The following is a 57671-nucleotide window of genomic DNA, read 5'->3' as shown; positions in this document are numbered from 1 at the left end:
GCGTATCAAAAGCAGTTGATTCCAGCCAAGTTTTTTGAAATTTATCCAAATCGAAATCAGATACTTTTTTTATCTCGTCGAAAAAATTCTGTGTGTTTACGGTTTGATAAGCGTATTTATTTAAATAACTTTTAATTGCTTTTTTAAACGCCTTATCTCCAATAGATTCATGCAAAACGAATAACGCCCAAGCTCCTTTTTCGTAAAATGTCAGCGAACTTGCTTTTGGATTTAAAACTGGAATAGTATCGGTGCGAGAAGCAAATTTTATCTGCTGTGCCGTATCGTATAATTTAGAATAAAAGTAATCTTCTCCGTAAATATCTTTTTCAGCAAGCAAGGCAAAGTATGTTGCAAATCCTTCCTGAAGCCAATGGTGCGTACTACTTTCAGCTGTAATCAAATCTCCAAACCAATGATGCGCCAATTCATGCGCATCTACATTGGTATAATTTCGATCGCAAAAACCTGTTGAATCTACTACATATCGTGTTGCAAAAAGAGTTGAAGTTGTATTCTCCATTCCAGCATACAAAAAGTCTCTAACAGGAATCTGTCTGTTAATCTTCCAAGGATATTTTACGCCAATTTCTTTTTCCAGAAAATCAAAAATTCGTTTTGAATAACGATAAGTGGGTTCAAAACGATCTGCATCTTTAGGCTCGTAATAATATTCTAAAGGTATTCTGCTTTTAGATTTAAACTCTTTTTTATCATATTTTCCGATTGCCAGCATTAACAAATACGAACTCATTGGCTTCTCCATCTGATATTGCCAGTGATTTAGATTTCCGTTAGCTGTTTTTTCTTTTAAAACCCCGTTTGAAACTACTTGATAGTCTTTATCGTAAGAAATGCCTAGATTAAAAATCAATTTTTCATTCACATCGTCAAAACTCGGAAACCAATTGCTCGTGTATCTTCCCTGCCCTTGTGTCCAGATTTGTACTTCGTCATTTTCCATATCCACAAAATACAAGGCTTGTTTTGGTTTTGTTGAATAATTAAAAGTTAGACGATTTTCTCCTTTTTTAAATGGAAAAACCAATTTTAATTGTTTGGTTGTATTAATGAAAATGATTTCTTTCTCGTTGATTTTCACATTCGAGAATTCCATGTTTTTAGCGTCAAGCGAAATAGTATCACAGTCCTTTAAAACCTCAAATTGAAAATCGACAGCACCCGAAACTGTTTTTTCTTTTGAATTTAAAGACAATTGACCTGAAACAGATTTAAAATCGGCATATTGCGTTTGCTGTGCAAAAAGAAAACCGGTGAATAATAAAAAAATGTATTTCATTGAAACAAATTTGAAGGCGAAATCCCAAAGTTACAAAAGGTTTCCTTTACAAATAGAATGAAATTTGTAAGTTTACAATATAAAACCGCAAATCGTGTCTATACCTCAAAAAGCCTTATTTAACTGGAGCAGCGGTAAAGATTCTGCTCTAGCCTTATACAAAACACTTCAAAATACTGATTTTCAGATAGAATGTTTATTGACAAGCGTAAATCAGCAATATCAACGCATTTCGATGCACGGTATTCGCGTTGAACTATTGCAGGAACAAGCGCAAAGCATCGGAATTCCGTTAAAAATTCTTGAAGTTCCAGAAATGCCAACTATGGAAGTTTATGAAAAAGTAATGACTGAAGTCTTAACCGAATTAAAAGAAAACGGAATAACACATTCTATTTTTGGAGATATTTTTTTGGAAGATTTGCGTCAATATCGCGAAAATCAGTTGGCAAAAATTGGCTTAAAAGGTGTTTTTCCTATCTGGAAAATTCCAACTCAAGATTTAATTCACGAGTTTATTGCATTGGGATTCAAAACAATTGTGGTTTGTGTAAACGAAAAATATTTAGACAAAAGTTTTGTTGGTAGAGTTATCGATCAGGATTTCATAAATGACTTACCTAAAAATGTAGATGTTTGTGGTGAAAACGGTGAATTTCATACTTTTACTTTTGACGGGCCAATATTTTCTAAACCAATTGATTTTGAAATTGGCGAAATTGTTTATCGAAAATATGAAAAACCAGAAAAGAAAGATTCGTCAAACACAGCTTGCGATACCAATGATGAAACTGCTTTTGATTTTGGATTTTGGTATTGTGATTTAATTAAAAAGTAAATGAAGTTTTTTTATAAATTTATATTTCTAGTTCTTATTTCTTTCTCTTTGCAAAGTTGTTTGGTTAACAGATGCAAAAGGCCTCAAATTACCGGCTATATTTACGATGCAGAAACGAAACAACCTATAGGAAATTGTACTGTTGGAGAGACTTTAAGTCAAACAAACGGTTACTTTACATTAGCAGAGAAGCGTTATCGCCAATTTACATTTTTTGGTTTCGAGGCGCCAACTTTAGCTGTAAATGAAGAGATTAAAAAAGAAGGTTACGAATCTCAAAACATTCAATTTATACAGCCTTTTGGCGGTGGAATGAAAAAAGGAGCTTTTCATAATGCAGACACTATTTACATCAAGAAGACTATTTTAAAAACAAACTAATATGGCTTTAAAAGAAAATGATGAAGTAAAAAAAGTACTATTCTTTTTGAATGAAATTGGTATTGAAATTATTGAAAAAGAGCTTGAAGCAACCTTTTTGCCAGGTTTAGATTTAGGGCCCAATTGCATTTATATCGATTATAGTAAACTATTATATCCTGGCGATATTTTACATGAAGCTGGACATCTTGCAGTAACAATTCCTTCAGAAAGAGAATTGGTTGGTTCTACACAAATTTCTAAAGATTGGCCGACTCAAGGCGACGAAATTGCTGCTATTTTATGGTCGTATGCCGCGTTGCATCATTTACAATTTCCTGCTGAATTTGTATTTCATCCAAACGGATACAAAGGTCATTCTGACTGGTTTATTTCGAACTTCGAATCTGAAAATTATATGGGATTGCCTCTTCTGGAATGGATGGGATTGTGTCTTGGAAATGAAAAAGCCGAAAAAGAAAATAAATCTCCTTTTCCGGCTATGCAAAAATGGATTCGGGATTAATCTTAAGTAGATTGGTCTACAAAAGTTTTCAAGAACCATTTGTTATCTTTTAGTTCAAAGATGTAATCAATATAAATTCCGCTATCGAGTCCTCGTTCTTGAAGTGTGACTTTATTTTTCTTTACCACCAAGGCGCGCTTCAAATATTTCTCATCCGATTTTCTATTCAAATTAAGGGATTTATAATTTTCTTTTGGCATTGTATAATCCGCTAATTCAAAATCATCATTATTCATTTTATACTTTAAAGGAAAAATAACTCTACTAATTTGAAATTTCTGATCTTCATTAAATTTCTTAAAAAAGACATTAAAATCTTCTGGAGCTGTTTTGGCGTTCTGAGCATAAACTGCAGCATTTAAACTCATTGCAAAAACAAAAACTATAAAAAAGTACTTTTTCATTATTCTTCATACATTTTAAGCAAGTTCGTAACGGTATTCCAGTTTCGAATTGTTGCTGTTACATTTAATTTTTTCTCGATATATTTTTGATCAAAACGTGTTTTTCCAGCACCAACGGCATATTTAATAAAAATCCTGTTTTCATCGATACTGGCTTCGTCTGGTTTAAACTGACTGATTTTCAAATCGTTTATACTTTCCTTTTTTAAATTTATTGAAACAAAAGCCACATAAAGCTTTTTGGTATCAATATCTTTCTCTTTTAAAAACGGATTATTGGCAAAACAAGATTCTAAGTTCTCTTTGGTAATCATCACAACAGGAACTTCGTGGCCAAAAACTTTAAATATTTCCTGTTTGATCATAAAACCAACTTTAGAGGCTTCTTCTTCGCTGTCTACAAAGACATTTCCAGATTGCAGATACGTTCTAACATTCTGAAAACCAATATTTTCCAGCATTGCTTTCAAAGCTTCCATTTTCATCATGTTATGCCCAGAAACGTTGATTCCGCGTAAAAGCGCTAAATGTGTTTTCATTTTTTCTAATTTAGGTCAAAGATAAAAAACTATTCGTCATCATCTTCTTCACTAATTTCAATATCAAATTTCACTAAGAAATCATTGAACTTCTGCTTGTACTTTCTTTTTGCTTGTGCTACAATTTCGTCTGCTTCTTCATTAGATTCTATTGCATCAAAACCAAACTGTTCTTTAACCCATTCTTGAAACTCTTCTTTATTCTCGCTTTCTTCATAATATTCTTCATCTTTATAAAAATAAGCAGAATCAAAATCAACAGAAATTTCAGTGTCTAATGTCAGAAGCTGAATTAGTTTACGAGTGCTTTCTGCCACAACGTGAACACCACCTTCATCGCCAAAAACAACAATCGGGCAATTATTCAAATCTTTGTCAATAAGCCAATACGCATATGAACTTCCAGATCCGTTTGCGCCTGCAAATTCGATAAAACTATTGTAAAATTCCTCTTCTTCAGACCATGTTTTTATTCCTGTTTTCTCTTCAGTTATAGTAAGTCCAAAACATTCCGAATAAGATTCTACTCCATGTTCTTGCTCGAACTCATACAATTTCACTAAATCTTCAGGTAATTTATAGCTGCCAAATTGAACTGCAAATTCTTCCAATGAAAAACTGCCGTCATAATCTGCATATTCTGTTTCATCCTCTTCGTCATCTTCTTCTTCGGCTTCTGGAGCCATCAATATTTCAAATGTTTTAAGGACAGCATTTTTTACGCAGAAAAACTCAATTCCGGGAGCATTTTCGTCATTCATCCATTGGTATTTTGGATCTCCGTTTTCATCAAGATATTCCAGAATAATCATAATTTCTTCATCTTCATGACACCACAAAGCACGCATTCGGATATTAAAACCATTTGAAATTTCTTCAGAAATCTGGCTGTATTTTTTTCCTTCATAATCAAAAGGAATAAACAAATAAGTGGTTCCAGAAATATGTCTAACGATTTTTCCGTTTTCTTTCAATTCTTCATTTTCAGATAAAACTTCGACCATATTGATAAACTGATTACGGAAATCTGCATACGAATACTGCTCTTTTTTATCGTAATCTAAGATTGAAAGTCCTTCTTTAAAAATATCCAAATAGTTATTGCCCAATATTTCGCTTCCATAACTAGAAAGTTCTACAAAAGCATCGTCTACAATATCTGACAGTTTGTGTGTTGAAGGCAGATAATTCTCGACAGTTATAATAGATCCGTCAGTGTCTTGCACATTGCTACAAATCAAAACGTCGGGTCTGCCCGAACTTATGATCGCCTGGACATCTGTAAAACGTTCAAAATGAAATAGCATATCATCTGTATAAACCAGCCAAGCTATAAGATCACCTTTTACAAAAAGTTCTCCGTGATTATATTCTCCCGCAAGCGTATCGCACTGTAAGCCTCCGCCCAAATAATGAACGCTTCCAAACAAATTGATATTGACTGTTGTTGTCTTTCCTAAAACAATTAAAGCCGGAGAATTATCCGTATCAAAAGAACTGATAAGCTTTGCAACTGTTAGATTTCCTTTGAAAATAAATCCTAAAATGAAAATATCCGGATGTTCTTCGGTACTAAAATCCATCTCAAACAAGTCCATTTCTACATCATCTTCTGCTAATAGAAATATCGGATTTTCTTCGTAATCAGGAAAACGCCAAGTATCTTCAAAAACATTATAAATTTTCTGATTCTTGAAATCGATAAGATCTCCTATAATATTGTTGGCTTCGTGTCGGTTAATTACTTTGAATGTAATACCAGAAAACACCATAGTTTCAAAAGGAACTTTTTCTTCTTTAATCATAATTTGAGGCTTATAATTTAAATGTTTTAACAAATCTAATAATCTTTTTTATTAAAATTATACTGACGATAAAAATAAAAAACTCTGTTAGTTTCCCAACAGAGTTTTACAGCTTTTACTTATTTCAATTTTAATTTGCTTTCTTAAATACAAAACTGCCGTCACATGCGCGAGCATCATCTAGCAGATGTCCTGACTTGTCCAGAGTAAAACTTTCTATCAAACTGCCTGTACAGTTTGAAATGAATGAATTCTCCTTTTTCTCTTTATAAGTTAATATAAAACGAGTTAGATTTTCTTTGCTTATAATCTCAAAAGTTCCTGTAAGTGTTACATCAATATTTTCATAAACTCTCCTTTTTGAAAATGTATTGTCTTTATTAAATACATAAGAATACTGTTTTGAAGAAGGGGCGTTTGAAAACTTAGCCTCGGTATACTGTATCCACTTCCCGTAATAATCTGTAACGGCTGCATCTGCCTTGTCGCTTGAATCGTCGTTAGAACAAGAAATTAAAGAAACAAACATTGCAATCAAAAGTCCAATTTTTTTCATTTTTATAGTTTTTAATGAGTTAATTATTATTAAGATTTTCCTTTCTTAAAACAGTTGCGTCTAAACATTACAACTTAACGATAAGTTAATATTCAAACACTTGAAAACAACAAATCATTTTTAAAATTCCCAATTAAAATCTATCTTCGCTTCTTAATAAAATTCCAATTAAATAAATTCCAAATTCCAATTCCGTCCCGAATTTTCAGGATAGAAACCAAATCTAAAATCAGCAATCTAAAATCTAAAATAAATTAATGTCTAATAATCTTCTAGAAACTCCAATTGAATACTTAAAAGGTGTTGGTCCGAGCCGTGGCCAGCTGCTTCGTAAGGAATTGGGCATTCATAAATATGGAGATTTAGTCAATCTTTTTCCGAATCGATATATTGACAGAACGCGTTATTACAAGATTAATGAATTGCAGAATACGGGTTCTGAAGTCCAGATTATTGGAAAAATAATCAATATTAAAACCGTTGAATTTGCCAAAAACAAAAAGCGTCTCGTAGCAACTTTTGTTGACGATACTGGGCAAATTGATTTGAATTGGTTTCAAGGCCATAAATGGATTCGTGAAAGTTTAAAACTGAACGAACCTTTGGTTATTTTTGGAAAATGTTCATTGTATGGAAGCCAATTTAGTATGGCGCATCCCGAAATTGAATTGTTAAGCGAACACGAAAGAAGTTTACGTTCGGCTATGCAGCCCGTTTATCCTTCGACAGAAGCTTTGGCTAATAAAGGAATTTCCAACCGTACCATTAATAAGTTGATGGAACAGCTTTTCTTGGAAACACAGGCATTGTTTACAGAAACTTTTCCGCCGTTTTTAATTGAAGAATTAAAACTGATTCCGAAACGCGCTGCATTATTCAACATTCATTTTCCAAAAAGCGCCGAGATTTTAGCGAAAGCGCAATTCCGACTAAAATTTGAAGAATTGTTCTTTATTCAGCTGCAATTAATTACAAAGAATCTCATTCGAAAACATAAAATAAAAGGACATCCATTTGACAAAGTGGGAGAACTTTTTAATGAATTTTATAAAAATCATTTGCCTTTTAATTTAACGAATGCTCAAAAAAGAGTTATCAAAGAAATTAGGACAGATATGGGCAGTAATGCTCAAATGAATCGTTTGCTTCAAGGTGACGTGGGTTCTGGAAAAACGATTGTGGCTTTTATGAGTATGCTTTTGGCAATTGATAATGGTTTTCAGGCTTGTTTGATGGCGCCGACAGAAATCTTGGCCAATCAGCATTTTTTGGGTTTATCTGAATTTGCTAAAACACTAAATATCAATATTCGAATTTTAACAGGTTCTACTAAAACTGCTGAAAGAAAAATTATTCATGAAGAACTAGAAAGCGGACAACTTAAAATTTTGATTGGAACTCATGCTTTATTGGAAGATAAAGTGCAATTTCAGAATTTAGGCTTGGCTGTAATTGATGAACAGCATCGTTTTGGAGTGGAACAAAGATCTAAATTGTGGAAGAAAAACGATATTCCGCCACACGTTTTAGTCATGACCGCTACTCCTATTCCCAGAACGCTGGCAATGAGTTTATATGGCGATTTGGATATTTCGGTTATTGATGAATTACCTCCTGGAAGAAAACCAATTCAGACCGTACATCGTTATGATACGAATAGATTAAAAGTCTGGAAATTTCTTCGTGATGAAATTGCAAAAGGAAGACAAATCTATATTGTTTACCCGCTTATTCAGGAGTCTGAAAAAATGGATTATAAAGATTTAATGGACGGTTATGAAAGTATTTCTCGCGATTTTCCGCTTCCGCAATATTCTATTTCTATTCTTCACGGAAAAATGAAGCCAGCTGATAAAGATGCTGAAATGAAGCGTTTCTCTGAAGGAAAAACAAATATCATGGTGGCAACAACTGTAATTGAGGTTGGTGTAAACGTGCCAAATGCGAGTGTAATGATTATAGAAAGTGCCGAACGATTTGGGCTTTCTCAATTGCATCAGCTCCGCGGGCGCGTGGGTCGTGGTGCCGAACAGAGTTATTGCATCTTAATGACCGGACATAAATTAAGCTCTGATAGCAAAACTAGAATGGAAACCATGGTGCAAACCAACGATGGTTTTGAAATTGCCGAAGTTGACTTAAAACTTCGTGGTCCCGGCGATTTAATGGGAACGCAGCAAAGTGGCGTTTTAAACCTTCAAATTGCTGATATTGTAAAAGACAGAGATATTTTATCTCTGGCAAGAAATTATGCCATGAAAATCTTAAAAGAAGATTCTGCTCTCCAAAAACCAGAACACGCTGTTTTAAGAAACATCTTTATAGAATTAACCAAGAAAAAGAATATTTGGAATTATATTAGTTAAGGTGCTAAGGTTCTGAGGTTCTGAGAATTCTAAAAAAAGCTCAAAGATTAAACATTTAATCTTTGAGCTTTTTAAACTTTTTAAACTTAAAAGCTTAGCAACTTAGAACCTTAGTATCTTAGCAACTTAAAAAAAAACTCCATTGCGTCCTTTATTTTCATTCATGTGATTTAGTTTTGCTGGGGGACAAATTTAAGGGGTGAATATTTTTATCGGACACAGTGAAGTATATAATCAGTTGTTATTTTTTTGCCTCGTTTTTCTTTTCAAAAAGACCGCTAAACAAACCTTTGCTTATTTTATTTTTATCATCCTTTCCGGTTGCAATCATGTGATCGATATATTCCATGTACGTTTTCTTTCTCTCTTCTAGAAAACCTACAAGATATTCCTCAGAAGCATGCATACCGCTGGTTTCTTCAATCTGCAAAAGTTTCTTGTATAAGGGCTCAATAAATTTTACAATAATATCGTTTGGAACCGATTTTCGAGTGCAGAAGAAGCCAACAATTTCGCCGTCTGTATCTGCAACAATTTTAAAATCAGTTACAACCCAGTAATAACGACCGGTTTTTGCCATGTTTTTTACAATGACATGAATGTTTTCACTAGATTTAATACTATCCCACAAAAATTTAAAAATTACTTTTGGCATATCGGGATGACGTACAATATTATGAGGCTGGCCAACAAGCTCAAATTCATCATAACCAGAAACATCTATAAAGTCTTCATTGGCATATAAAATGGTTCCTTTTTTATCTGTTTTACTAAGCAACACTTTATTCTTATTCCAGTCCACTTCTCTATCCGAAGCTGTTGGACGGTGTAATCTGGTATCCATAACTCTTACATTTAAATTAATTTACAATTCAATTCGTATAAAATGAATCCATAAACCTTAATTTGACTCGATTTCTAAGACAAGTAGAATATTTCTGATTTTACGAAAAACTGTTTCCAATTCATTTTCAAGCCATTCTGGAATTTCATTATTAACAGCAAGATTAAGCTGTCTAATATCATTCATAATCTGAATTAGCTTTTTGTATTGAAAATCAAGATCGTAAACATGCGAACTCGTTCGGTAATTTTTAAAAATCTCCTTTACCTCTATTTCAAAATCAGATTGAATCCCCATTTTTTCAATCGAATCTAATGTTATGCTTTCATTCAAAAAATCTTCAATTATTCTTTTAAGACTATGCAGCGTAGGTACTGCAGTGGGTAAATCATGCTTAAACATACAACGGGTTTAAAAAATATTAATATTGTTTTCTTTGGGACTTGATTATAATTCTAGTTTTAAAAAACTAGTTTCTATTGGTTGTTGATTTTACATGAATATCATTGACTAAATCATCAATTTTTTTAGCGCTTTCTCTCATCATTTCAAGATAACTAAGCAGTTTATCGTTGTCTGTATGTCCTTTTGAAACATCAATTAATTTTAAAACTGAATTTACAGGCAGTTTTAAGTCTAAAGTTGTTCTATGAATAAAATCATTATAATCTTTTGTAGCTGACATTGAGCTGTATTTTGCTGAAGCCAATTTCATGTTTTCCAACTCATATTCGTCTGAAATTTTGGAGATATGATTTTCGCTATGTTCTTTAAAGTAATATGCCCAATAGCCATTCATAAAGAAAACCACTGCAGCCAAAACGGTATGAATAAGCAACGTTTCGAGATCAAAATTTACTTGCGAAAAATACACCTGAAGGCCGTTGGCATCATTATAAATATAGTTTTGCAAGTACGCCAATCCAGCATGATGGAGAACAACCAATAAAGTAAGCGGAATTTGAAGCTTCCAGTTCTGATAAATAATCAAAATGGTACTGGCAATGAATACGGTAAAATGCATCTCAAACATTCCATGCATCTGATAAATGTACTGCGCCATAAAAATAGCCAGAACGACAGATAAAACGTATTGGTAAAATTTGGAATTTTTCATGAAAAATTTTGCCGAATAATAAAGCAAAAGATTCAATGTACCGACGCCAACGCCAATTTCAAAAGTATCATATTTAAAAGAAAGTCCGATACCTAGAAGAAAATATACTGCAAGTACATAATTAATAATTGTATCTGATTTTTGTGTCATTGTAGACATAAAACTGTGCAGATAATCTTGTTCGTTTAAGCTAGCTTTTGTTTTCATAGGTTTAGATTTAGGTTTTTGGAAAAAGTTATTTAGTACATTTTGGTAACGAACATCCGTATGCTTTAAGAGCTAAAGCATTAAAAGAAGGTTTCTCTTTTTGGTTGAGAAGAGAATCAATCGCCATTTGAGCATAATTGCTTTTGCTATCTGTACAATATCTGGTTTTATTGTAATTCCCTCTATAATATAAATTATGTGATTGATCTAATAAAACTGCCTGCGGAGTAGAGAAAACACCACATTTTTTGGCTATTGCTTCATCAAAATATACAGGAATCTCAGCACCAAACTTTTCCTGAATTTCATCAATCGTAAAACTCTTCTGTTTGTTTAACACCACAATTTTAAAATTGACCTGGTCTCCGTATTTTTTAATTAAGTCGCTAACATGTGGGACATTAAACCGCGAACAGGGACATTCGGGATTATAAAAATGGATAAATATAGGTTTGTTGTCAAATGCACAGCACGGACCAAGTTCTATTTTTGAACCCATTGCAATCGCATGATAATTTTTGGGAATAGGTGTTGGCAGACTGTATTGGAACTCATTTTGCCAAAACAGATAACCAATGGAAAGAAGCAAAAATGTAAACCATAAGCTTAGAAGTAATTTTTTCTTCATAAATTATTTTTTTTATATTATTTAACAACAAACAATAAACACTTGTTAATATAATTATTCATTATATATAATCAAAAACCAAAAAAAACAACTTCTACATACGTATTTTAACACAAAAATCAAACGCAACCGTTAGCATCCGTGTTAAAATCTTTCATTTTGTTTAACATATCAATGTTACAAATAAAATCGATAAAGTGCAAAAAAAATCAGATAAATTGCAAAAAAATCTTCCATACTAGAAACGATAAGCGCTTATCTAAGTCTTAGAACGTGATTTTATCTTTAGCATCTCTACTTTCTTCAAAAAAAAATTAAACTTAAATTAAACCTTTTTGCCTGCCTGTAGTCTAAATGCAAACCTTTGTACATACAAATGTTAAATAAACGCTAACAGCTTTCGATTTCGCACCAAAAAGTTAAATTTGTAAGCTTACTAAAAACAAAAACCTAAATTCTATATTCACCTCATTTTTATGAAACTAAAACACCTCATTTACACCGTTTTAATTGTTGCAATTGGTGGCTTTGTCACCTACAGAATTATTTCGAACAAGGGTAAAAACGATGAATCTAAAAATTTCAATGATAAAAAAGCTCCAACAACTGTTAATGGAATCGTAATAAAGACGGCTACTTTTGACAATAATTTAGCATTATCAGGATCTATTGAAGCAAACGAACAAGTAGAAATTCATAGTGAGGTTTCGGGAATTGTTGAAGGAATATTTTTTAATGAAGGCAGCAATGTAACAAAAGGACAAGTGCTTCTTAAAGTAAATGATATCGAATTAAAAGCACAGTTAAGACAAGCTCTAACTAAAGAAGATTTGGCTGCTGAAAACGCAAGAAGAGCAAAATTATTACTGCAAAAAGAAGCCATCAGTCAAGAAGAAGCAGATGTCGCAAAAGCAGATCTTGCTTCTGCACAAGCGCAAACACAATTAATAAGAGCGCAAATTTCTAAAACCTCTGTTAGAGCTCCTTTTTCAGGAAAAATTGGTTTGCGTAATATTTCTCCAGGAACTTATATTACACCAACTGTTTTAGTGGCAAAATTAGTCAACACTAGCAAACTAAAAATCACTTTTTCTATTCCAGAAAAATATGCTGCCGAAGTAAAATCTGGATCTGTAATCGACTTTAAAGTTTCTGGTTCAGACAAAACTTATAATGCAAAAATCTATGCAATCGAGCCAGAAGTTGCCGTTGCCACACGTACACTTCAAATTCGTGCGCTTGCAGATAATGTGGACGGAAAACTTTTCCCTGGAACTTTCGCAGATATTAAATTACCTTTAAATATTATTAAAGACGCTATAGTAGTTCCTTCTGAAGCTATTGTGCCAATTCAAGACGGTAAAAAAGTATTTGTTGCCAATAACGGACAAGCAAAAGAAGTAATGGTTGATGCAACAACAAGAACAGATTCTTCCATTTTAATCTTAGCTGGATTAAAACCTGGAGATACTTTAATTACAAGCGGTGTTATGTCTTTAAAAAACGAAGCCCCTATCAAAGTTCAAGTAAAATAATAGTTCTAAAGCCAAAAGTCGAAAGACTTGAATATAGATTTAAAGATGGTAGTAAAGATTTAGTAATAAATCTGAAATCTAAAATCAACAATCTAAAATCTAAAATTACAAATGAGTTTATCAACTACAAGTATAAAAAGACCTGTCTTAACAATAGTACTGAATCTGTTAATTATACTATTCGGTTTTATTGGTTATACGTTTCTAGGAGTCAGAGAGTTTCCATCTATTGATCCTGCGCAGGTTTCCATTCGTACCAATTACACTGGTGCCAATTCTGATATTATTGAATCGCAAATTACAGAGCCTCTTGAAAAAGCCGTAAATGCGATTGATGGAATTCGAAATATTACTTCATCCAGCAACCAAGGAAGCAGCACCATTACAATCGAGTTTAATTTAGATAAGAATTTAGAGGAAGCGGCTAATGATGTTCGAGACAAGGTCTCGCAAGCCATTAGAAATCTTCCACAAGATATAGATGCCCCGCCAGTTGTTTCTAAAGCCGATGCAGATAGCGAATCTATTATTTCGATGACGGTTCAAAGTGACAGCAGAAGCTCTTTAGAATTAAGCGATTATGCCGAAAATGTTATTTCTCAGCGTTTGGAAACTATTCCAGGCGTAAGTGGCGTGCAAATTTGGGGGCAAAAACGCTATGCAATGCGTTTATGGATAGATCCTGTAAAACTAAATGCTTATAAGTGTACAGTTGCCGATGTGAGAAGCGCATTAAATGCTCAGAACGTCGAACTGCCATCTGGTAAATTAACAGGAAACAATACCGAATTAACCGTAAAAACAGTTGGGAATCTTTCTAAACCAGAAGAATTCAACAATATTATCATTCGCACAGATGGCGATAAAATCGTAAGGCTTAGTGATGTAGGCGGTGCCGAATTAGGTCCAGAGAACATAGAGACTTCTTTGATGTCTTCTGGGCTTCCAATGATTGGAATGGCTATTGTTCCAATGCCAGGAGCCAATTATCTGGACATTTCAGCTGAATTTTACAAAAAATTTGAAGCCTTAAAAAAAGATTTACCTAAAGACATTAAACTTAATATTGCGCTTGATAACACGCAATTTGTAAAGAAATCTGTATTGGAGGTTGCCGAAACTTTAGGAATATCAATCGTTCTGGTTATTATTATTATTTATTTATTTTTTAGAGACTGGGCAATTGCTTTCAGACCATTAATTGACATTCCTGTATCGTTAATTGCTACATTCTTCATTATGTGGCTTTTTGGTTTCTCAATAAATGTACTAACACTTCTTGCTATTGTGCTTGCAACAGGACTTGTTGTGGATGACGGTATTGTTGTAACTGAAAATATTTTCAAAAAGGTCGAAGAAGGAATGTCTCCTATCGAAGCAGCTATTAAAGGTTCTAATGAAATCTTTTACGCTGTTATATCCATTTCTGTCACTTTAGCAGCGGTATTTTTGCCCGTAATTTTCTTAGAAGGTTTTGTTGGCCGACTCTTTAGAGAATTTGGAGTTGTAATTGGAGCTGCAGTATTGATTTCAGCCTTTGTCTCCTTGACTTTAACACCAATGTTAAATGCCTATTTAATGAAAGGTGGCGAACAAAAGAAATCAAAATTCTATATTAAAACTGAGCCATTTTTTGAAAAAATGAACAGCAGCTATGCTGAATCACTGACAAAATTCATGGACAAAAAATGGATCAGCTTTCCTATTTTAATTGCTTGTTTTGGAATTATATATTTATTCTTTACGATTCTTCCAAAAGAAACAGCACCTTATGATGACAGAAGTTCTGTTACCATGCGTATGACCACGCCAGAAGGCTCTTCTTACGATTATACTTATCGTTTTATGCAAGAAATTTCAAAACTTGTTGACGATTCAATCCCAGAAAAAAAAGTTAGTTTAGTAATTACTGCTGGAGGATCTGGAGGTTCTGCAACGAACTCAGGTTTTGTGAGACTGTCATTAAAAGAACCAGACGAAAGAACCAGATCTCAAAAAGAAATTGCAGACAAATTAAGCAAATGGACAAAAAGATATCCTGATGCTAAAATAGCAGTAATTCAACAGCCTACAATTGCCGTTAACAGACGTGGCGGTTTACCAATACAATATATTATTCAGGCTCCAAACTTTGATAAGTTGAGAGAAAAAATCCCTGTTTTTATGAATGAAGTAGGTAAAAGTGATGTGTTTTCGACAACAGATGTAAACTTAAAATTTAACAAGCCTGAAATCAACGTTACCATTGACCGTGCAAAAGCAGAAAGTTTAGGAATTTCTATTCTTGACATTGCACAGACTTTACAGCTTTCTTTAAGTGGACAGCGTTTTGGCTATTTTATTAAAAACGGAAAACAATATCAAGTAATTGGACAATTTGACCAAAAAGACAGATCGAAACCTTTGGATTTGACTTCTATGTTTGTGAAAAACAAAAATGGCGAATTGATTCAGATGGACAACGTTGTAAACGTATACGAACAAAGTAATCCGCCGCAATTGTATCATAATAACAGATACATGTCTGCAACAGTTTCTGCTGGTTTAGCGCCAGGAAAAAGTATGGGAGACGGAATTGAAGAAATGGATCGTATTAAAGCAAAAGTTTTAGATGAAAGCTTCACTACAGATTTAGCTGGAGAATCACGAGATTTCGTAGAAAGTAGCTCTAATACTTCTTTCGCCTTCGGTTTGGCTTTATTGTTAATCTTCTTGATTCTTGCGGCACAGTTTGAAAGTTTTATTGATCCGTTTATTATCATTTTAACGGTTCCAATGGCGGTTGCAGGGGCTTTATTTTCATTATGGCTCTTCAATCAAACATGGAATATTTTCAGCCAGATTGGTACAGTAATGTTGATTGGTCTCGTAACCAAAAACGGTATTTTGATTGTAGAATTTGCCAATCAGTTACGAGAACAAGGTAAGCCTAAATTAGAGGCTATCTTAGAAGCTTCAGAGGCACGTTTACGTCCAATTTTAATGACGAGTTTGGCTATTGCATTAGGAGCACTTCCAATTGCAATGTCGCTTGGAGCTGCGTCTACAAGTAGAATTGGTATGGGAGTTGTAATTGTGGGTGGAACTATTTTCTCATTGGCTTTAACGCTATTTGTAATTCCTGCCATTTATTTAATGTGGTCTAAAGCCAGAAAACATTATCCTGAGTTTGATCATATTGACGAATACGAAAGAGAAAGCATTAAATAAAAACCAGAAATATACTTTCTGGTTAAAGAAAACGAATATGAATATCAAAAAAATATATTGTACAGTACTTATCCTGCTTTTTTGTGCAATTCAGACAAAGGCACAGGAAGTTCTTACTATTGAGCAGGCTATGTCTATAGCTTTGGAGAATAATTTTGAAATTAAAATTGCCAAAAATAATTCCAAAATAACCGAAACAAATGTAACAATTGGTAATGCAGGAATGTTGCCGACTGCAACAGCAAATATTACAGACAATAATAATCTTACGAATTCAACACAAGTACGTCAAGATGGTACATCAACTACATTGAATAATGCTAAAAACAATAGCTTAAATTATGGCGTAAGCTTAGGCTGGACTGTTTTTGACGGAATGAAAATGTTTGCCAAACTAGACCAGCTAAAAGAGCTTCAGAAACTTGGCGACGCAGAACTTAAAAGAACTATTTTAGTCAAAATTGCTCAGGTAAATTCAGCTTATTATGATTTAGTTCAAATGCAACAGCAATTGTCTGCATTAGACACTACAATCGTAATTTCGAACCAGCGTTTGACTTTAGCTAAAAATCGCTTCAGCATAGGAAAAGCTTCTAAACTTGAAGTATTGAACGCACAGGTCGATTTAAACTCAGATCAGGTTGCCTTATTGAGACAAAAAGAAGCGTATGCTAATGGTAAAATTTTGCTGAATCAGCATTTAGCGCGCGATCCAAAAATTGATTTTACAGTTACCGATAAAGTTACAGTGGACAATAAATTGGTTTTGGCTGATTTAATGGAATTAGCTCAAAAGCAAAATCCAGGTTTAGAAGCTGAAATTATAAATAAACGTATAGCCGAACTAGAGCTTAAACAAGTAAAAGCAGACCGCTACCCTATTTTGAGATTAACTACGGGATACAATTTTTCTGAAAGTCAGTCGAGTCTAGGATTTACCAGCGAAACATCTTCTAAAGGTTTAAACTACGGTTTTAATGCTTCCATGAATATATTCGACGGTTTCAATCAGCATCGTAATGAAAAAGTTGCCAAATTACAGATCGAAAATTCACAACTTGCTATAGAACAGCAAAACATAACGTTAAATACACAGTTGAGCACCGCTTTTCAAACCTATTTAACCAATTTAGAGTTAATTGATTTAGAAGAAGATAATGAAGCTATCGCAAGACAGAATTTAGAAATCACTTTGGACAAATTTAAAATCGGAACTATTACAACTCTAGATTTTAGAACTGCCCAACTCAATTATGTCAATGCAAAAGTGCGTTACAGCAACGCGCAATACGAAGCAAAATTATCTGAAATTGCTTTAAAAGAATTAGCGGGAAATATTAATTTTTAATTCGCTTTTAAAAATCAAATATTATCTGTCCAATCTGCTAAATCTGCGAGCTATTTTTCTCTCGCAGATTTAGCAGATTGGACAGATTTTTTTTTAATTTCAGCAAAAGCTACATAACGTTTTTAAGAAAACATTCTGTTTATTCTTGGTGCTGAATATTTTTATAATTTACTTCCAACAGAATATTTTTTTACTTTAAATTTGTTACAAAACAAGTTTCAATGATTACATACAATACCAAAGATTGGTTTACTTTTATTTTTCATTTTCATAAGTCAGATACAGTTCGAAAACTGTTTACGATTATGATTGCAATTGGCATTTATGCCTCAGCTGTCTGTTATCTTGAACTTCATTATTTTAAAGTGACAAAAAACGATTATATCCACAACATTCCAATCATGCACGGAATGCTTGGATTTGTAATCTCGCTTTTGCTTGTTTTTAGAACCAATACAGCTTATGACAGATGGTGGGAAGGCCGAAAACTTTGGGGAGGACTTGTAAATAACAGCCGTAATCTTGCTATAAAACTATCCGCAATTTTAAAAGACGAAAATGATAGAAAGTTTTTTAGAAAATACATTCCGATGTACGCAGATATACTTCATCATCATTTAAAAGATGAAGATACTGGCAAAATGCTGTTTGAAGATGTTGAACTGGAAATTGACCAGCATAAACACAAGCCAAATCAATTAAAGAGAATCATGTATCACAAAATCAATGATTTGTATGATGCTAAAAAAATATCGGGAGAGCAACTCATTACCTTAAATGAAGAATTAGTTGCTTTCACAGACATTTGCGGAGCGTGCGAACGTATTAAAAACACTCCTATTCCCTACTCTTACAGTGCTTTTATAAAGAAATTCATCTTCTTTTATACTATGACGCTTCCTTTTGGATATTCTGTTAGTTTAGGTTATCTAGTTGCTCCTGTTGTTGTTTTTATCTTTTATGTTTTGGCAAGTTTAGAACTTATTGCTGAAGAAATTGAAGATCCGTTTGGAAATGATGAGAACGACCTTCCAACAAAAAAAATATCTGAAAACATCAGAAAACATGTGGAAGAATTGATATAATTAAACGTTAAATCTGTAATTTATATTCTTATTTTCATTAAATTTAAGGTCTTCACCAAAAAATAAATTTTAATGAACAACCAACGATTTTTAGTCAATCCGCTCCAATTATCGCAAGAAAAATCATTAAAAACTCTTGTAGAAAACAGGACTATTTACAATTTAAATCATTGTGAATTAAATCTATTTGAAACCTACGAATCGACTCAAAAAGTTCCATTAAAGTTTAATGATCTGGTGGTGACCAGCATGCTTCGCGGTAAAAAAATCATGCATCTTTTTGATGACCCTGAATTTGTATATCTTCCAGGCGAAACGGTGATTGTTCCTTCGAATGTAGAAATGAAAATTGATTTTCCTGAAGCTTCAAAACACAATCCGACGCAATGTTTAGCATTGGCCATCGATCAGGATAAAATTGCCGAGATTTTAAATTTCTTAAATGAGCAATATCCAAAAGAAGGCAATAACCTGTACTGGCAGCTCAATTACCAGAATTATTTCTTTTACAATAATATCGAAATGGCTGCTACCATAAACAAACTCATCAAAGAATGTATGAGCACTTCGATTACCAAAGACATTTTTGCCGATTTGACTTTAAAAGAATTATTAATAAGAATTATTCAAACTCAGACCGTAAAATCTCTGGACGAAGGAAAACCTTTTGAAGACAATAATCCGATTAAAGAAGTTACCGAATACATCAAACAAAATTTAAAGGAAAATATCAATTTGAAATCGCTGAGCGAAAAAGCTTGTATGAGTACCACTTCTTTCTATCGTTTCTTTAAACGCGAACTCGGAATGAGTCCGATTGAATATATTTTAAATGAAAAAATAAAATGCGCTAAAAACCTATTAAGAAACCCAACACTTCAAATTAACGAAGTTTGTTATTTAGCAGGGTTTGAAGATGCGAATTACTTCATCAGATTATTCAAAAAATATGAAGGAATTACACCAAAACAGTATCAGTTACTATATATCAATTAGAGATGCTAAGATTCTGAGATACTGAGATTCTAAGTTTTTCAACTTGAAACTTGAAACCTGAAACTTGAAACTTGAAACTTGAAACTTGAAACCTGAAACTTGAAACCTGAAACTTGAAACAAAAAAAACTATTCAATCCTAAAAACTGGTTCCAAATCCTTCTCCTCTTCGGGAGTGAAAATTCTATATTCTATTTGAAACGTTTTCTTTAATGGAGTTTCTAACGAAAAACCTCCTACTCCAAAGGCATCAATTACGGTTAAGGTAAAATGTGCGTGTTTCCAATATTCAAATAAATCTTTGTCTACCCAAAATTCAGTGTCTTCAACACTACCAATACAAACATCTCCAGTTCGCTGATAATAGCCACCTTTTTCAAAACACTGTGGCTGTGTTCCTTCGCAGCATCCGCCAGCTTGGTAAAACATCAAATCACCATGTTTTTCTTTTAGAATATTTATCAGTTCAACTGCTTTTTCTGTGGCATCAATTCGTTTAATCATAACTTTTAAGTATTAAAAAAAAGCAGTAAATTCAATTAAGAATTTACTGCTTCAACATAACCAACTATTTAGGACTGTGCTATATCGAGCACAATTCGTCCTTCAATCTCACCTTTCTTCATTTTATCGAAAACGGTATTAACGTCTTCTAATTTTGAAGTTGTTACGGTTGCTTTGACTTTTCCATCAACGGCAAATTCAATAGCTTCTTTCATATCTTTTCTAGTTCCAACAATAGAACCTCTTATCGTAATCCTGTTTAAAACAGTATCGAAAATAGACAAATCAAAATTGCCTGGAGGAAGTCCGTTTAATGCCATTGTACCTTTTCTTCTCAACGTCTCAAGCCCTTGTTTGAAAGCAATTGGAGAAACTGCGGTAACCAATGCCCCATGCATACCACCAACTTCTTTCTTTAAGAATTCTCCAGGATTTTGATTTTTAGCATTTACTACCAAATCGGCACCTAATTTTTTTGCCAGTTCCAATTTATCATCTCCAATATCAATTGCTGCAACATTCATTCCCATAGCTTTTGCATATTGCACTGCAACATGTCCTAAACCTCCAATTCCAGAAATTGCAACCCATTCTCCAGGTTTCACCTCAGTTTCTTTTAATCCTTTGTAAACAGTAACTCCTGCGCATAAGATGGGGGCCATTTCGATAAAATTCACATTAGAAGGCAAAATTCCAACATATCTCGCATCTGCAATTACAAATTCTGCAAATCCGCCATCTACACTGTAACCACCATTCTGCTGGCTTTCACATAAGGTTTCCCAGCCTGTAATACAATGGTCACAACCACCGCAAGCACTGTAAAGCCAAGGCACACCAACAGCATCTCCTTCTTTTACATTTTTTACATCCTGACCTACTGCAGCAACATAGCCAACAGCTTCGTGTCCCGGAATTAAAGGCATTTTGGGTTTTACCGGCCAATCGCCTTCTACAGCATGTAAATCGGTGTGACAGACTCCACTTGCAATTACTTTTACAAGAATTTCATTTCTACCAGGGCGTTTTACTTCGACTTCTTCTATTCTTAAAAGAGAACCGAATTCTCGAACGACCGCAGCTTTCATTGTTTTTGGAAGCATAATTCTATGGTTTTAAGAGAATAGAAAACTTTTTAGCTTTCTATTCCCAAGTTTATATTCTTTAGAAGAATCCTAATTTCTTTTTGTCATAAGAAATCAGCATGTTTTTGGTTTGACGGTATTGACTCAACATCATTTTATGGTTTTCACGACCAATTCCAGATTGTTTGTAACCTCCAAACGGAGCACCGGCAGGATAAGAATGGTATTGATTTATCCATACACGACCGGACTGAATTGCTCTTGGAACCTGATAAATTTCATGAGCATCTCTTGTCCAAACTCCTGCACCCAAACCATACATGGTATCATTTGCAATTTCGATCGCTTCTTCTGTAGTTTTAAAAGTCGTAACCGCCAAAACTGGCCCGAAAATCTCTTCTTGAAAAATTCTCATTTTGTTGTGACCTTTAAACAACGTTGGCTTGATGTAATAACCACCTTCTAATTCGCCTCCTAATTTATTTTCATCTCCTCCAGTTAAAACCTCTGCTCCTTCTTCTTTTCCTAATTTAATGTAAGACATGATTTTTTCTTTCTGCACAATCGAAGTCTGAGCCCCAATCATAGTCGATTTATCCAACGGATTTCCCGCTATAATCGCTTCAGTTCTTTCGATTACTTTTTTGATAAACTTTTCGTAAATATCTTCGTGGATTAATAGCCTAGAAGGACAAGTACAGATTTCACCTTGATTTAAAGCAAATAATACAGCACCTTCTACAGCTTTATCAAAGAAATCATCGTCGTGATCTGCTACTGACGGGAAGAAAATATTTGGAGATTTTCCACCCAATTCTAAAGTAACCGGAATAATGTTTTCTGTAGCGTACTGCATTACCAAACGTCCTGTTGTAGTAGAACCCGTAAATGCTGCTTTTGAAACTTTTTTATTGGTTACTAATGGACGTCCTAATTCGGCACCAAAACCGTTTACTATGTTTAAAACTCCTGGAGGAAGAATATCTCCAATTAATTCCATTAAAACCATAATCGAAATTGGCGTGCTTTCTGCTGGTTTTAAAACAATTGTGTTTCCTGCCGCAAGTGCTGGAGCAATTTTCCAAACGGCCATTAAAATCGGGAAATTCCACGGAATAATCTGCGCCACAACTCCAAGAGGTTCGCTTAACGCAATAGAAACAGTCTGCGAATCTAATTCTGCTATCGAACTTTCTTCTGCGCGAATTACACCTGCAAAATACCTAAAGTGGTCAATGGCTAATGGAATATCAGCCGCAAGTGTTTCGCGAATTGGTTTTCCGTTGTCTACCGTTTCAACTGCTGCAATATATTCTAAATTGTCTTCAATTTTTTGTGCAATCTTATTTAGTAAAATACTCCTTTCGGTTACAGAAGTTTTTCCCCAAGTTTTAAATGCTTCATAAGCAGTATCTACAGCCAATTCAAGATCTTCTTTTCCAGAATGCGCTGCTTTTGTAAATACTTTTCCATCAATTGGAGAAACAACATCAAAGTATTCTCCTTTAATTGGGGCTACAAATTTTCCACCAATATAGTTATCGTATTTTGCCTTAAATTCAGGTCTTTTTACTGCAGTACTCATAATATTCTTTTTTTGATTCACTTCAAATTTAGTTTCATAAAAAGAAACAGAATAGCACTTTTCGTTCATCTTGTAGCACAAAAATTACACATTCGTTTTTTTTAGACTTTTATAATAATCATTTAGCAAAATTTTAATCTATAAATTGCTAAATAATTAGTAGACAGCATTTTTCGGTCATTTAAAAACAAATAGAAAAAACTACTCAATTTTTTCTTACTCCAACGCGCAATCCTTATATTTGTAACCTCATACAAAGAATTAAAGAACTACAATGAAAATATCTTACAACTGGTTAAAACAATTTATTAAAACTGATTGGACATCTGAGCAGACTTCTGAATTACTAACAGATTTAGGTTTAGAAGTTGAAGTTGTTGAAAAATACGAATCAATTAAAGGAGGTTTGGCAGGCGTTGTTGTTGGACACGTTCTAACTTGCGAAAAACATCCTGATGCTGATAGATTGAAAGTTACTACAGTTGATGTTGGTTTAGAAGCTCCTGTACAAATTGTTTGCGGCGCTGCAAATGTGGCTGCAGGACAAAAAGTGCCTGTTGCAACAATTGGAACCGTTTTATACGATAAAGATGGTGCAGAATTTACCATTAAAAAAGGAAAAATTCGCGGACAGGAAAGCCACGGAATGATCTGTGCTGAAGATGAATTAGGTTTAGGAAATAGCCATGACGGAATTATGGTTTTGGCCGAAGATTTGGTTCCAGGAACTCCTGCTTCTGAAGTTTTTCAAATTGCAAATGATGAAGTTTTCGAAATCGGATTAACACCAAACCGTGCCGATGCAATGAGCCATTTTGGAACTGCTCGTGATTTAAGAGCGGGAATGCTACAACGTGGCGTAAACGTAGAATTGATTACGCCTTCGGTAAGCAATTTTAGAGTTGACATGCGTACGCTTAAAATTGACGTAAATGTTGAGGACAATCATTTAGCTCCAAGATATTGCGGTGTAACTATTTCTGGAATTTCTGTACACGAATCTCCAAGCTGGTTGCAAGACCGTTTAAAAGCTATCGGATTAACTCCAAAAAATAATATTGTTGACGTTACTAATTATGTTCTTCATGAATTAGGACAGCCTTTACATGCTTTTGACGCTGCCAAAATCAACGGGAAAATTATTGTAAAGACAGCTGTTGAAGGAACTAAATTTGTAACTCTTGACGACGTTGAAAGAACGCTTCATAAAGAAGATTTAATGATTTGCGACGAAAAAGGTCCACTTTGTATTGCTGGAGTTTTTGGAGGAAAAAAATCTGGAGTTTCTGAAGGAACTACTTCTATTTTCTTAGAAAGTGCTTATTTTGATCCTGTAAGCATTCGTAAAACAGCAAAAAGACATCAGTTAAGTACAGATGCTTCTTTTAGATTTGAAAGAGGAATTGATCCAACGATTACGGAATACGCTTTAAAACGTGCGGCACTTCTAATTCAGGAAGTTGCTGGCGGAAAAATCACTTCTGATGTTGTAGAAGTTTATCCTAAAAAGGTTGAAGATTTTTCTGTTTTGTTGAATTTTAGTCATGTTTCTAAAATTATTGGACAAGAAATTCCAAAAGATACCATCAAAAAAATCTTGGTTTCTTTAGATATTAAAGTAAATAGCGTTTCAGATACTGGTTTAGGTTTAACTATTCCTGCGTATCGTGTAGACGTTCAGCGCGAAATTGATGTAATCGAAGAAATTTTGAGAGTTTACGGTTATAACAACATTAACTTCTCTAAGAAATTTAATGCTACAGTAGCAAATTCGCCAAGAACAGAAGATTACAAAGTACAAAATGTAATTGCTTCTCAGTTGAATTCGCAAGGTTTCCATGAAATGATGGCTAATTCATTGACGACTGCAGCTTACGCGAAATTATCAGCTTCATTAAAAGAAGAACACAATGTATCGATGCTGAATCCGCTGAGTAGTGATTTAGCTACACTTCGCCAGTCTTTATTATTTTCTGGATTGGAAGCAGTTTCATATAATATTAATAGAAAAAATTCGGATTTAAAATTATTTGAATTCGGAAAAACATATCATAAGTACTTAAACGGTTACGAAGAGCATAAACACCTTTCTTTATTGATTTCTGGAAACAGAAACAAAGAAAGCTGGACAAATCCGCAAAAAACAACAGATTTCTTCTTGTTGAAAGGATATGTAAAAGCTATTTTATCTCGTTTAGGAATTGAAAAAATCGGTAACGCTCCTGTTCAATCGGATATTTATTCTGAAGGTACTGCCATTACTTACAACAATGATATTTTGGTTGAAATGGGTGTTGTTAAAAAACCTATTTTGAAACATTTCGGTATTAAGCAAGACGTTTATTACGCAGATTTTAACTGGGATTTGGTTTTAAAAATCATTACAGGAAAAATTAAGTATACTGAAATTCCTAAATATCCAGAAGTTCGTAGAGATTTGGCTTTACTAATCGATGAAAAAACGACTTACGAAAGCATTTTCAACTTGGCAAAACAAACAGAAAAAGCGCTTTTAAAAGACATTAATCTATTTGATGTTTATCAAGGAAATAAACTACCAGAAGGAAAAAAATCATATGCTTTGAGTTTTACTATTCAAGACAATACTAAAACATTAACCGACGCTCAAATCGACAAAATCATGTCTAAATTACAGCAGACTTTCGAAACTGAACTTGGTGCAAGTTTAAGATAATTTCTTTCTTACTTTTAAAATAAAAAACCCGACAATGATTTTGTCGGGTTTTTGTTTTTTGTTTCAGGTTTCACTAAATCCAAACAGGGCGCGTTGTTTGCCTTTAATCTTCTTTTTAAAGCTGAATCATGAATTTACTATTTTCTAGTCTTAAACGTGTAATAAAAGACGAAATTAGACTTAAACCTTTACTGCACGAGATTTTTTTCGTTTCTATTAATATGTTAGTGCAGCAAAAACTGGATACTCTTTTATTTTTTCTCTTCCGTTAAGAAAAGTTAGCTCCATCAAGAAATTGCATTGTACAATTTCGCCACCTAATTTCTCTACCAATTCGCAAACTGCTTTTGCGGTTCCGCCAGTCGCTAACACATCGTCGTGAATTAAAACTCGATCGCCTTTTTTAATAGCATCTGTATGCATTTCTAAACTATCAGAGCCGTATTCCAATTCGTAAGAAGCAGAAATGGTATCAAAGGGAAGCTTTTTTGGTTTTCTTACGGGAACAAATCCGGCATTTAACTCTTGCGCCAATAACATTCCAAAGAAAAAACCACGAGATTCAGCACCAACAACCTTGTCAATTTTTTGTCCATTTAAAGAATCGAGCAAAATTTTAAGGCAATTTGTTCTCGCTTCTGGATTAATTAGCAAAGGTGTGATATCTTTAAATAAAATTCCTTCTTTTGGAAAACCCTGAATATCACGTATATAATTTTCGAACTGCATTTTTTTTTATTTTTATGTTATTTTTTCCTTGTTTATCTCACATTTATGTCTATCTTTGCACCCGCAATAAGCAATCAACAAAGCTACAAAAAAATAGCTAATTGATAACAAAAAGGCCTCGTGGCGCAACTGAATAGCGCATCTGATTACGGCTCAGAAGGTTACTGGTTTGAATCCAGTCGAGGTCACAAAATTAAAATCCCATTTCTAACGAAATGGGATTTTTTTTTTATTTTAAAACACAGGTTTTAATTCAAAAAATGGCTTTATCTTTAAGCCTTTAGAAAATTGATATTCGTTATGGAACAGAAAATACATCAGGGAAGAAACGTAAAACGTTTTAGAGAAATGCTTAGTATAAAGCAGGAATCATTAGCTTATGATCTGGGCGAAGACTGGACCCAAAAGAAAATTTCTATACTGGAGCAGAAAGATGTAATTGAAGAAAACCTGCTGAAACAAATTTCGGCTGTATTAAAAATTCCTGTTGAAGCTTTTCAGAATTTTGATGAAGAACAAGCGGTAAATGTTATTGCAAATACATTTAATAACAATGATAGCGCAATTGGTTTTGTAATTAATAATTATAATCCAATTGAAAAGATTATCCAATTGCATGAAGAAAAAATTACGTTATACGAGCGTATGTTGAAAGAAAAAGATGAAATGATGGCGAGGCTTGAGAAGTTGATTGGGAAATAAATCTTTTTTAAAGATATTAATTGAAAAAAGAGACTTTGTGAACTGCCCCCAAAAAGTTAGACACTATTTGGGGGCATTTTTATGGAAAGAAAAGTCAAGTACAATTGTGAATTTAAACTTCGTTGTGTAGAAGAAGTTATGAAAAGGCATAACTCGGTTAAAGGCACAGCTAGAGCAAACAAGATAGCTGAAAGCAACCTTACATGCTGGATTAGCCGCTATAATGAATTTGGAATTGAAGGTCTTTTACCAAGGCAGAAAAATAAAGTTTATACTGTAGACTTTAAATTAAAAGTGATACAAACCATTCAAAATAAGTCATTATCTTTGGATGAAGCCTGCTTGATTTTCAAAATTCCAGCGCAGTCAACCATAATAAGCTGGCAAAGAAAATATGCAAAAGATGATTTGGCAGGCTTAGAACTTAAATCACGTGGCAGACCAGCAGTTATGAATTTTAAGAGAAAGCAACGAAAAACAGACAAACCTTTAACCAGGGAAGAGGAACTCTTAAAGGAGTTAGAGTACCTGCGCGCTGAGAACGAAATTCTAAAAAAGTTCAACGCCTTAGTTCAAGCCGAGCAAGCCAATCAAAACAAAAAGCTCAAACCATAATGGAATTAAGGCATAAGTATGATTTAGATCTTTTACTAAATTGTATGAACATGGTTAGAAGCACGTATTATTACTATGAAAAGAAAGGTCAGGTAATCGATAAATATCAAGAGATAAAAGATTTAATTAAACAGATTTACAATTATCATAAGGGCAGATTAGGATATAGACGTATTACTCTATTACTCAAAAAAGAGGGGATTTTAATTAATCACAAAACAGTGCTTCGATTGATGAAATTTTTAGGATTAAAAAGTCTAATCAGAATCAAGAAGTACAGATCGTATAAAGGAGAGCAGGGAAAGATAGCCCCTAATCTGCTACAGCGCAATTTTAAGGCTGATATACCTAACCAGAAATGGGCAACCGATGTCACTGAATTTAATGTTTCTGGCAATAAATTATACTTATCGCCGATAATCGATCTGTTTAATGGAGAGATAATCAGCTATGACTTATCGCAAAGACCAGTGTTTAATCAAGTTTTAAATATGCTTGAAAAAGCATTTAAAAAAATACCGGACAATACTAATCTGACTCTGCATTCTGACCAAGGATGGCAGTATCAAATGACACAATATCAGCATTTATTAAAGAAAAAAGGAATTATGCAAAGCATGTCCAGAAAAGGTAATTGTCTTGATAATGCAATAATTGAAAACTTCTTTGGAATATTAAAATCAGAGTTGTTTTATCTTAAAAAATACACTTCCATTAATCAATTGAAAAAAGAGATTATCGAGTATATAAATTATTATAATAATGACAGAATTAAACTTAATCTAAAAGGAATGAGCCCGATACAATATCGAGCTCATTATTATAAAACTTAATTATTAATTTGTCTAAACTTTTGGGTGCAGTCTATAGTTAGTTGTCTCTTTTTTTATACACAAATATGTAGATTTTTTAAGCCTTACAACCTGACATTTCATGAATGGAGTTATTACATTTTCAATCACAAAACCTAAGGCGAATTTCAAATAAATAAGCCATCGCGGAACTATCCGTACAAATTTTTTATCTCCGACATAACAAAGGTACTTTGGGTACTTCCTATACTTTCAACTGATCCCAATTTATTAAACACAAAATCCTGATAATGCTTCATGTCTTTGGCAGAAACTTTCATTAAAAAATCGTAATCTCCTGAGATATTATAACATTCTACAACTTCTTCTATTTTCATAATATCACTAACAAACTGATTCCCGATATTACGATCGTGCTGTTTAAGTTTGATATTACAAAAAACAATGAAACCTCTATTTAGTTTTTCTGCATCAAGCAGGGCAATATATTTTTTAATATAGCCACTGTTTTCCAATCTTTTAATTCGCTCGAAAACAGGCGATGCCGAAAGATTTACCATCTTAGCAAGCTCTTTTACTGTATACTTAGAATTATCGTGAAGTATATTTAATAACTGAAGATCAATATCGTCTATTTGTTCCATAGAATATTTTGGTTTAATTTATTTCTAAAACAGAATGAAATTCTTCAAATATAACCAAAAACAATACAAAAATCTTGTTTTATAGAAATTAAAAACATAGCATACTGCAAAGTTTATATTCACAGTATAAAAATCTAAGACACATTATTTTATAGCAGGGAGCGCTATCTTTGGTACCCTTTATCGAAAAAAAGATAAAGGGGCACGTCACAAATAAAATTATACTTCTTTTCGTCGAGCCATACCCTGAGCAATGATACTAGCGGCTATCAATTGCAAGGCATGGTAAAGCATGAGCGGAAGCAATACGATTCCAGTGATGGTACTGTGCTGAAAAAGTACTTTTGACATAACGGTACCATGCACCAATGACTTTTTAGACCCGCAGAATAAGACTGTAATACGGTCTTCATCTGAAAAACCAAGCAGTCGGCTGAATAGTCCGACACAAAAGAATACGGCAAAAAATAACGCCATCATCCCTGCAGCGAGTCCGGCAAGTTCAAGAGCTGTGAAGCCTTCAAAAAGATGTTCGGAAAATGACTTGCAAAACGACGTGTAAATAATCGTTAGAATAACTGCCTGATCGAAATATTTGAGCTGTTTCTTGTATTTTTCAGCCATGGCACCTAAACGGGAATTGAGACTGATACCAATGATTACAGGCAGCAAGACTTGAAGAATTAACTTTATGACGATTTGAGTCACATCAAAATCGCCTGTTGCAGAAGCTATAAACAGCCCAACCCAGAGCGGCGTAACCACTACTCCTATCAAACTGGAAATGCTTGCATTGAAAATGGCTGCGGGTATGTTTCCCTTGGCAATCGAAACCATGACCACCGAAGAGGATACTGTAGACGGCAACGCTGCCAAAAAAAATACACCCAGCCAAAGCAGCTCGAAGCCGTTATTGACAAACAACGGACGAAATGCCAAAACAATGAGCGGAAAAAATAAAAAGGTTGTCAACTGGACGACAATATGCATTTTCCAATTGGAAAGTCCGACTTTTAGCTTCTCAACACTTAGCCGTAAGCCATAAAACAAAAAAATCAAGGAAACGCCCGCATTGGCAATCTCCTCCAGCGAAACAGGTTCTTTGACCATACCTGGCTTTGGCAAAAAATAAGCCATCAGAATCATGGTGGCTATCATTAACAGGAAACCGTCGAAACCTGCTTTTTTTAATACTTCTAATAATTTCTTCAATGTGTTTTAAATATTATTCCTCCGTAGAGGTACGGACTCCATTATTAATATATTGAGACTAAATCCCAAGTTCTTTGCGTATAATTTCTGCTCCTGCGCTTAAAGCACTTAACTTGCCTCTAGCTATGTTTCGAGATAGCGGGGCCATACCGCAATTTGTAGAAGGATAAAGATTTTCGGCATCTACAAACTCAAGAGCTTTACGCAGGGTAGCAGCTACTTCTTCTGGCGTTTCAATAGCATTGGTTGCCACATCAATGGCGCCTACCATTACTTTTTTACCGCGAACAAGTTCCATTAAATCTAAAGGAACATTGGAGTTGTGACATTCTAAAGAAACCACATCAATTTTAGATTTTTGAATTTTCGGAAAAATTTCTTCGTATTGTCGCCACTCAGAACCTAATGTCTTTTTCCAATCAGTATTGGCCTGTATTCCATAACCATAACAAATATGAACCGCAGTTTGACAGTGTAAACCTTCAATGGCTCTTTCTAATGCTGCCATTCCCCAATCGTTTACTTCATCAAAGAACACATTAAATGCAGGTTCATCAAACTGGATAATATCTACCCCTGCGTCTTGAAGTTCTCTTGCTTCTTCATTGAGCGCTTTCGCAAATTCCCACGCCAATTTTTCACGATTTTTATAATGGTCGTCGTACAAGGTATCTACCATTGTCAGTGGGCCAGGCAATGCCCATTTTATAGGCTTGTTAGTCTGTTTACGTAAAAATTTAGCATCTTCAACAAAAACTGCTTTTTGACGTGCAACCTCACCTACCACCACTGGAACACTCGCATCGTAACGGTTACGGATTTTTACTGTTTTACGATTTTCAAAATCTACACCGCTTAAATGCTCAATAAAAGTCGTTACAAAATGCTGGCGTGTCTGCTCGCCGTCACAAATGATATCTAGATCTGCCAATTGTTGTTCCTGCAGAGAAATGCGTAAAGCATCTTGTTTTCCTTCAATTAGCTGATCGCCTTCTAATTTCCATGGTGACCAAAGTTTTTCAGGTGGTGCAAGCCAGGCAGGTTTGGGTAAACTTCCAACAATAGAGGTAGGCAATAATAGTTTCTTCATAATAGTATAATTTTAATGTGTTGCAATCAATTAAAGGGTAAAATTAGCAGACCATTGTTCCAGGAGACTTTTGTAAGGCTTAATGAAATGCTCTTCTGCATATTTACCCTGTTCAACAGCCAGTCGGCTGCGCTCTTCGCGGTCATAATCCACACGAGTCAGTGAATAATCTTCGTGTTTAAGACTAGGTTGATAGATTTTTCCAGCCACTGAATTTGCATTGTAAATTTCAGGGCGATAAATCTTCTGGAAAGTCTCCATCGTGCTGATTGAGCTGATTAGTCCCAGATCAGTATAATCAGCAAGCAGATCTCCGGAATGATAAAAAGCCATTGGTGCCACACTATTCTCAGGCATGAAAAAACGAACTTTTAAGCCCATTTTAGAGAAATATTCATCAGTGAGAGAATACTCATTCTGCAGATACTCAAAACCCAAAACCGGATGCTGATACTCCGTGCGAGTATACGTTTTGTTACTCGATACACTTAGACAAATGATCGGTGACATCTTAAAGTAGTCTTTATAAGTAGCTGAATTGACAAAACACTTATAAAGTTTTCCGTGCAAATCACCAAAATTTTCAGGAATACAAAAATTAGGTTTATTTTTATTGTGTTCGATCAATAAAATACTGAAATCATAATCACGGACATAAGAGGAATAATTATTTCCGGCAACTCCTTCGATTTGCTGGCCAGTCTTACGGTCCATAATATTTGTTTTTAAAACTTCAATCATCGGTAGATCGTTACTACCATTCTTATCATCAATACTCATTGTTACTGTGAGAATTTCAAGTTCCACATGGTAACGATCCGCTTTTGGATTATCCACATGAGCCAATGCATTGAATCGATTGTTAATCATATTTAAAGCATTACGTAAGTTTTGCTGACGATTAGCTCCTCTAGCCAAATTAGCAAAATTGGTTGTTAAACGCGTTTTACTTGAGGGGTGATAGTTTTCATCTAAACAAGTGCTCTTGAGTGTGAATGCAAAATCATTGTGGATTGTATTCTGAGTATTTTCAATATTCTGCTTTTCGTTTATTCCGCTATCTTCTTGTATATTCGCTTTCATCTGATGATAATGTTTAGTTTTTTTACCCTGCAAATTTGAATATAAAAGATTAAATATTTTTATTTATACATAAATTCAGTTAATTATTCTTTTAATATACATTTATAAAGATTATTAATCTTAAAACAAATATAATAATGAAGGAAAACAGATAAATATTCTTTTGTGACCTAAGATTATTGATTTGGAGTTTCTCAGAGCACTTTAAAAACTCGAAAAAGAAAATAATATCATTTATATTTGCCAAAATTTAAGATAGCCATAGTAATGAATTTGATAGAAAATTTAAAATGGCGCTACGCCACAAAAGCTTATAATAACATTAAAGTAGCAGAAGAGAAAGTCGATCAGATCTTAGAGGCTATAAATCTTTCAGCATCTTCGTGCGGTCTGCAATCTTACCGTGTTTTTGTTGTAAGCAACCCAGAGATCCAAAAGAAATTAGGTGCTGATTCGTATAATGGACAGATTAGCTCTTGCTCTCATTTGCTGGTTTTTGCGGCACTCACTGACATGTCTTCGACTTACATTGACGATTACATGGCAATGACAGAAAAACAAAGAGGTCTTGATGCCGGTGCCTTATCAGGATTTAGAAATGGACTGCATTCTTATTTCAGCGCTATTAACGCAGAACAAAAAGCCCATTGGGCGGCCAAACAGGCTTATATTGCACTAGGAACTGCACTTATTGCTGCGGCAGAATTGAAAGTGGATGCCACTCCTATAGAAGGATTTAATGCCGTCACTATCGATGCGGTTTTGGGTTTAAAAGAAAAAGGGTTGCATTCTACAGTTATCCTCGCTTTAGGATATCGGGATTCGGAAAAAGACTATATGGCAGCTACGAAAAAAGTTCGCTTGCCTATAGATGAAATGATAACGAAAGTTTACTAATATTTAAATTTGTTAATTATTTAGGGAAAAAGTATACGTTCAACCTTGTGGACTTGATGCCTTCTCTGCTATTAAGAGCTAAGGCAAATTATACCGTTTTTATAAATGTAGAATAAATGAAGAACAAGTCTAAGCTTACTTTACTAATCCTTCAGAATATCTTTTACTATGCGCAGAGAAGCTGCTTCACAAAAATCCAAACCGGAATAATCGGGATTTAAACCACCAATGTAAGGCACTGCCATAATATATACGTTTTTATTAAATGCTCCATATTGATCCATAATTTGAAAATTGTCATTAATGGCTATTCCTGAAACATTCAAAAAATAATCTCCATTTTCATCTTTCTGAATTCCTTCGGAGTTATTTATATAGGCATTATGCCCGGATTCTTTAGATTTGAATTTTAAACGCGCAGGACTAATAGCTTTCTGAGTGAGCAGACTTTTAAATGGAAAATCATGATAAGATAAATGAGGCTGTCCCACACAATCTACAAATGTTTTATAGAATACAGATTGCTCATTCTTATCGTTATCTGTAAAATTATAAAGAACTCCTCCACCGTTTTGCGGTTCGACTGTGCTGTCATCTCCAACCGAAACCAAGTCTAGCACACCCGCTTGATGAAGAGCCAGTAATTCTTCACAGGATTTTTGAGGAACAAAGGCAATTACAATTGAAATAAGCGGCATCAATACTTTTTGAAGCCGCTGCATATCTTCTGCCGAAAAATATTTGGCAGGATGATTCATAGCAAAACTAAGAACTGCCAGCATTTCTTTCCAATAAATTGATTCCTGTCTTTTGATCGACTTCTCGGCCTGAACGTATTCCGCTTTCAAAAGCTGAAAAGGATCAAGGCGTTCTCGCAGTTCCATCATATCGGCTACAAAATCTTCAATTGAAAAATCTTTGATACGCTGGTAGAATTCCGGATCTTTTTCTCGAAAAATTTCTTTAAAATCCTTTTCAAAAATAAAATCAAGCGATAAAAATCCATCATTATTATTTCTATGCAAATCTATCTCTTCTTTAGTCAATAAAGAGTCGTTAGAAAGATGTGAATCTTCCAGATGAAAACGAACCGCTGGAAGCATGCCACTTCTGGAATGCATTATCATTTTAAAATTAGAACTTTCTGGATTTAATTTGAAATTAAGGTTTTCTTCGGAATCTTTTGAAAATGATCCATTATTTCTTGCCAGTGTTCTTATGGCATCAATTGCTGTTAAAGAAGAACCTTTTATGGCGATAGGATGATCGAAATGCTTCGCCAATTTTTGAGGCGGATATGGAGCATCATAATAGCCCTGCACTTTCCCTTCATAACGTATTGGCCAGTTGTGACCAGTACAGATAATGACATAATCAAATTCCTGATGATTACTATTTAAGGTTTCAACTCTTACAGTTTCATTTTTAAAATCATAATTAATATCACTAACCGTGCTTTCAAAATGTACAGTTGTAGTAATTCCCGCTTTTTTTCCTGCTTCAAGTAATATTTCGAACTGCGCGGCAAGATAACTTCCAAAAAGAAGCCTCGGCACCACTTTATATTCGTTAAATTGATCTGGTTTAATATTAAATTTTTGCAGTAATTGGGCAGGTGCAGTATAAATCCACTCTGACATAGTGGAAACAATCTGCGGAACTTCATTATCTGATACATTTGTGATATGCTCTGTATTAGACCCTTCGCTACTGTAAGGCATCCCAGATCCCAGCTGTGCTTTTCTCTCCAAAACAGTAATTTCAAAATCGTTTGAACCGGATTCGACCAATCTCTTATAAACAAAAAGACCGCTTGGGCCTCCTCCTACAATTGCAATACGTTTTTTAGTACTTTTGGTCTCCATTGATTTTTTGATTTTAATTCTGAATTATAGAAATTGGCCGCTATAAGACTATTTACAATAGAACGACACGGTCTAAAATTATCAGATACAAATATCAATAACCATATCAGCAGGTAGTTACATGATTCAAAACTGAAATTATATAATTACGCTTCTCTGGAATGTCAAATATTTTTATTTCCCAAAACCAATATATTAAATCAATTGAATTGATAGACGACTTACTATTTCCCAATCAATGCAATACTGGTTGTAGCATATTGATCAATTGCAATTTTTACCTCGTCAAAATTAGGGGCTGAGAGTTTTGGTTTATAATTTTTTGAAAATCCAAATCCCTCGGTCGGATAACCAATCATATTACGATCACATTTTCCGTTACTATTAACATCTTGATACACAGCGATAGCATAATTGCCATCGGGCAAGTTTTTGAATGTATAGACTACACTATTTTGGTTAGCTTTTACTTTTGCGGTGGCAATCTGCGACTCAATATCAAGAAAGCCCTTCTCTTTATCATACAATCCAAAAAAGACATATCCTTTTCCAGGTTGCACGCCCGTTACTTCAACACTGAAATTATGTTGTGCAAACAATGTCCCATTAACCAATATCAATACTAGCAAGCTTATTATTTTAGTTTTCATAAATAAAATTATTAGGGTTTACAATAGAGCCTTTTCCAGTTTCTTATCCTCCGATTGGGTAAAAAAATGATTCATTTCTTTCAAATTTCCTTTTTTATGCGCCTTATAAGGATCTGATTTTGAGAGCAACCACTTTTTTATAATACTTCTAAAAAGAAAAGTTGTTTTTTTCTGCATCGGATGAATTTTCTGGCGGACCATCTGGAAATAATCCTTCAAATTTTGTTGTCGAAAACCTAGAATATTATCTAAATCATCACCATCTTTTAAAATCCCGCAGTGAAAGTTTTTCTCAGCAAACGCTTTTTGTGGAAAATCAGCATTACCTAAGCCAAATTCAGCAAACATTTTGTCTAGAAACGATTTATATGAAATTACACAATCCTCTCCCCCTCCTAAGTTAAATATTTGCTTTTCTAATTTTTCTTGGTGCTCAATTGCTTTACAAAAAGCCCTACCCGTATCTTTGGGCGTGCAGATTTCAATGGGCGTTTCCAGTGGCATGTGAAACATAAGAGGAGATATTTTATGATTACCCATAATAGCAGCCAGACGAAAAATACTCCATGATAATTTTGACTGACGAATCAGCGATTCACACAGCACTTTGGTTTGACCATATTGATCACCAGGACTGGGCTGCAAAACATCTGATACAATGATTTCGGGGTTTTGAATACGATCTCCATAAACTGAAATACTGGAACTAAAAATCAAATAACACTCTGGTGAATTTTTCTCTAAAGCGTAAATAAGATTTTCTGTTCCTTTTACATTCACATTATAAGCCAGATTGGGATTAATATCAGCAAGCGGAGGAATAACCGCCGCTAAATGAATAGCTACATCCTTATTTTGAGCCACTTTCAGCAATTGTTCTCTATTACTGATGTCGCCGTAGACAATCTCTACGCGAGATCTAAAGGGAGCCAGTTTTTTGACCGATTTTTGAGTCTTTACATCAAAGACCGTTATTTCATAATCCGTATGCTGAACAAGATGCTGCAGGGTTTCAAAACCTACAGTTCCAGATGCACCTGTGAGCAGTATTCTTTTTCGTGATGTCTGATTTTCCATTTTCTTAAATTTAATATTTGCACTTTCTATTCCTTACAATTTTGAAGAAAAAGCTATATTTGTTATACAATGTGTTCCTTATTTAACTTTGTGTTCTTTTTCTAACACTATGTAAAGCTATTAAAGAGAGATTTATTTGTTGTCTCAAAAAATTGTATTACTGTACATTAGCGAACACAAATCAGCATTTTTGTATCATATATAAAATAATTTGTGATGGATTTAAGAAAAGACCGAAGAGTTCTGTATACTAAAAAAATATTGCGTGAGGCACTATTGAGTTTGTTGCAGGAGAAGGAACTTAGCGAAATTTCTATTTCTGAACTGTGTAAAACAGCCGATGTCAATCGCAATACATTTTATCGTCATTATAATATTCCGCTGGATATACTCCTTGAAATAGAAGAAGATGTTTTTGAAAAACTCTCAGCGGTTTTGCGTAAAAGCACCAATATGGATGATGTGATACTCCTCAGCTGCCAGCTGCTGGAAAGCGATAAGCAGATGAGTAAAATTGTGTTTGCAAAAGCCGATGGAAGCGGAATTCTGTCACGAATACTGAGAAGCGTTCGAAATAATTTTCCCGTAGAAAATCAAATCGAACTTACACCCGAAATGCAGCCTTTTGCTGAAATGGCATACCAATTTGGCGAAAAAGGAAGTATCGCTGTGATCAAAAATTGGATCGAAAATGACTTCTCTATTCCCGCTGAAAATATTGCGCAAATGATTAGTTATCTGGTAAATAAACTCAATAAATTATAGCGATTTATATGCCATTCTCTATCTTATTTTGAATTAAACAGAACGTAAATAAATCAAAAGCAGTTGAAGATTAGGAACAATAAATCTTTTCTCGTAATTACTATTTATAAAAAAAATCTTGAAAAGAACTTTGATAAAATTCTTTTCAAGATTTTTGATTTTACAGCATTTATTTCTTCAATGAATCTGTTCTTACATTCTGATTGCCTTTTTGGGTAGACCCTTCCGTTCCAGATCCTGTGGTACCTTCTCCTGTAGCACCAGTTGTTCCTTGCTGGCCATTTTGCTCAGGATTCAAAGTCGCTGAGGAATCCATAGCTGGGCCAACAGTATCTACACTCATGTCCATACTATCTGTTTCAGATTTATACTCTGGATCTACAGCATTGGTATCATGCTTCTTACATGAAAATACCAATCCTGCCGTAAGAACTAATATCAGTATTCTAATTTTAAATAAAGATTTCATAATAGCTTTTTTAAGTTAATAGTAAAATCAAAAGTAAAGTCTTCATTTTCAAGATATTTATATAATTATTCCATTCGTTTACAGGAATCAAAGAAACTGTGTAGATCTCCTAAAAAACATGTATTTCTATCAGCATAATTGTATAAGCAATCTGTAAAATAGTGTAAACAAAATTTTCATAAAGAACTTAATTTTAATCTATTAACAATTAATTTCTATTACTATGAACACAACAGCAATAACTCAGCAAGGACAAAAATCAAAATCTATATTAAAAACAAATGTTTCAGCATTAGAAAGAGTGCTTATGGTTACTAGCGGTGCCTATTTACTTTATAACGCTTTGTCTAAAGAAAAGAAAAGCATTTCACAAGCTGGTGCAGGTGGTGCGATGCTTTTAAGAGGAATTTCGGGCTACTGCCCAATTTATGATGCTGCAGGACATTTAATGAATGATAAAGCCTCGAATGTTAATATAAGATTGAACACGGTCATTAATAAACCAGTAGGCGAAGTATATGATTTCTGGCGTAATCTCGAAAACTTACCAAAATTTATGAGTCATCTTGCAAGTATTAAAACTATTGATGAAAACACATCGGAATGGACTGCTAAAGGACCTGGCGGAATTGGATCTGTAAGCTGGAAAGCTAAAATTGCTAAGGATCGAAAAGATAAACTTTTAAGCTGGTTTTCTCTAGATGATGCGACCATTAGAAATGCAGGGAAAGTGATTTTTAAAGCTCATGGCAATACCACAGAACTTGATATTACAATCTCTTACCATGCACCACTCGGAATTGCAGGAGAAAGCGCCGCAAAATTACTGAATCCGTATTTTGAAAAATTAGTAAAAACTGATCTTTTGAGTTTAAAAAATCACTTAGAATCTAATGAATAAACAGATTATGGATATCGCATTCAAAAAAGGACAGGAAGTTCGTCAGGAATTTGGCGGGCCTGTCATGAAAGTAATTGGTTTTGAACCCGAGCTTATAGAAAATGTAATTACGCAATGGGAAGATGATAATGGAACTGTCATAACTGCAAAATTTATGGACTCCCTCCTCATTCCTGCCGATCACTAACTCAACAATTTTACATGTTTAGAATTACTCAAATTCTTAACACAAAATTTATCCTTTACTAAATTTATAAATCAAAATTGAATTATGTAGACATTCCTAAAAATGTTTACATAATTCTTTTATAAACAAATCAAAAATGAAAACTTTTTTAAGAAATAACGGATTATCTATCTGTTTCATACTGCTTTTCATTGGCGCTTTGGCTGGACAAGTAGTGTTAGGTTTTAAAGAACATAATAAAGAATTAATTGAAGAAGGAGCTCAATTAATAAACTTCCCTGCCTACCTCACCTCTGGCCATTTTATTGAGTCTACATTTGAAAATTGGGAAAGTGAATTTCTTCAAATGGGACTTTTTGTTTTTCTCACCATTTTCTTAAAACAAAAAGGATCATCAGAATCCAAAAAAATAGACGAACCCGAGGAAGTTGACAGAGAACCGGATCCTAATCGGAAAGATGTACCATGGCCAGTCAAAAAGGGTGGTTTTATTTTGCAACTCTACAAACATTCCCTTACTATAATTTTACTTTTATTATTTGTTATTTCACTTGTACTTCACTTTTTTGGAAGTTTAAAAGACGAAAACGAAAAACTGCTTCTTGAAGGAAAACCATTAGAAACCGTTTCCTCTTATTTAGGAAATTCAAGATTTTGGTTTGAATCTTTCCAAAACTGGCAGAGCGAATTTCTTTCTGTATTTGCTATAATTATGTTATCTATTTATTTCAGACAAATTGGCTCATCACAGTCCAAACCAGTAGATGCACCGCATATGGAAACGGGAGAATAAAGATTTGTTTTTTTGTTTCAGGTTTCAAGTTTCAAGTTTCAAGTTGCTGTAGCTTAATTTTTAATGGAAATTATGAAAGTCTTTAATTTAATTATAGTAAAGCTTTTAAAAAAGTAGGTTTATATTTACAGCTAAAGAAATGATCATTATTTGAACATTCAATCCAATTATAGTATTTCTGTGATCGCCTGATAAATTAGTTCAGAGAGTGAATTTACAGTATCTATAACAGCAATTTAAAAGAGAAGTTATTAGTGTGAAAAAAGAGAAAATAAAGTCTATCAAAAATATAAATAGACTTTATCCACCAGAATAAATCCAGATTATTACGGTCTTGTTCTGTTAATGGTATCTCTACCCTGCTGAGTCGTGTTTTCTTTAGACTTTACAGTTTTTCCCTTCTTTTCAGTACGCTGCCTATTGACTGTATCTTGCTTAGTAGTAGTGCTTTTCTGCGTACTATTTTTGTGTTTGCTTTTTTGACTGTGAATAGTGTCTGTACCCTGTTTTTTCTTAACAGGAGTTTCCTGTGCAGATGCAAATCCGAAAAACAGGATCATACAAAAGCTTACAATTAAATTTTTCATAATTCATTTCTTTTAATTAATAATTTGATTTTCAAAACAATGCTTATTTGTTTCATTGCAAATTTTACAGTTTTGACTATCAGTTATTTACATCTGAAAATATTTAAATTATAGGATTGCCATAAACCCTCATTAAAAATGAAAACAAATGAATCAATAGATCTATCAAAATCTAACTTTCAAGTAACAGCAATAGGAAGTTCTCCATCTGAAATTGATGTATTAAAAAAACTAATATCCGATCTTCCGTCAGATTCAGGGAGAGCTTATCTTGTTTTTGAAAATTTTTCTGCAGCTCAAACTCCTAATCTTGCAGATGTACTTGCGACACAGACCAATATACCAGTTACAGAAATCGTTCATCACATTGACGTACAATCCAACCATATTTACGTTATTCCTGAAAATAATTTCCTGGTTCATGAAAACGGAATATTACAGCTAAAACCACTAATTAGAGGCAGTAAAACCAATAACGGTTTCGATATCTTTTTTGAAACAGTCGGAAATGTTTTTAAAAGCTATTCTATCGGTTTAATATTGACCTGGTCGCCCTTTGACGGCTCTACAGGTCTAAAAAAACTGAAGGAAGCCGGCGGATCAACAATTGCTGTTCTTTTAAAAAAAGGTTTTATTCAAAATGCGGTAACTTCAGAATACATCGATTATTTTACAGCGCCAAACGAAATTGCAGACAAGCTCACGCAGATTCACCAAAGTAACTTAATCACGCATTCGTACGGTGAAAAAGAATCCACTGCAGATGAAAAAGAACTGCTAAATCAAATAATAGAAATATTGTTTTTGCGAACCAGCACCGATTTTCAGCATTATAAACATACTACACTGCGAAGAAGAATTGCAAAAAGAATGGTAGTTACCAAACAAGAAACCATAGAACGATACCTTATTTTACTGCGAAATAATACTAAAGAACAAGATTTATTGTTTGATGATATTTTGATTCCGGTTACCTATTTTTTCCGTGATGGGGAGGCTTTTGATAATTTATACCAAAGCATTTTTCCTTCTCTAATTGAAAATCTTACGAGTTCAACCTTACGATTCTGGTCGGCTGGTTGTTCTACAGGAGAAGAAGCCTATTCACTTGCAATCTGTATTCACGAATATCTGGAGGAAATTAATAGAAATGATATAAAAGTTCAGATTATCGCTTCAGATTTGTCTGAAAAATGTATTTCTAAAGCTCGTTTAGCCATTTATACAGCACAAGACATAAAAAATATAAACGAAAAAAGACTTGAAAAATACTTTACCAAAAGAGACAATAGTTTTCATGTTAATAAAGTCATTCGTGATATGTGTGTTTTTGCTGTTCATGATTTAATTAAAGATGCGCCTTTTGCCAAAATTGATTTTGTTTCCTGTCGCAATGTTTTAATTTATTTTGATACCGATTTACAGAATCAGGTATTATCCTCATTTCATTATGCACTTCGCGACAAAGGCTTTTTATTTCTCGGAAAATCAGAATGGACACAGCAGGTTCCGCACTTATTTACAACGGTTGACAAATTGAACAGAATTTACACCCGAAAAGCAGTTGACCAATTCCTGCCAAAAAAAATAATGCGAACTGATAACAGCCCTAAAATAAAGGAGAGCAATGACCCTGAAACAAACTATAGAAAAATTGCTTCAGATATTCTGCTCGAACATTATTCGCCTCCTTCTGTAATCATTAACGAAGATCTCGAAATCGTTCACTTTCATGGCGATACCAGCCCGTTTTTACAGCCCGCGCCCGGAAAGCCCAGTTTTAATATTCTGAATATGGTTCGTGAGGAATGGGGTTTTGAACTTAGAAATAATATTTTAAAAGCCAGAAACGAAAAAAAGAACTTTTCGGGAGATTTTATTGCCTTAAAAAAGCAGTCTTTTTTAACTTCATTTGAAGTTATTTACCTTCCTGCTTATACCGATTTACTGCTTATCATATTCTGCAAAAAAAGCATTACTTCTACAGATTCAAACAATCACCATTCGCAGGAAATGGAGAAAGAATTGCTGCAGCTTCGGGGCGATTTTAAAAGAGTTACCGAAGAACAGCAGATTTATTTTGAAGAATTGCAGACTACAAACGAAGAATTGGTAAGCTCAAACGAAGAAATGCTGATGATAAATCAGCAGCTTGAAAATTCTACTCAGGAACTGCGATCCAATAATCAGGAACTTTCTTGTGTAAATGATGAACTCCAAAATCGTCGGGAAGAATTGGCTTCAATGCGTAATTTTTATGAATCTATTGTCAATACTATTAAAGAACCACTTCTTATTATTGATAAAAATTTTGTAATTAAAAGTGCCAATCCTGCTTTTTACAACTATTTTAAAACCACTGAAGAACAGACAGAAGGCCTTTCGATATTGGATATCGGAAATTCGCATTGGGATATACCTCAGTTTAGAGAATCTGTACTAAAAAAAGTGAGCCATAATGAAATTGTAGAAAATTTTAAAATCCAGTTTGACTTTGATATTCCGGGAAAAAAAATAATGCTTATTAACGCCACTCCCATTGCAAATGCTGTTCCAAACGGAATGATTTTAATAGCGCTCGAAGATATTACAGATTTAGAACAAAGCCATGAATCTTTAAAAAACAAAAATCTGGAACTTTATAATTATACCAAACAATTAGAATCTTTTACGATAGCAGCAAGCGATCATTTATTAGAGCCTATTCGGAAAATTTATATGTTTGGAAAAAAGGTTTTAGATGCCGAAAAAACGCTGACAGAAACTGGAAAACACAATTTAAACCGCTTATTAAGTTCGGCTGTAAATATGAATCAGCTTCTTGAAGATTTGATTGATTATTCAAAAATAAATTTTGGACAGAAAGAGTTTAAAAAAACAGATTTGAATATTGTTCTAAAAAAAGTATTAGCTGACTTAAAATCTAGCATAAGTAAGCAGAAAGCGGAAATAGAATTTAATCCCCTCCCAACCCTTCGTATTATTCCTTCGCAGATGCAACAGCTTTTTACTCATTTAATTTCTAATGCTATAAAATATGCCAAACAAGACAGTAGCCCGAAAATCAAAATTGGTGTTGAGGAAGTTTCTCCTGATGAATTAATAGATTTTGGAGCCGATCCGGAAACACAATATATTAAACTTTTTATTAGCGATAACGGAATTGGTTTTCCTAAAAATTTTGAAACGCTTATTTTTAATCCTTTCTATAAACTGAACACAAGCGACGAACAATACGGAAGCGGACTTGGATTAACATTGGTTCAAAAAATAATGTACAATCATAAAGGATTTATAAAACTTTCGAGTGAACCCAACAAAGGAACAATCGCTTTTATCTATCTCCCCGTTCCACATTAAATATAAAAATATCAAATCTCCTGAAATGGAGATTTTTTTTTTGTTTTAAGCCGATTTTGTGGTAATTCTAGAACTATCATTTGCAATTGTATAAAAAACACATTTATACAAAAATTAAATTTGGATTACTTGAAATTACAGTCAGCAACTACCTATAAATCTGAAAGATAAGATTGTAATTGTTTTAAAGTTTTTAACCAATAAGAAATACCATGAAAAATTTTCAAGACGAAAAACAACGAGATTTATCCGTCAATACCTCCGATGGAACAAACAAAATTTTAACCACAGATCAGGGCGTGAAAATTAACGATGATAATAATTCACTTAAAGCCGGAGATCGCGGACCATCATTATTAGAAGATTTTATTTTAAGAGAAAAAATTACGCATTTTGATCACGAGCGAATTCCAGAAAGAATTGTTCACGCACGTGGTTCTGGCGCACACGGATTTTTTGAAGTAACCAATCCAATTCCCGAATTAACCAAAGCAGGTTTCTTACAGGAAAAAGGACAAATAACACCTGTTTTTACTCGATTTTCTACCGTAGCAGGATCAAGAGGTTCTACCGATCTGGCTAGGGATGCGAGAGGATTTGCGGTGAAATTTTATACGCAGGAAGGAATTTACGATTTAGTAGCCAATAATATTCCCGTATTTTTTATTCAGGATGCTTCGAAATTTCCTGATTTAGTTCATGCCGTAAAACCAGAACCGCATAACGAGATTCCTCAGGCTGCATCGGCACACGATACTTTTTGGGATTTCATTTCGCTAATGCCAGAATCTATGCACATGATTATGTGGGTAATGTCTGATCGTGCTATTCCTAGAAGCTACAGAATGATGGAAGGTTTTGGTGTTCATACTTTCAGACTCGTAAATGCTCAGGAAGAATCGGTATTTGTGAAATTTCATTTTAAACCCAAATTAGGAACGCACGCCGTTGCTTGGGATGAAGCACAGAAAATTTCAGGAAAAAATCCTGATTTTCACAGACAAGATTTATGGGAAGCTATTGAATCAGGAAATTTCCCAGAATGGGAATTGGGCGTTCAGGTTATTCCAGCGGAAGACGAACATAAATATGAATTTGATCTTTTGGACCCAACGAAAATTGTTCCCGAAGAATTGGTTCCAGTAACCATTGTAGGAAGAATGGTTTTGAACAAAAATCCTGAAAATTTCTTTGCAGAGACGGAACAAATTGCGTTTCATCCAGGTCATGTTGTTCCAGGAATCGATTTTTCTAATGATCCGCTTTTGCAGGGAAGATTGTTTTCTTACACCGATACACAATTATCGAGATTAGGAAGTCCGAATTTTCATGAAATTCCAATCAACAGAAGCGTTGCTCCCGTTCATAACAATCAGCGTGACGGACATATGCGTCAGGAAATCAATAAAGGTCGCGTAAGTTATTCTCCAAACTCTCTTGGCGGAGGATGCCCATATCAGGCAAAAATTGCCGAAGGCGGATTTGCAAGTTTCAATGAGCGTGTAGATTCTCATAAAGTAAGAGCTAGAAGCGAAAGTTTTAACGATCATTTCGGTCAGGCCAAATTGTTTTTTAACAGCCAAACGCCTGAAGAAAAAAGCCATATCGTAAAAGCATTACGTTTTGAATTGGGAAAAGTTGAAACGACAGCAATTAGAGTTCGAATGTTAGGCTTATTATCTCAGGTTGATACAGAACTTGCCGAAAAAGTAGCACAGGGACTTGGAGCAACCGTTCCATCGACTTTAGAAACTCCCATGAATAAAGGTGTATCGCCAGAAACAGAAGAAGCAGGAACTCAGGAACCGCAAACCGTTCCATCTTCGGTTGAATCTTCTCAAGCTTTGAGCATGATTAATAATCCAACCAATTCACCAACAATCGAATCCAGAAAAGTAGCCATTCTAGTAACTGAAGGCGTTTCTGAAGCTGCTGTAATGAACATGAAAAATGCACTGAAAAAAGCGGGTGCCAAAGGCTGTGTTATTGCACCTCATTTGGGTTCTGTTGCAACAGATACGGATGGCGCGATTTCGGCTGAATTCAGTTTCTTAACTGCTTCTTCAGTATTGTTTGATGCTGTTTATATTCCTCATGGTTTAGGATTGAATGCTTTGGCAGAAAATGATGATGCTCTTGAATACTTAAACGATGCTTATAAGCATTGTAAAGTGATAGGTGCCGATGGCGAGGCTTCAGAAATAATAAGCGCCGCCCCTTTTGCTGGAAAAATTACAAATGACGATGAAGGCGTTATTGTAACCAGTGAAATTGCCAGCGAAGCATTTGCTCAGGAATTTATAAATGCAATGGCCAAACATCGTTTTTGGCAGCGTGAACCAAACTTATACAATTAATTCAAAAAAAAAATAAAAATGAAAAATTCAGAAAAACAAGGTCAGACTAACGCTGCACAACCAAAAGCGAGTCCCTCTACAGATATAAAAAACAATGGCAAAATAAATATTGTAGAGCCCGCGCCAGATGCCGCTACAGATTTGAAAGATTTATTTATTGACAGTTTAAAAGACATTTACTGGGCAGAAAATGCTTTGGTGGGTGCTTTACCAAAAATGGCTGCGAATGCTTCAGCTGCAGGACTTTCGGGAGCTATTTTAGAACATCTTTCTGTAACTCAAAATCAAGTGGCAAGACTAGAACAGGTTTTTGATTTATTGGGAGAAAAAGCCGAAGGAAAAAAATGTGAAGCTATGGCTGGTTTATTAAAAGAAGGAGACAGTATTCTTTTAGAAACCACTCCAGGCGCTGTTAGAGATGCCGGAATAATTGCTGCTTCGCAAAAAATCGAACATTATGAAATTGCGACTTATGGCACTTTGGTGGCTTTTGCAAAAGCAATTGGCGAAAATGATGCTGCAAAATTATTAACCCAAACGCTTGCAGAAGAAAAAGAAGCAGATTGCCTGCTGAATGATGTAGCATTGAATGTCGTAAATGCTGTTGCTGCAGAATAAGAAAAACATTTTTTTTATTTTTTTACTTTTTACCTTTTTATTATTTAAAAACACCTGTATGCAAAACAGGTGTTTTTTTATTAAATAAAAGTAATCACCTGTTAATTATACAATTAGAAGTGCCATTAAATGTAAAATAATGACTTGTAGTCCCTGTACATTTGGCTTATTAACGAATTTAAAAAATTATATTATGGCAACTTCAAACACCAAAAAAAGCACTGATAGTGCTAAGGCATCAGATAAACAAACTGATAAAAAAGAAACAGCTTCAAAAGGTGGTTCTAAACCTGCTTCGGATTCAAAAAAAGAATCAGGTTCAACTAAAAAATAACATTTAAAATTGTATTATGAATTTAGAAGAAAAAGAAAATTACAATCTGGAAGATCAGAATTTTCAAAATAACGAACGATATCAAGATCCAGACATTGACTTACCGCCAGATCATACTGTATCAGATAATGCTGAACCAGATTATGGCAATGACTTGGAGAGTCAGGAATTTGGAAAAGAAAATTTCGATAACGAAAATCTTGGTAAGGAACAAACAGATTCAGACGAGTTTAATACTAAAGATTCAGACACTGACGAACTAGATGATGAATTTGACAATGAAGAAGTTGGTAATGAAGAATTAGACAACGAAGATCTAGGTGATTTAGATGACGAAGACGGCGTAAAGCCAGATCGTAATCTTTAAATAAAATAAAACCCGTCTTTAAATAGACGGGTTTGCTTATAAATTTTGTTTCTGTTTCTTTTCTTTTCCCAGATTAATTTCTGTGTTTTTTTTGCATTCCAAAATTCTATCACAGATTTTATAACCTGTTTAAGCTTTTCCTCGGTGTAAGGATTTACAAAATAACTTTGTGTTGGGGCAGAATACTTGTCAATAACAAAACAATTCGGAAATAAAAGCGAAAAGAACAAACAAGGACAATCGAATTTTTGGCAAATATCTGTTGATCTTTTACAGATTCCTCCTTTTTATCTTCATTAAATTGGAAAGATCATGAGAATAAATTTTTCAATTTATACAATTACAGTTCTCCAGTTTTATAATTACCATGTTTGAGATTAAAAATGTAGTCCAAATCGGTTTTTAAAATAATAGTATACTTTTTAAATAGACAAAATGCTTGCAATTAGAAAAGAAATATGGGAATTATATAAATCCAAACTAAAATTATATAAGCAAGTGCTTTTTGCTGTTCTATCTTTGTGAACTTTACAATTCTTATAAACTAATCAAAACCAAGATATTAAAATCTCAATTATCAATAAATTCTAAAAACCTATATTCTTCGGAATTAAAACTCAGAAGAATTTATTCTAAAAATTAATATAATGGAAAATTCAAAATTAGATAATGGTAAAAGTTACTGCCGTATTTCAAATACGCTTATTTACTCCGATGATAATAAAGACTTAGTATGTGTTAAAATGTATAAAGGAGACTGGGGAGACTGGGATGAAAAACCTGAAATAACACAATCAATTTCAAAGGATTGTGAAGACAATATAATTGAAAATCCGAGTCAGATCTAATTTAAACTTAAATATTATTAAGTACAAATATTCAAACTGTTCCTGAAAAAAATTAAAGCAATTATTTATCAATCAACTTGAAAACAAGTCAATTTCTTTAATCCTGCATAAAATTTGTGTGAATCGTAAAGGTCACCAAAAAACGTTAACTCCTAGGAATTAACGTTTTTTTTATGCCATGATATTATCACCTTTTAATATTTAAAACTATACTAAAAAAAAAGTGGCAGAATTTAAAAAAAACTGCCACTGAAAAGATATAATTATAATGTGAAATTAAAATATTATTTTTTTTGATGTTCTACTCCTGTCTTCAAAAAATACCCTGATCAGGAATACTTGACTGCCAGAGTTGATGCCATCAATCTCTAAATCAAATGCTTTTAGTTGCCCAATATTGTAAATGAGCCTCCCTGCCACATCATAAATTGAAACTTGCTCCATAGCGGTCGTAAAAGATTTTAATGTGATAACTTTATTTTTTGAAGTAACTATTAGATTTTCGGGATTATTATCAAATTGAGCATTCCCTAAACTTGCCTTGGCAGTATAGCGAATTATAAAACGATCTACAAAAGTTCCTTTTTCTGTTGAAAATGTATAAGCGCCTTTTTTTAAATTATGCACAATACCAGTCTCTTTATCCTCTAGATAAATATCCTGATCAGCTAAATCGCCATCTGCATGATCAATTGAAATGCTTAAATCTCCGACAATTCCAGACCTATAACCAAGAGGAACTGTATCGCTGAGAAGAAACGGCAGACCACGTGCCTGAATCACAAGTTTCTTTCCTTCGTTAATGCTATAAAAATCTGCATATTTATTTGCATCCACGGAAACAGCATCATAATTAAAATCAAAACCATTAGTTGCTCCTTCTATATAACCAAGTAAAAGCTGCTTAAAAAGCCCTTCATTATTAGTCAGATTAAGCCATACTCGGTGTCTTTCAATTGCGGGAACACTCTTGTAAGGTAATATGGATTGATAACTGTTTTGAAATACAGGCTTGCAAAAAACAGAATGGGCTTTTAGAGAGCTTAATAAGACAAAAGAAATTAAAAGTATAAAATTTGATGAGTATTTTTTTTTCATAACGTAAAATTTAATAAGTAGTAAGTGGGTAAATAAATTTGATGCTCTTTACTCTAAAATAATCTTAAACACTTGATTACGTTTTAGCTAAAATTAGAAGAGTAAATTATAATTTGACAAAAAAAGAAAGGAGGTGAATTTGAATTTACAGCCATAAAAAAGATATTTTATTAGTAAGTTTTAGCACTATGCTTAAAATAAATTTATAACTGAACACTAAAAATTCATTTATATTTATACCTCTAAAAGTTATAAACATCCCACTCACAAGGGAGAACAAGCTGTAAAAACATGCTTTTATAGAAACCGAAACGGAATCAGAAAATTTTCTATAGTTTCAATCACTGGCATGTACGCCAGTAATTGAATTTCTATATCTATTAAGACCGTTAGTTTTTACTATTAACAGCTTTTAGATTATTGATATTGATTCAATTCAATCTCAGAAGGATTAAGTAAAAAGAATCATAAACTTCCCCCAAAAAGCCTATCAACATCTTAAATAGAAGTGTCTTTTATAACAATTGCAAATTTGATTGATTTAGTGGTATAATTACAAGATCACAAGGGAGTAAAATATTCTTAGTAGTTATAATATTTAACTTCAAAGGGGTTTCTTTATGTTTTCATCATAACTGAATGCTGTTCTTCTCTGGCTCATTAGTTTAAATTGTTAATTTTACGGAGCAGTTAACTTGAAAAAAAAACACATAAAAAATATAACCATTTAAAACTATGAAAAATAGATTCGTTCTAATTCTTCTACTGTCTTCTATCTTTTGCTTGGCTCAGAGCTCGCAAGCAGAAAAGATTAATATTAAAAGTTTTATCGATAGTGCGGCCAATAGAATGATTAAAAAACCTCTAATCCATTCTACTTCAATCGCAATAGTTTATAAAGGGAAAGAGTTTATTGGTCATTATGGAGAATTAGAAAAAGGAAAAAATAATTGCCCTAATAATGAAACCATTTATGAAATTGGTTCTTTAAGCAAAACATTTGCCGGAACACTAGCAGCAGAAGCCGTTATTCAAAACAAACTGAATATTGAAGAGGATATCCAGAAATATTTACCCGAAGATTATCCAAATTTAAAGTATGGCAAACAGCCTATTCTTATAAAACACTTACTTTCACATACAAGCGGATTACCCAATATGCTACCATTGGAAGCAAATACAATTCTAGAAAATTTCACCAGCCACGATACTCCAGCAAAAATCAATGAACTTTATAAAAACTATAGCGAAAAAGATTTTTTAAGAGATCTTCATAAAGTCAAAATTGATTCGGTTCCAGGTTATAAATATCAGTATTCAAGTGCAGGCAGCCAACTTATAGCTTTTGTTTTAGAAAAAATTTATAAAACAAAGTACGAAAAGCTATTAACAGATTACCTGATAAAAAATATGGCCATGCAGAACACCAAAATCAGTCTTTCTGCTCAGGAAGCCAAAAAACTTGCTGTAGGCTATCACAGTGACAACCCTGTAATCACGACGCCGATGCCAGAATTACCGTGGGGTGCGTCTGGTAATATGAAATCAACAATACCTGATATGGCTAAATATATTAAGTATCAGTTGAAAAATAATAAAGTTGTTGCCGAATCACATCAACCAATTGTAAAATTTGACAAGGAGTTTAGTATTGGTTATTTCTGGAATATCGCCACAGATAACAAAGAACTGGGAACCTTTTACCTTCATCATGGCGGAGTGCCACGTTCTCAATGTTATTTTTATATAGTTCCGAAATATGATTTAGGCGCATTTATTATCACGAATCAAAGTGGTAACGACACAGCCAGAATTATGGAAGAGACATTAAATGAAATATTCGAAAAAATAAAAGCAACTGAAAAAAATAGCTAAAATTAGTACTGCTTTAATATCTTATTTAAAAAGCCCATTTCTTTTGAAATGGGCTTTTTTATGATTTTGTGTGAGACTTAATTAAATATTTATTTCAACAATATCCTCTCAGTAATTGCTTTGTTCGAAGAAGTCTCAATTCCGGTAACTTCGGCATACTTTACATTTGGAAGCCAAAAAGAACCTCCTTCAATACGCACAAATATTTTTTCTACTTGTATTTTTTTCTGATTTACACTTACAAAAACATGATATTTTTGATCTGAATCTATCTTTTTCAAAGTTAACGGCAACTTTTTATACGATACAAATTGAAGCTCAAATTCCTCATTATTCAAGACTTTGCTTTCTATTCCGTAAGCAAATTTGCGTTGTATATAATTAAAGTCTTTCTTCTCTCCTTTCTCGGCATATCGAATCCAATACCCTTTTATCGGATTCTCTTTATCTATTTTTCCATTTTCTTGGTAGTTTATGGCATAAATAGCGGTGTTTATATTAGGGTCTCGCTGAATGTAAAATAGCATATTATCTACGTTTTTAGGCGTGGGAAAATTTAATGGCGAAGGATTTTTAGCTTGTGCCGATAGATTTTCGGAGATTATATTGACTAAGATCGTTACAACGATTAGTGATTTTGTAAAATATTTAAATGATAATTTATTCATGATGAAATTTTTATATAATCCATTATTTAACACATAGAAACATAGATTTACGAAACATAAAAAGGCGTTTCACTTGTTTAAAATAAACATAGTTCGCTATGTGTTAGAAACTGGTTTCTTTTAGTCTTCTTCTTTACACAAATAAAAACTATGTTTCTAGCCTGCACTGAGTGGAGTCAAAGTGTGTTAAAAAAATATATCGAAGAGTTTATTTATATTCTAGTTTGATTCGATTGCTTCCTGTTCTTTCTTTATTTTAAAAACCCAATATTTTATCAGCGGGTAATTAAATCCATAAGAAACAAAACTGTCGGTGATTAATCTTCCGATTCGGTAATCAATTTGAAATACTTTTTGCAAAATAAGCGTACCAAATGACTTTAAAGAAATGCTTCCTAATACAACCAACGCAAACTTAAAAAGCTGACTATTAATGCGGCTGCTATAACCACATTGATTTTTAAACACCCAAAATCTATTGATGCTGAAATTGATAATTGCGCCAACGGTTCCGGAGATTAAAATAGAGAAGGTAAAATGCAGCTTACATACTTCTGTTAATAGAATCATTAAGCCATAATCGGTAATGCCACCTAAAAATGCTGCAACTTGCGTCTGCAAAAAAGTGACAATCGCTTTTTTCTTGAACATTTCAGCCTTGATTTTTATCTTTTAAATCGCCCAGCTTTAAGAGTTTGAAGCTGTCTATGGTATTAATTAGAAATAACGCAATAGTGATTAAGCCTGCCAAATAAGTTATTGATCCAGGAAATAAAACTTCTATAATTAAAATTAAAGCAATAATAAATCGAAGCTCTGTTGGGCCAACTAAGCCAGAATCTATACTGTATTGATCTGTAATTTTGTAGCGTAACTGACTGATTATAATCGACCAGCCATACAATGCAACAAAAGCAAAGGCTAATACTTGTGTGCCATTTTTAGCATAAATGTAGTAGCCAAAGCCTATAAGTACAATGCCGATCCAATCGGCAATAATATCGAGTGCAAAACCATACCAACGGCGAGGAATATTTCTATAATAAGCCAACCTTCCGTCTAAAGAATCGCCTAACCAATTTATAGCCAATCCGATAATACCCAAAAGCAAATGCCAATTGGCTGAATAAGTTCCTAAAACAAAAGCTAAAAAAACGAATCCCGAACCAAGCGTTCCCAGTAAAGTGAGCAAGTTAGGCGAAATGAATTTAGGCACTTTTGGAAGCAAAAATACAATCGTTAACTGTTCTGCTCTTTTTAAAATATTAGTTCGCTTGCGATCCGAAAATGTTCTTTGCGCAATTGTACTATACTCCTCCACCTGTATTTCTTTTCCCATTATTAGCCCAATATTTGTAAACCTGACAGTATAGCCAATTCTACTTTTGCAATTTTCAATTTGATTTTTCTTTGCTTACTTTTAAAGAAATCGCTGGCACTTTTTAGCTTACCTGATCTAACCAGATAACTAAATGCGAGAACAATCAGCATAATTATTTAACAATACCTGCAAAACGTTGATAGAAAACCGTTGGACTGTTCTCGTTTTTAGGAGCATATTTTCCTGCTATAATCGGAATATAAATAACCCTTCTTCTACTCTCTTCGCCACGAATAGAGGATTGCGCCACTCTGTGCCACAAACGTCCATCGTGAATAGTCAAATCTCCAGCTTCCGGATTGATAGAAACTTCCTCTGGATCGGCTTGATGATCTAAAAAGTATTTTTTACGAAAAAGCATTTGATAAATACTTTGCTTGTGTGTACCTGGAATGATTTTAAGACCGCCATTTTCGGGTTTTAAAGTACTTAAATGAATACCCACATTTAGCATCGGGTTTAATTTTCCACCATAAAAAATATCTCTTAAACCGTCTGTGTGCCAGCCCATTTTAGTAAACTTACTTTCTGGCCCGTTGATATAATGGTTAAAAACCATTCCGTCTTTTTCTTCAGTTCCTAATCTAGCTCCATCGCCTGCCAATTGCAGTAAACTGTTAAATCTCGGATCAAGCAAAAGACCGCTTAAAGTTTGATGATGTTGATTGATAAAAGCAAAACGTTGTACTATAGCAGAACTATCTAAATCTTTTCCATATTTAATTGGAACGCCGTTTATTTTTTTAATGTCATTTTCAATCCATTTTTGCTCCACTTGTTTGGAAGCATCAATGATGGATGAAACCGTTTCTGGATTTATGAATTTTTTGAAATGGATAAAACCATGTTCGTTAAAAAAGTTTATTTGCTCATTAGTTAATTGCTCAGTAAGGGTGAAGGTTTTATAAGAAGATCCCATGATAATATAGATTTAATAAATGAAATAATAGTGTTTATAATTTTGTCTAAAAGATTGCAGCAACAACAACAGCACATTCGCATGTTTGCTTGCATTCGACCTTTAGGAAAATTAAACGTATTTTTTCTTTTATCTGACATACTCTATAGAATTAGTAGAATTTAATACAAACATAATATATATTTTTTCTTTTGCAAAGAATATTTTTATATTTTTTCGAAAAAAAATTAGATTTTATAAATCCCAGCTGCTGTTTTTTCGATAAAAGCCTTTGGTAATACACGGTTGGCATAAACTGAAATGATATTGGTAAAACCAGGAATAACTTCCGATTTTTTGCTAAACAGGGCTTTTACTGCCATTTTTGCCACTTCATCTGGCTGCATATTAAACTTTTCTGCCATTTTGTTTAAAACGCCTAAACCAGCTCTTGCAGCAAAACCAGTATCGACTGGACCTGGACTAAAACAGGTTACCGAAATTGAGGTTTGAGCCAATTCGAAACGCAAGGCACGGGTAAACGACAAAACAAATGCTTTTGTAGCCGAATAAACTGCTAGCGTAGGTACAGCTTGATAGGCAGCGGTACTCGATATATTTAAAATGTTGGCTTGTTTTTGTTGTGAAAGTATGGGAACTAAAAAATACGAAAGCTCTACCACTACATTCATGTTGAGCTGCATCATGCCAAGCTGATCGCTTAGAGCAGACTGACTAAAATCGCCCCACACGCCATAACCAGCATTATTAACTAGAATTCCAAGTGGGTAATTATTACTTTTTATCCAATCGGTTACTTTTTGCGATGCGCCATTTGTTGAAAGATCAAGAGGTAAAATAAAAGCATTGATGCCGTATTTATCTTGAAGATCATTAGATAATGCTTTTAATTCCTCGTCACTTCTTGCCACAAGCAATAGCGGATAACCCTGTTTGGCCAATTCATAAGCAATAGATTTTCCAATGCCTTTGCTGGCACCCGTTATTAAGGCATACGGTTTCGTTTTTTCGCTCATTTTCTTCATTTAAATTACTCAAATATAAAAATTAATTGTAAACCGCTGAACAACCAACTTTCATAATGGTTATCCCTAACCCTATTCGTCGGCACTTATTTCGCCCAATACGCCAACAAGATATTCAAACCGATTCTGAATAAATTCTAGAAATCAACCGCACTTAAACTATTGAAAATAGTATAGTTAAAAAAAATAGTATTTTTATAGTAACATATAATTGAAGTTTATGAAATTGGAAGAAGAAAAAAATCAAGACAAAGTTACACTTCAGAAAGCTCAAATCAAGCCTTTCCTGACAGTGAATGACGGATTAAAAGCGGTTAAATTTTATACTGACGCTTTTGGCGCTGTTGAATCTAAAAGATTTGAAGCGGATAACAATAAAATATCTTCTGTATTGCAAATTGAAGGCGCCGAATTTTATCTTAGTGACGAGACACCCTGTGATGGCAGTGAAAATCCAGCATTTAACACACTAATCAGAATAATTTTAGAAACTAAAAATGCAGACCAAATATTTGAAAATGTACTAAAATTTGGTGCAATACAGATTTGCCCCATGGTAACCGAAGAAGACTGGAGAATTGGAAAGCTAAAAGATCCTTTTGGGCATATATGGGAGATTGGCTATGAATTATAAGAAAATAATAGCAATTGAGAATACTACCCAAAATGAGTTAAAGAAAAGTTATAATTCAAACAACTGTATTTAAATGAATATTTTTTCATTTAACTTTACTGTATGAGACCATTAGATCCGGATAAAAGAGAGAAAATTTTGAAATCTGTATATGTACTTACAGGCAAACAGGGATTAGCAAGCGTTACCATTTCTGGTATAAGTAAAACCGCCGAAGTTGCTGCAGGAACACTTTACATTTACTTTAAAAACAAAGAAGAGGTAGTACAATTGGCCTATGCCGCTGTAGAGGATAAAATGACCCAGGCCATGTATCGGGACTTTGACATTAATTTACCCGTAAGGCAATCACTTAAGAAGATTTACATCAATATGCTTAACTACAGGCTAAATCATTATGATGAAACCGTATTTATCGATCAGTACCAGCAGTCAGGCTATATACAGCTCAATTTCTCCAAACAACTGGCTGAGTACGAAAAACAGAATAAACCTCTTTATGATCTTTTAGGAAAAGGACAGCGAGAAGGAATCATAAAAGCACTAGATGCCATTATACTCATCAGCTTTTTTGATGGTGCGGTACGCTCCTGCTCTACAGGCATCATCCAAAAGTTATTTCCATTAAGCCAGCAGCTCATCGATGACTGCTTTGATTTGGCATGGAGAGGTATTAGCTAATAATTTTAAGTTTTAAATGAATAATTTTTCAATTAACATATTTTAATACTATATATCATGAGCATTTTTAAAGACAAAACAATTATCATTACTGGAGCAGCTATGGGGCTCGGACTAGCAGCAAGTAAAGCAGTAGCAGTAAAAGGAGCCAATCTGTCAATTGTAGATTACAATGCCGAAGCACTCGAAAAAGCAAAAGCAGAAATCCATTCAGTTGCTCCAAATGCAAAAATCATAACCATAATCGCTGACGTTTCAGATGAACAGGCTGTTAAAAATTATGTTGACAAAACAGTTCAAGAGTTTGGCCGTATCGATGGATTCTACAACAATGCAGGTATCGAAGGAAAACAGGCCTCAATAGTGGATTATGACATCAATATATTTAAAAAAGTAATTGACATCAATCTTATGGGTGTCTATTACGGACTAAAATACGTGATCCCTGTAATGCAGAAAAACGGCGGAGGAAAAATTGTAAACGTAGCTTCTGTAGGAGGCATCAGAGGGGTTATTAATCAGATGCCTTATGTAGCAAGTAAACATGCCGTTTCGGGTATGACTAAAAATGCGGCAATAGAATATGGTAAAGATGGAATTTATACCAATGCAATTGCGCCTGGAGCTATCCTTACTCCAATGGTGGCAGAAGCTTTCAAACAAGTAAACCCATCTGACCCTAAAGCTGCTGAAACAACATACGCACAAAGAAACCCTACAAGAAGATTAGGGAAACCTGAAGACGTAGGTAACCTTGTTGCATTTCTTCTTAGCGATGAATGCCAATATGTAAACGGACAGACCATTGCTATTGATGGAGGGGAATCAAACCTTTACGGTAATTCTTAAATCAAGATATTTTTATGTAGAAACGGATTGCAGCATAGCCTGTAATC

Annotated in this window: 55 protein-coding genes and 1 tRNA gene (1 of these 56 running past the window's edge); 28 read left to right on the top strand and 28 right to left on the bottom strand. The window is 33.9% G+C overall.

The features are described from left to right. On the bottom strand, positions 1 to 1300 hold the 5' portion of the coding sequence (locus tag QLQ95_RS20500; protein WP_482501459.1) for a M1 family aminopeptidase. Its footprint begins 764 nt before the window's first position; the window shows 1300 of its 2064 coding nt (coding positions 1–1300); the start codon lies at positions 1298 to 1300; the stop codon falls past the left edge of the window. Between the two features lie 100 nt (positions 1301 to 1400). Here QLQ95_RS20500 and QLQ95_RS20495 point away from each other — a divergent pair, with 100 nt between their 5' ends. The 3 genes from QLQ95_RS20495 to QLQ95_RS20485 are packed head-to-tail and all read left to right on the top strand — an operon-like array spanning position 1401 to position 3024. After that, complete coding sequence (locus QLQ95_RS20495; RefSeq protein ID WP_482504070.1) at positions 1401 to 2138, top strand: Dph6-related ATP pyrophosphatase; 738 nt, start codon at positions 1401 to 1403, stop codon at positions 2136 to 2138. Continuing rightward, positions 2139 to 2519: a hypothetical protein gene (locus QLQ95_RS20490; protein WP_482501458.1), complete on the top strand. Its 381-nt coding sequence runs from the start codon at positions 2139 to 2141 to the stop codon at positions 2517 to 2519. Position 2520: 1 nt separating this feature from the next. Then, positions 2521 to 3024, top strand: a complete 504-nt coding sequence (locus QLQ95_RS20485) for a hypothetical protein (protein WP_482501456.1) — start codon at positions 2521 to 2523, stop codon at positions 3022 to 3024. 2 nt (positions 3025 to 3026) lie between these two features. Here QLQ95_RS20485 and QLQ95_RS20480 read toward each other — a convergent pair whose 3' ends face one another. From QLQ95_RS20480 to QLQ95_RS20465, 4 genes are all read right to left on the bottom strand, one after another. Continuing rightward, positions 3027 to 3428, bottom strand: a complete 402-nt coding sequence (locus tag QLQ95_RS20480; RefSeq protein WP_482501455.1) for a hypothetical protein — start codon at positions 3426 to 3428, stop codon at positions 3027 to 3029. After that, positions 3428 to 3967, bottom strand: coding sequence for a DUF1697 domain-containing protein (locus QLQ95_RS20475; protein WP_482501453.1), 540 nt, complete (start codon positions 3965 to 3967; stop codon positions 3428 to 3430). Before QLQ95_RS20475 ends, QLQ95_RS20480 begins: the two co-directional genes overlap by 1 nt. Positions 3968 to 3996: 29 nt before the next feature. Beyond that, on the bottom strand, positions 3997 to 5772 hold the full coding sequence (locus QLQ95_RS20470) for a hypothetical protein (protein WP_482501451.1): 1776 nt from the start codon (positions 5770 to 5772) through the stop codon (positions 3997 to 3999). Positions 5773 to 5902: 130 nt separating this feature from the next. Next, positions 5903 to 6328: a hypothetical protein gene (locus tag QLQ95_RS20465; RefSeq protein WP_320493602.1), complete on the bottom strand. Its 426-nt coding sequence runs from the start codon at positions 6326 to 6328 to the stop codon at positions 5903 to 5905. 257 nt (positions 6329 to 6585) lie between these two features. On the opposite strand from QLQ95_RS20465, the gene recG reads away from it, so the two are divergent. Beyond that, entirely contained in the window at positions 6586 to 8694 is a 2109-nt protein-coding gene (gene recG, locus QLQ95_RS20460) for an ATP-dependent DNA helicase RecG (RefSeq protein WP_095929245.1), read from the top strand. 241 nt (positions 8695 to 8935) lie between these two features. Here recG and QLQ95_RS20455 read toward each other — a convergent pair whose 3' ends face one another. The 4 genes from QLQ95_RS20455 to QLQ95_RS20440 form a co-directional block, all read right to left on the bottom strand. Continuing rightward, positions 8936 to 9538: a PAS domain-containing protein gene (locus QLQ95_RS20455; RefSeq protein ID WP_095929244.1), complete on the bottom strand. Its 603-nt coding sequence runs from the start codon at positions 9536 to 9538 to the stop codon at positions 8936 to 8938. Between the two features lie 57 nt (positions 9539 to 9595). Then, positions 9596 to 9940: a hypothetical protein gene (locus QLQ95_RS20450; protein ID WP_095929243.1), complete on the bottom strand. Its 345-nt coding sequence runs from the start codon at positions 9938 to 9940 to the stop codon at positions 9596 to 9598. A gap of 67 nt (positions 9941 to 10007) precedes the next feature. Further along, entirely contained in the window at positions 10008 to 10862 is an 855-nt protein-coding gene (locus tag QLQ95_RS20445; protein WP_320493603.1) for a histidine kinase, read from the bottom strand. Positions 10863 to 10890: 28 nt separating this feature from the next. Then, positions 10891 to 11490, bottom strand: coding sequence for a peroxiredoxin family protein (locus QLQ95_RS20440; protein ID WP_095929241.1), 600 nt, complete (start codon positions 11488 to 11490; stop codon positions 10891 to 10893). Positions 11491 to 11966: 476 nt separating this feature from the next. Between QLQ95_RS20440 and QLQ95_RS20435 the strand changes: the two genes are divergently transcribed. The 5 genes from QLQ95_RS20435 (at position 11967) to QLQ95_RS20415 (ending at position 19664) form a co-directional block, all read left to right on the top strand. Beyond that, positions 11967 to 13025, top strand: a complete 1059-nt coding sequence (locus QLQ95_RS20435; RefSeq protein ID WP_428238914.1) for an efflux RND transporter periplasmic adaptor subunit — start codon at positions 11967 to 11969, stop codon at positions 13023 to 13025. A gap of 111 nt (positions 13026 to 13136) precedes the next feature. Then, on the top strand, positions 13137 to 16235 hold the full coding sequence (locus QLQ95_RS20430) for an efflux RND transporter permease subunit (RefSeq protein WP_320493606.1): 3099 nt from the start codon (positions 13137 to 13139) through the stop codon (positions 16233 to 16235). A gap of 37 nt (positions 16236 to 16272) precedes the next feature. Continuing rightward, a complete protein-coding gene (locus QLQ95_RS20425; RefSeq protein ID WP_482501447.1) occupies positions 16273 to 17583 on the top strand; it encodes a TolC family protein in 1311 nt (436 codons plus the stop codon). A gap of 221 nt (positions 17584 to 17804) precedes the next feature. Continuing rightward, positions 17805 to 18668, top strand: a complete 864-nt coding sequence (locus tag QLQ95_RS20420; RefSeq protein ID WP_095929237.1) for a bestrophin family protein — start codon at positions 17805 to 17807, stop codon at positions 18666 to 18668. A 72-nt stretch (positions 18669 to 18740) separates the two neighbouring features. Beyond that, on the top strand, positions 18741 to 19664 hold the full coding sequence (locus QLQ95_RS20415; protein ID WP_320493608.1) for an AraC family transcriptional regulator: 924 nt from the start codon (positions 18741 to 18743) through the stop codon (positions 19662 to 19664). Positions 19665 to 19792: 128 nt separating this feature from the next. Here QLQ95_RS20415 and QLQ95_RS20410 read toward each other — a convergent pair whose 3' ends face one another. The 3 genes from QLQ95_RS20410 to QLQ95_RS20400 form a co-directional block, all read right to left on the bottom strand. Continuing rightward, entirely contained in the window at positions 19793 to 20167 is a 375-nt protein-coding gene (locus tag QLQ95_RS20410) for a DUF779 domain-containing protein (RefSeq protein ID WP_482501445.1), read from the bottom strand. A 68-nt stretch (positions 20168 to 20235) separates the two neighbouring features. Continuing rightward, the gene (gene adhP / locus QLQ95_RS20405; protein ID WP_095929235.1) at positions 20236 to 21270 is read right to left on the bottom strand and encodes an alcohol dehydrogenase AdhP; all 1035 of its coding nucleotides are present in this window, start codon (positions 21268 to 21270) and stop codon (positions 20236 to 20238) included. 61 nt (positions 21271 to 21331) lie between these two features. Continuing rightward, a complete protein-coding gene (locus tag QLQ95_RS20400; RefSeq protein ID WP_482501442.1) occupies positions 21332 to 22837 on the bottom strand; it encodes an aldehyde dehydrogenase family protein in 1506 nt (501 codons plus the stop codon). Between the two features lie 274 nt (positions 22838 to 23111). Between QLQ95_RS20400 and pheT the strand changes: the two genes are divergently transcribed. Next, the gene (gene pheT / locus QLQ95_RS20395) at positions 23112 to 25532 is read left to right on the top strand and encodes a phenylalanine--tRNA ligase subunit beta (RefSeq protein WP_482501440.1); all 2421 of its coding nucleotides are present in this window, start codon (positions 23112 to 23114) and stop codon (positions 25530 to 25532) included. A 216-nt stretch (positions 25533 to 25748) separates the two neighbouring features. Here the strand turns inward: pheT and QLQ95_RS20390 are convergent, their stop codons facing one another. Then, positions 25749 to 26261, bottom strand: coding sequence for an adenine phosphoribosyltransferase (locus QLQ95_RS20390; protein WP_428238919.1), 513 nt, complete (start codon positions 26259 to 26261; stop codon positions 25749 to 25751). Positions 26262 to 26375: 114 nt separating this feature from the next. Between QLQ95_RS20390 and QLQ95_RS20385 the strand changes: the two genes are divergently transcribed. The 3 genes from QLQ95_RS20385 to QLQ95_RS20375 all read left to right on the top strand — a co-directional run bounded on the left by QLQ95_RS20385 (position 26376) and on the right by QLQ95_RS20375 (position 28411). Then, positions 26376 to 26449 (top strand) — tRNA-Arg (locus QLQ95_RS20385). Positions 26450 to 26561: 112 nt separating this feature from the next. Continuing rightward, a complete protein-coding gene (locus tag QLQ95_RS20380; protein WP_482501438.1) occupies positions 26562 to 26963 on the top strand; it encodes an XRE family transcriptional regulator in 402 nt (133 codons plus the stop codon). Positions 26964 to 27044: 81 nt separating this feature from the next. Next, positions 27045 to 28411, top strand: a protein-coding gene (locus QLQ95_RS20375; protein WP_414655674.1) for an IS3 family transposase whose coding sequence is annotated in 2 segments (ribosomal slippage) — positions 27045 to 27513 and positions 27513 to 28411 — 1368 coding nt in all. Because the reading frame shifts where the segments join, the coding sequence is not laid out codon by codon here. A gap of 170 nt (positions 28412 to 28581) precedes the next feature. Here QLQ95_RS20375 and QLQ95_RS20370 read toward each other — a convergent pair. The 4 genes from QLQ95_RS20370 to QLQ95_RS20355 all read right to left on the bottom strand — a co-directional run bounded on the left by QLQ95_RS20370 (position 28582) and on the right by QLQ95_RS20355 (position 32419). Beyond that, complete coding sequence (locus tag QLQ95_RS20370; RefSeq protein WP_095929232.1) at positions 28582 to 29034, bottom strand: Lrp/AsnC family transcriptional regulator; 453 nt, start codon at positions 29032 to 29034, stop codon at positions 28582 to 28584. 219 nt (positions 29035 to 29253) lie between these two features. After that, positions 29254 to 30246, bottom strand: coding sequence for a bile acid:sodium symporter family protein (locus QLQ95_RS20365; protein WP_482501436.1), 993 nt, complete (start codon positions 30244 to 30246; stop codon positions 29254 to 29256). Positions 30247 to 30304: 58 nt separating this feature from the next. After that, positions 30305 to 31336 carry a methionine synthase gene (locus tag QLQ95_RS20360; RefSeq protein ID WP_482501434.1) on the bottom strand — a complete coding sequence of 344 codons (1032 nt, stop codon included), beginning with the start codon at positions 31334 to 31336 and terminating at the stop codon, positions 30305 to 30307. Between the two features lie 30 nt (positions 31337 to 31366). Next, positions 31367 to 32419 carry a DUF1852 domain-containing protein gene (locus QLQ95_RS20355; RefSeq protein WP_482501432.1) on the bottom strand — a complete coding sequence of 351 codons (1053 nt, stop codon included), beginning with the start codon at positions 32417 to 32419 and terminating at the stop codon, positions 31367 to 31369. Between the two features lie 267 nt (positions 32420 to 32686). Here QLQ95_RS20355 and QLQ95_RS20350 point away from each other — a divergent pair, with 267 nt between their 5' ends. Then, positions 32687 to 33316 (top strand): nitroreductase family protein, encoded by a 630-nt coding sequence (locus QLQ95_RS20350; RefSeq protein ID WP_320493619.1) that lies wholly within the window; start codon positions 32687 to 32689, stop codon positions 33314 to 33316. A 143-nt stretch (positions 33317 to 33459) separates the two neighbouring features. On the opposite strand, the gene QLQ95_RS20345 is transcribed toward QLQ95_RS20350, so the two are convergent. The 3 genes from QLQ95_RS20345 to QLQ95_RS20335 form a co-directional block, all read right to left on the bottom strand. Further along, a complete protein-coding gene (locus QLQ95_RS20345) occupies positions 33460 to 35181 on the bottom strand; it encodes an FAD/NAD(P)-binding protein (protein ID WP_482501431.1) in 1722 nt (573 codons plus the stop codon). Between the two features lie 224 nt (positions 35182 to 35405). Beyond that, a complete protein-coding gene (locus QLQ95_RS20340; protein ID WP_172426875.1) occupies positions 35406 to 35810 on the bottom strand; it encodes a DUF2141 domain-containing protein in 405 nt (134 codons plus the stop codon). Positions 35811 to 35849: 39 nt separating this feature from the next. Further along, on the bottom strand, positions 35850 to 36908 hold the full coding sequence (locus tag QLQ95_RS20335; protein WP_095929225.1) for an NAD-dependent epimerase/dehydratase family protein: 1059 nt from the start codon (positions 36906 to 36908) through the stop codon (positions 35850 to 35852). 216 nt (positions 36909 to 37124) lie between these two features. Between QLQ95_RS20335 and QLQ95_RS20330 the strand changes: the two genes are divergently transcribed. Continuing rightward, entirely contained in the window at positions 37125 to 37673 is a 549-nt protein-coding gene (locus tag QLQ95_RS20330) for a TetR/AcrR family transcriptional regulator (RefSeq protein ID WP_428237311.1), read from the top strand. A gap of 169 nt (positions 37674 to 37842) precedes the next feature. On the opposite strand, the gene QLQ95_RS20325 is transcribed toward QLQ95_RS20330, so the two are convergent. Then, the gene (locus QLQ95_RS20325; protein ID WP_428237310.1) at positions 37843 to 38142 is read right to left on the bottom strand and encodes a hypothetical protein; all 300 of its coding nucleotides are present in this window, start codon (positions 38140 to 38142) and stop codon (positions 37843 to 37845) included. Between the two features lie 223 nt (positions 38143 to 38365). Between QLQ95_RS20325 and QLQ95_RS20320 the strand changes: the two genes are divergently transcribed. From QLQ95_RS20320 to QLQ95_RS20310, 3 genes are all read left to right on the top strand, one after another. Continuing rightward, entirely contained in the window at positions 38366 to 39043 is a 678-nt protein-coding gene (locus QLQ95_RS20320; protein ID WP_095929222.1) for an SRPBCC family protein, read from the top strand. After that, entirely contained in the window at positions 39036 to 39230 is a 195-nt protein-coding gene (locus tag QLQ95_RS20315) for a hypothetical protein (protein WP_095929221.1), read from the top strand. Before QLQ95_RS20320 ends, QLQ95_RS20315 begins: the two co-directional genes overlap by 8 nt. Before the next feature lie 136 nt (positions 39231 to 39366). After that, on the top strand, positions 39367 to 40023 hold the full coding sequence (locus QLQ95_RS20310) for a DUF6766 family protein (protein ID WP_095929220.1): 657 nt from the start codon (positions 39367 to 39369) through the stop codon (positions 40021 to 40023). A 326-nt stretch (positions 40024 to 40349) separates the two neighbouring features. Here the strand turns inward: QLQ95_RS20310 and QLQ95_RS20305 are convergent, their stop codons facing one another. Beyond that, positions 40350 to 40610, bottom strand: coding sequence for a hypothetical protein (locus QLQ95_RS20305; protein ID WP_320493626.1), 261 nt, complete (start codon positions 40608 to 40610; stop codon positions 40350 to 40352). Positions 40611 to 40748: 138 nt separating this feature from the next. Here QLQ95_RS20305 and QLQ95_RS20300 point away from each other — a divergent pair, with 138 nt between their 5' ends. From QLQ95_RS20300 to QLQ95_RS20275, 6 genes are all read left to right on the top strand, one after another. Further along, positions 40749 to 43970, top strand: a complete 3222-nt coding sequence (locus tag QLQ95_RS20300) for a CheR family methyltransferase (protein WP_482501429.1) — start codon at positions 40749 to 40751, stop codon at positions 43968 to 43970. 212 nt (positions 43971 to 44182) lie between these two features. After that, positions 44183 to 46327, top strand: coding sequence for a catalase (locus tag QLQ95_RS20295; RefSeq protein WP_482501427.1), 2145 nt, complete (start codon positions 44183 to 44185; stop codon positions 46325 to 46327). An 18-nt stretch (positions 46328 to 46345) separates the two neighbouring features. After that, entirely contained in the window at positions 46346 to 46945 is a 600-nt protein-coding gene (locus QLQ95_RS20290) for a YciE/YciF ferroxidase family protein (RefSeq protein ID WP_095929216.1), read from the top strand. A gap of 193 nt (positions 46946 to 47138) precedes the next feature. Then, the gene (locus tag QLQ95_RS20285; protein ID WP_172426874.1) at positions 47139 to 47279 is read left to right on the top strand and encodes a hypothetical protein; all 141 of its coding nucleotides are present in this window, start codon (positions 47139 to 47141) and stop codon (positions 47277 to 47279) included. A gap of 16 nt (positions 47280 to 47295) precedes the next feature. Continuing rightward, the gene (locus tag QLQ95_RS20280; protein ID WP_482501425.1) at positions 47296 to 47646 is read left to right on the top strand and encodes a hypothetical protein; all 351 of its coding nucleotides are present in this window, start codon (positions 47296 to 47298) and stop codon (positions 47644 to 47646) included. Between the two features lie 647 nt (positions 47647 to 48293). Continuing rightward, complete coding sequence (locus QLQ95_RS20275; protein WP_320493630.1) at positions 48294 to 48494, top strand: hypothetical protein; 201 nt, start codon at positions 48294 to 48296, stop codon at positions 48492 to 48494. 276 nt (positions 48495 to 48770) lie between these two features. Here QLQ95_RS20275 and QLQ95_RS20270 read toward each other — a convergent pair whose 3' ends face one another. Further along, complete coding sequence (locus QLQ95_RS20270; RefSeq protein ID WP_320493631.1) at positions 48771 to 49592, bottom strand: T9SS C-terminal target domain-containing protein; 822 nt, start codon at positions 49590 to 49592, stop codon at positions 48771 to 48773. A 735-nt stretch (positions 49593 to 50327) separates the two neighbouring features. Between QLQ95_RS20270 and QLQ95_RS20265 the strand changes: the two genes are divergently transcribed. Beyond that, positions 50328 to 51467, top strand: a complete 1140-nt coding sequence (locus QLQ95_RS20265; RefSeq protein ID WP_095929212.1) for a serine hydrolase domain-containing protein — start codon at positions 50328 to 50330, stop codon at positions 51465 to 51467. A gap of 89 nt (positions 51468 to 51556) precedes the next feature. On the opposite strand, the gene QLQ95_RS20260 is transcribed toward QLQ95_RS20265, so the two are convergent. The 5 genes from QLQ95_RS20260 to QLQ95_RS20240 all read right to left on the bottom strand — a co-directional run bounded on the left by QLQ95_RS20260 (position 51557) and on the right by QLQ95_RS20240 (position 55451). Continuing rightward, entirely contained in the window at positions 51557 to 52135 is a 579-nt protein-coding gene (locus tag QLQ95_RS20260) for a DUF4833 domain-containing protein (protein WP_095929333.1), read from the bottom strand. 219 nt (positions 52136 to 52354) lie between these two features. Then, the gene (locus tag QLQ95_RS20255) at positions 52355 to 52786 is read right to left on the bottom strand and encodes a GtrA family protein (protein WP_482501422.1); all 432 of its coding nucleotides are present in this window, start codon (positions 52784 to 52786) and stop codon (positions 52355 to 52357) included. Between the two features lies 1 nt (position 52787). After that, complete coding sequence (locus QLQ95_RS20250; protein WP_482501420.1) at positions 52788 to 53474, bottom strand: CDP-alcohol phosphatidyltransferase family protein; 687 nt, start codon at positions 53472 to 53474, stop codon at positions 52788 to 52790. A 154-nt stretch (positions 53475 to 53628) separates the two neighbouring features. Next, positions 53629 to 54435: a phytanoyl-CoA dioxygenase family protein gene (locus QLQ95_RS20245; RefSeq protein WP_095929209.1), complete on the bottom strand. Its 807-nt coding sequence runs from the start codon at positions 54433 to 54435 to the stop codon at positions 53629 to 53631. A 227-nt stretch (positions 54436 to 54662) separates the two neighbouring features. Further along, complete coding sequence (locus QLQ95_RS20240; RefSeq protein WP_482501418.1) at positions 54663 to 55451, bottom strand: SDR family NAD(P)-dependent oxidoreductase; 789 nt, start codon at positions 55449 to 55451, stop codon at positions 54663 to 54665. A 229-nt stretch (positions 55452 to 55680) separates the two neighbouring features. Here QLQ95_RS20240 and QLQ95_RS20235 point away from each other — a divergent pair, with 229 nt between their 5' ends. The 3 genes from QLQ95_RS20235 (at position 55681) to QLQ95_RS20225 (ending at position 57624) form a co-directional block, all read left to right on the top strand. Next, a complete protein-coding gene (locus tag QLQ95_RS20235; RefSeq protein ID WP_095929207.1) occupies positions 55681 to 56094 on the top strand; it encodes a VOC family protein in 414 nt (137 codons plus the stop codon). Between the two features lie 102 nt (positions 56095 to 56196). Further along, complete coding sequence (locus tag QLQ95_RS20230; RefSeq protein WP_482501416.1) at positions 56197 to 56775, top strand: TetR/AcrR family transcriptional regulator; 579 nt, start codon at positions 56197 to 56199, stop codon at positions 56773 to 56775. Positions 56776 to 56832: 57 nt separating this feature from the next. After that, positions 56833 to 57624, top strand: coding sequence for a glucose 1-dehydrogenase (locus QLQ95_RS20225; protein ID WP_482501414.1), 792 nt, complete (start codon positions 56833 to 56835; stop codon positions 57622 to 57624). Positions 57625 to 57671: the final 47 nt, after the last annotated feature.

The sequence above is a fragment of the Flavobacterium sp. B330r genome, assembly GCF_056824325.1.
Note: the sequence above shows the minus strand (reverse complement) of the source record. Positions and strands in the feature narration are given on the sequence as shown.

Bases quoted from the DNA above. Each gene is read 5' to 3' on its own strand.
- QLQ95_RS20490 (WP_482501458.1), top strand. From the start codon at position 2,139: ATGAAGTTTTTTTATAAATTTATATTTCTAGTTCTTATTTCTTTCTCT.
- QLQ95_RS20485 (WP_482501456.1), top strand. From the start codon at position 2,521: ATGGCTTTAAAAGAAAATGATGAAGTAAAAAAAGTACTATTCTTTTTG.
- QLQ95_RS20480 (WP_482501455.1), bottom strand. From the start codon at position 3,428: ATGAAAAAGTACTTTTTTATAGTTTTTGTTTTTGCAATGAGTTTAAAT.
- QLQ95_RS20475 (WP_482501453.1), bottom strand. From the start codon at position 3,967: ATGAAAACACATTTAGCGCTTTTACGCGGAATCAACGTTTCTGGGCAT.
- QLQ95_RS20470 (WP_482501451.1), bottom strand. From the start codon at position 5,772: ATGATTAAAGAAGAAAAAGTTCCTTTTGAAACTATGGTGTTTTCTGGT.
- QLQ95_RS20465 (WP_320493602.1), bottom strand. From the start codon at position 6,328: ATGAAAAAAATTGGACTTTTGATTGCAATGTTTGTTTCTTTAATTTCT.
- recG (WP_095929245.1), top strand. From the start codon at position 6,586: ATGTCTAATAATCTTCTAGAAACTCCAATTGAATACTTAAAAGGTGTT.
- QLQ95_RS20455 (WP_095929244.1), bottom strand. From the start codon at position 9,538: ATGGATACCAGATTACACCGTCCAACAGCTTCGGATAGAGAAGTGGAC.
- QLQ95_RS20450 (WP_095929243.1), bottom strand. From the start codon at position 9,940: ATGTTTAAGCATGATTTACCCACTGCAGTACCTACGCTGCATAGTCTT.
- QLQ95_RS20445 (WP_320493603.1), bottom strand. From the start codon at position 10,862: ATGAAAACAAAAGCTAGCTTAAACGAACAAGATTATCTGCACAGTTTT.
- QLQ95_RS20440 (WP_095929241.1), bottom strand. From the start codon at position 11,490: ATGAAGAAAAAATTACTTCTAAGCTTATGGTTTACATTTTTGCTTCTT.
- QLQ95_RS20435 (WP_428238914.1), top strand. From the start codon at position 11,967: ATGAAACTAAAACACCTCATTTACACCGTTTTAATTGTTGCAATTGGT.
- QLQ95_RS20430 (WP_320493606.1), top strand. From the start codon at position 13,137: ATGAGTTTATCAACTACAAGTATAAAAAGACCTGTCTTAACAATAGTA.
- QLQ95_RS20425 (WP_482501447.1), top strand. From the start codon at position 16,273: ATGAATATCAAAAAAATATATTGTACAGTACTTATCCTGCTTTTTTGT.
- QLQ95_RS20420 (WP_095929237.1), top strand. From the start codon at position 17,805: ATGATTACATACAATACCAAAGATTGGTTTACTTTTATTTTTCATTTT.
- QLQ95_RS20415 (WP_320493608.1), top strand. From the start codon at position 18,741: ATGAACAACCAACGATTTTTAGTCAATCCGCTCCAATTATCGCAAGAA.
- QLQ95_RS20410 (WP_482501445.1), bottom strand. From the start codon at position 20,167: ATGATTAAACGAATTGATGCCACAGAAAAAGCAGTTGAACTGATAAAT.
- adhP (WP_095929235.1), bottom strand. From the start codon at position 21,270: ATGCTTCCAAAAACAATGAAAGCTGCGGTCGTTCGAGAATTCGGTTCT.
- QLQ95_RS20400 (WP_482501442.1), bottom strand. From the start codon at position 22,837: ATGAGTACTGCAGTAAAAAGACCTGAATTTAAGGCAAAATACGATAAC.
- pheT (WP_482501440.1), top strand. From the start codon at position 23,112: ATGAAAATATCTTACAACTGGTTAAAACAATTTATTAAAACTGATTGG.
- QLQ95_RS20390 (WP_428238919.1), bottom strand. From the start codon at position 26,261: ATGCAGTTCGAAAATTATATACGTGATATTCAGGGTTTTCCAAAAGAA.
- QLQ95_RS20380 (WP_482501438.1), top strand. From the start codon at position 26,562: ATGGAACAGAAAATACATCAGGGAAGAAACGTAAAACGTTTTAGAGAA.
- QLQ95_RS20370 (WP_095929232.1), bottom strand. From the start codon at position 29,034: ATGGAACAAATAGACGATATTGATCTTCAGTTATTAAATATACTTCAC.
- QLQ95_RS20360 (WP_482501434.1), bottom strand. From the start codon at position 31,336: ATGAAGAAACTATTATTGCCTACCTCTATTGTTGGAAGTTTACCCAAA.
- QLQ95_RS20355 (WP_482501432.1), bottom strand. From the start codon at position 32,419: ATGAAAGCGAATATACAAGAAGATAGCGGAATAAACGAAAAGCAGAAT.
- QLQ95_RS20350 (WP_320493619.1), top strand. From the start codon at position 32,687: ATGAATTTGATAGAAAATTTAAAATGGCGCTACGCCACAAAAGCTTAT.
- QLQ95_RS20345 (WP_482501431.1), bottom strand. From the start codon at position 35,181: ATGGAGACCAAAAGTACTAAAAAACGTATTGCAATTGTAGGAGGAGGC.
- QLQ95_RS20335 (WP_095929225.1), bottom strand. From the start codon at position 36,908: ATGGAAAATCAGACATCACGAAAAAGAATACTGCTCACAGGTGCATCT.
- QLQ95_RS20330 (WP_428237311.1), top strand. From the start codon at position 37,125: ATGGATTTAAGAAAAGACCGAAGAGTTCTGTATACTAAAAAAATATTG.
- QLQ95_RS20325 (WP_428237310.1), bottom strand. From the start codon at position 38,142: ATGAAATCTTTATTTAAAATTAGAATACTGATATTAGTTCTTACGGCA.
- QLQ95_RS20320 (WP_095929222.1), top strand. From the start codon at position 38,366: ATGAACACAACAGCAATAACTCAGCAAGGACAAAAATCAAAATCTATA.
- QLQ95_RS20315 (WP_095929221.1), top strand. From the start codon at position 39,036: ATGAATAAACAGATTATGGATATCGCATTCAAAAAAGGACAGGAAGTT.
- QLQ95_RS20310 (WP_095929220.1), top strand. From the start codon at position 39,367: ATGAAAACTTTTTTAAGAAATAACGGATTATCTATCTGTTTCATACTG.
- QLQ95_RS20305 (WP_320493626.1), bottom strand. From the start codon at position 40,610: ATGAAAAATTTAATTGTAAGCTTTTGTATGATCCTGTTTTTCGGATTT.
- QLQ95_RS20300 (WP_482501429.1), top strand. From the start codon at position 40,749: ATGAAAACAAATGAATCAATAGATCTATCAAAATCTAACTTTCAAGTA.
- QLQ95_RS20295 (WP_482501427.1), top strand. From the start codon at position 44,183: ATGAAAAATTTTCAAGACGAAAAACAACGAGATTTATCCGTCAATACC.
- QLQ95_RS20290 (WP_095929216.1), top strand. From the start codon at position 46,346: ATGAAAAATTCAGAAAAACAAGGTCAGACTAACGCTGCACAACCAAAA.
- QLQ95_RS20285 (WP_172426874.1), top strand. From the start codon at position 47,139: ATGGCAACTTCAAACACCAAAAAAAGCACTGATAGTGCTAAGGCATCA.
- QLQ95_RS20280 (WP_482501425.1), top strand. From the start codon at position 47,296: ATGAATTTAGAAGAAAAAGAAAATTACAATCTGGAAGATCAGAATTTT.
- QLQ95_RS20275 (WP_320493630.1), top strand. From the start codon at position 48,294: ATGGAAAATTCAAAATTAGATAATGGTAAAAGTTACTGCCGTATTTCA.
- QLQ95_RS20270 (WP_320493631.1), bottom strand. From the start codon at position 49,592: ATGAAAAAAAAATACTCATCAAATTTTATACTTTTAATTTCTTTTGTC.
- QLQ95_RS20265 (WP_095929212.1), top strand. From the start codon at position 50,328: ATGAAAAATAGATTCGTTCTAATTCTTCTACTGTCTTCTATCTTTTGC.
- QLQ95_RS20260 (WP_095929333.1), bottom strand. From the start codon at position 52,135: ATGAATAAATTATCATTTAAATATTTTACAAAATCACTAATCGTTGTA.
- QLQ95_RS20255 (WP_482501422.1), bottom strand. From the start codon at position 52,786: ATGTTCAAGAAAAAAGCGATTGTCACTTTTTTGCAGACGCAAGTTGCA.
- QLQ95_RS20250 (WP_482501420.1), bottom strand. From the start codon at position 53,474: ATGGGAAAAGAAATACAGGTGGAGGAGTATAGTACAATTGCGCAAAGA.
- QLQ95_RS20245 (WP_095929209.1), bottom strand. From the start codon at position 54,435: ATGGGATCTTCTTATAAAACCTTCACCCTTACTGAGCAATTAACTAAT.
- QLQ95_RS20240 (WP_482501418.1), bottom strand. From the start codon at position 55,451: ATGAGCGAAAAAACGAAACCGTATGCCTTAATAACGGGTGCCAGCAAA.
- QLQ95_RS20235 (WP_095929207.1), top strand. From the start codon at position 55,681: ATGAAATTGGAAGAAGAAAAAAATCAAGACAAAGTTACACTTCAGAAA.
- QLQ95_RS20230 (WP_482501416.1), top strand. From the start codon at position 56,197: ATGAGACCATTAGATCCGGATAAAAGAGAGAAAATTTTGAAATCTGTA.
- QLQ95_RS20225 (WP_482501414.1), top strand. From the start codon at position 56,833: ATGAGCATTTTTAAAGACAAAACAATTATCATTACTGGAGCAGCTATG.